The sequence below is a fragment of the Herbaspirillum rhizosphaerae genome, assembly GCF_001189965.1.
Classification (GTDB): domain Bacteria; phylum Pseudomonadota; class Gammaproteobacteria; order Burkholderiales; family Burkholderiaceae_D; genus Herbaspirillum; species Herbaspirillum rhizosphaerae.
In genome coordinates, this window is record NZ_LFLU01000020.1 from 1 (window position 1) to 55,111 (window position 55,111).

Consider the following 55,111-nt stretch of genomic DNA (forward strand, 5'->3'; position numbering starts at 1 on the left):
ATCCGATTTTCACCTGCCGTCACCGGCTACTCTCAAGCGGACTTCGAGACTGGCTCGCTTCGCATCGCCAAGGGGCGGAGGTGGTTTTCACTTCTATGGCCTTATTTACTCTGTCGTTCCAACGAAAGTTGGAACCCAGTGTCATGACGAAGTTTGAATATGCGCGGACGCCACTGGGTCCCAGCGTTCGCTGGGACGACGGACCGTGGAGTTATCTGCAACAACTCAAATCCCCTGACCGCCCGATACTTCAATCCGCTGCGCCGTCACCCAGCGGTTATCTTCCGACAGCAAACTTGCAATCATCGGTCCGATATCGTCCGGCAGGCCGACACGTCCCAGCGCGGTCATTTCCGCGAACAATTTGTTGATGTCCGGGTTGTCGCGCACCGCGCCGCCGCCGAAGTCGGTTTCGATGGCGCCGGGTGCGACGGTGTTGACGGCGATCCCGCGTGGGCCGAGTTCTTTTGCCAGGTAACGCGTGAGCACTTCGACCGCGCCTTTGACTGCTGCATAGGCGGCATAGCCGGGGAAGGAGGTGCGGGTCAGGCCTGACGACAGGTTGACGATGCGGCCGCCGTCGGCGATCAGCGGAAGCAAGGTCTGGATCAGGAAGTAGACGCCCTTGAAGTGGACGTTGACCAGGCCGTCGAATTGCGCTTCGGTGGTCTGGCCGATCAGCGCGTAGTCGCCGTGGCCGGCGTTGTTGACGATGTGATCAAGCGTGTCGCGTGACCAGGTTTCACGCAAGCTTGCGCGCAGACGGTCGGCGAAGCCGTCGAAGCTGGCGACATTGCCGGTGTCGAGCTGCAGCGCGACTGCCTTGCGGCCCATGGACCGGATCTCGGCGACGACGGCTTGTGCGTCGTCGCTGCGGCTTTGGTAGGTGACGATGACGTCGCCGCCGTGGCGGCCGATGCTCAGCGCGGTGTTGCGGCCTAAGCCGCGGCTGGCGCCGGTGACGAGGGTGATTTTGCTCATGATGCGTTTCCTTGCTGATGAGATGCTGCGTGGATGGGAAGCCGCAGTATCGGATCCGGACAGGGGCCGTGGTTACCGGAAACTCGACGTTCCTTGCCTGATCCTCCAAATGGGATGCGCTTTCGGCTGCGACGAGGTAGGCTTGCACCATGACGACTTTACTCACCACCGTGCAGCGCTATGCCGAGTCCCATGCCGACAGGTCCGGGCTGGCGCAGACGCCCATTGCAGGGCTGACCATCGTGCGCGCCAGCGAGGTCAGCGATCTGCTGTATGCGATTTCGCGGCCGCTGATTTGTCTCGTCTTGCAGGGAAGCAAGCACGTCACGATGGGGGCGCAGGCGTTTGCGTTTTCCGCCGGGGATACGCTGCTGATCACGGCGGACGTGCCGACCGTCAGCCAGATCACGCGCGCGAGCCTTGCCGCGCCTTATCTGTCTCTGGTGCTGGAGCTGGATCCTGCGGTCATCGCCGACCTTGCGATGCAGATGGATGTCGTCAAGGAAGGCGGCGCGTTGCCGGTCCGCGTCGATCCTACCGATAGCGAAGTGTCCGATGCCGCATTACGGCTGATGCGCTTGCTTGATCGTCCGGCCTCGTTGCCGGTCTTGCATGCGCAACTGGTGCGGGAGTTTCACTACTGGCTGCTGGCCGGCAAGCACGGCGCGGCGATTCGCAATCTGGGATGGCCTGACAGCCAAGCGCGCCGGGTGGCGCGTGCAGTGGACGTGTTGCGCAGCGACTTTGCGCAGTCCTTGCCGGTGGAGCAGCTGGCGGCGGTGGCGGGGATGAGTCCCTCGTCGTTTCATCAGCACTTCCGCAACGTGACCTCGTTGTCGCCGCTGCAGTTTCAAAAGCAGTTGCGCCTGATCGAGGCGAGGCGTCTGATGTTGTCGGAGGGCGTGAGCGCCAGCAGCGCGGCGTTTGCGGTGGGTTATGAGAGCGTGCCGCAGTTCACGCGAGAATACGGCAGGATGTTCGGCTTGCCGCCGGTAAAAGATACGGAAGAAGCGAAGAGCCGGGTGCGTGCCGCCGGTTAAGCGGCCGACCGGGCTGCACACGCCTCGGCTTCGTCGTGATCAACGTCCGCGAATCTTGCTCAGCGCCTGCAGCACGCCTTCTTCTTCGATCCTGCGCAGGAAACCTTTCACCACGGACACAAATTCGATGCGCATGGCGAGATCGTTGCCGAACACGGCGTCGATGGCCAGCAGCGCATCGACGCGCCGGCTGACGTCGGCGATGCTTGCCGCCGCCTGTAAGGATTCGGCCAGCGGATCCGAAATCGGATATGCCTGTCCTGCCTCATCTTGCGCACGCAGATAGCGCATCCAGCCGGCCACCGCAAAACACAGGCGCTCGCAGGGCAGGCCGGCATCGAGGCGCGCGCGTATCGTGCCGAGCAAGCGCTGCGGTAGTTTCTGCGAACCGTCCATGGCGATCTGTTGCAGGCGATGTTTCAGCGCCGGATTGCGAAAGCGCGCCACCAGCTCGTCGAGATACTCGTCCAGTCCCGGACGTTGCAAGGTCGGGGCGATTTCTTCCGTCATCATGCGCTCGATGAAACTGCGCAGCCCGTCGTCGCGAATCGCCTGATCGACGGTGACATAACCCGCCAGCGCACCCAGATAGGCGAGGCTGGAATGGCTGCCGTTGAGCATACGCAGCTTGGCGTGTTCGTACGGCTCGGCTTCTTCCACCATGGTGGCGCCGGCCAATTCCCAGGCCGGGCGGGGACCGGCGAAGCGGTCTTCGATCACCCATTGCGAGAATGGCTCCGTCACCACCGGCCAGGCGTCGTCAACGGTCAGGCGCGCAGCGATTGCGGCGCGGTTTTCCTCGGTGGTTTTCGGCACGATGCGATCCACCATGGAGTTGGGGAAAGCGCCATGCTGCGAAATCCACTTCGACAATTCGGGATCGATGCGTTCGGCAAACGCCAGCACCAGCCCGCGCGAGGTATTGCCGTTGGACGGCAGGTTGTCGCAGGAGAGCACGGTGAAGGGCGACAAGCCTGCATCGCGGCGCTTCTCCAGTGCGCGCACAATGAAGCCGATGGCTGAGCGCGGCGCGTTGGCATGCGCCAGATCGTGCGCGATGTAGGGATGATCGAAGCGCAGGTTGTTGCTGGCCGGATCGTGGCAATAACCTTTTTCCGTCACGGTCAGGCTGACGATATGGCAGTGCGGATGGCTCATCGCCGCCAGTACGGTGGCGGGAGATTCGGGTGCGACCAGCGTGTCGATGATGGAGCCGATGACGTGCAGCTGCTCGCCCTCGACACCTCGTATCCCCAGCGTATAGAGATTGTCCTGCGGCGCCAGCGCATCGCGCGTATCAGGGCTACGCAGCGACACGCCCACAATGCCCCAGCGCAGGTCGCCCTCCGCCAGCACGGTGTCGGTATAAACCGCCTGGTGCGCACGGTGGAAGGCGCCAAGACCAAGGTGCACGATGCCGGGCAGCAGCGCCGCCCGGTCATACGTCGGCAGCGCCGCTTGCTTGCCGGCTTGTTCCAGCGTTTGCTTGTTCAGCTTCATCATTTCTCTGCTTTTCTTGCGTCGGCTCTCATCAGTTTTGAGGATGTTCCTTGACGCGCGACACCAGTTGCGTCGGGCTGACGAAACGCATCGCGATCAGCAGCCAGATCAGTGTGACGATCATGTACACCATCGCCATTGCATCGATCGATTGCGACGCGCGCACGCCTGCCGCGAACACCGAGTAATACAGCGCCACCACCAACGTCTGCGTATCCGCGCCGGCGGTCAGGAAGGTCAGCTCGAACATCGCGATCGTGCGCACCAGCACCAGCAGCGAAGCGGCCAGGATGCCCGGCGCCAGCAGCGGCACCAGCACATGGCGGAACATCGTGAAGGTGCGCGCGCCGAACACGCGCGCCGCCGATTCCAGGTTCGGATCGATCTGCTCGATGAAGGGCGTCATCACCAGAATCACGAACGGCAGCGCCGGCAGCAGGTTGGCGATGATCACGCCGGGCAGGGTGCCTGCGAGGTGCAATTCGTACATCAGCGTGGCCAGCGGGATGCCGTAAGTGATCGGCGGGATCATCAGCGGCAGCAGGAACAGGCCGGTCAGCAGTTTCTTGCCGCGGAAGTTGCGCCGCGCCAGCGTGTACGCCGCCGGCACACCGATCAGGATGGACAGCACCACCACCGACAGCACCACCTGCACCGACACCAGCAGCACATCGCCGAGCTGGAATTCCTGCCAGGCGGCGGAATACCATTCCAGCGTCCAGCCGCTTGGTAGCCAGGTGCCGAGCCAGCGCTTGGCGACCGAGTTGGTGGCGACCGAGGCAATCATCAGGCCGACGTTGATCAGGAAGAAAGTCATCAGGCCGACCACCAGTCCGCTCCAGGCGCGGCTGGCCCAGTGCGTACGTCGTTTCGGCGCCGGCTGTCTTGATATGGATTGCGAAGTCATCATGGGAGAAGTTGTCGTTGCTTGATTCATAATTAACCCTTGCCTCCGGTGACCGGACCGCGATAGAACAGATTGCGCGCGCCGAGCACGATCACCACCACGCCCAGTTGCACTGCGCCCATGATCATCGCCACTGCGGACGCCATGGAATAGTCGTAGTTCTCGAACGCCGCTTCATATGCCGCAATCGAAATCACACGCGTCGCACCGGCCGGTGAACCCAGCAGCACGGCAGAAGGAAACACCGAGAACGCCTGCACGAACGACAGGCAGAACGCCATCGCCAGGCCCGGCAGGATCAGCGGAAAGATCACGTAGCGGAACTGATTGAACGGCGTCGCGCCCAGCGTCGCGGCGGCGCGCGGCAGCACCGGATCGATACCGGTGATGTACGACAGGATCAGCAAAAAGGCGAACGGAAAACCCGAGATCACCAGCGAGATCACCACGCCCGCATAGTTGTGCGTCAGGCGGATCGCGCCTTCGTAGATATGCAGCGTCTGCAGGATCTGCGCGAACCAGCCCTTGGGACCGAAGTAGGTCAGCATGCCTTCGGCGATCAGCACCGTGCCCAGCGTGATGGGAATCACGAGGATGGTGGTGGCGATCTTTTGATACGGCGTCTTGTGGCGCAGGCGATAGGCCACGGGCACGGCGATCAGGATGTTGATCAGCGTTGCCGGCAAGGCCAGCTTGAGCGTCACGCCGATGGTCATCCACAGATTGTCGGTGCTGAAGAACTTGATGTAGTTCGACAGCATGCCGCCTTCCAGCGGCTGGAACGACAGGATCAGGCCGTGAATGAACGGATAGACGAACACTGCCAGCATGAAGATCACGGCCGGCGCCGCCATCCACATGGCGGGATCGCGCCAGCGCGAGCCGGCTGTTTGCGAGGACATCAGCATCATGCCACCTGCTCGAAAGGATAAGCCAGCACGCGGTCGGCAGGCACGGAAACACGGATGGTTTCGCCCGGCGAGGCCTTGCCTTCGGCGCGCACATAAAGGCGCGTGTTGTCTTGCGTGCGCAGCATGAACAATGACTCGCGGCCATAGTATTCGACCGACTCCACGCGTGCGCTGATGCTGTTGCCCGGTGTGGTTCCATCGGCGCAGATGCTGAATTCTTCCGGACGGATCGACACGGCGGCGCGGCCGTTCAGGCGCATCTTCGGGATGCCGACCAGATTGACGCCGGGGCCGGCCAGCGTGACGGTCTGGGCATCCTGGCCGACCACGTCGAGCACCAGTTCGTTGCGATAACCCATGAAGCGCGCGACTGCGAGATTGGACGGCTGGCCGTAGACTTCCGGCGGCGTGCCGATCTGCTGGACCTTGCCGTCTTTCATGACGACGATGCGGTCGGCCAGCGACAGCGCTTCGTCCTGATCATGGGTGACATACAGCGTGGTGCGGCCGAGTTCTCCGTGGATGCGGCGGATTTCGGAACGCATTTCCAGACGCAGTTTGGCGTCGAGGTTGGACAGCGGTTCATCCATCAGGATCAGCGGCGGTTCGATCACGATGGCGCGGGCGATCGCCACGCGTTGCTGCTGGCCGCCGGACAACTGGCCGGGCAGCTTGTTCATGTGCTGCGCCAGTTGGACCAGATCGAGGGCGCGCTTGACGCGGGTCTGGATCTCGGCGGCAGGCACGCCGCGCATCAACAGGCCGAAACCGACGTTCTTGGCCACCGTCATGTGCGGGAACAGGGCGTAGTTCTGGAACACCATGCCGAAGCCGCGCTGTTCAGGCGGCAGGGTATCGATGCGGTGATCGTCGAGATAGATGCCGCCGTCCGACAGCGGCAGCAGGCCGGCGATGCAGTTCAGCGCGGTCGATTTGCCGCAGCCCGAAGGGCCGAGCAGGGCGATGAATTCGCCGCGCGCAATATCCATTTGCAAACCATCAAGTGCTGCGACTGCTGTGTTTTGCTGCGCTTCGGTAGTTTTGCCGGTGCCGCCAAAGCGACGTGTAACGCGATCCAGTCGCAATGTCTTGAAGTCAGGTTTCATGCTTGCCTCTTATTGATCGTAATGAGCCGGGTGGCGTGGAATGCATCGTTGCCGCCCGGCTTGTCTCTGTTGCGAGTGCTTTTGCCAAACCTGTTCATGATCTGTAGCGAGAGGTCATCAGCCGGTGGCGGCCGGAGCGGAGGAACCGGAATGTACTTAAGTACATGAGGATTCCGAGCACCGCCCGACGCCGGATCATGGCCTCGCAGTAAGATCATGAGCAGGTTTTATTTGAACTTCTGAGCGCCGACTTGCTCATCCCAGATGCGGAAGGCCTTGACCATCACCTGCGCATCCAGCGGTTGCACATGCGGGAACTTGGTGATCCAGTCGGCATACTCGGCGCGGCCGAATTCCTTGAGCGTGTCCTGGCTGGCTTGCGGCGCCATCGTCACCGGCACGTTCTTGATCGCCGGGCCTGGATAGAAATAGCCCTTGTCGTAGGTTTGCGCCTGTTGCTTCGGTTGCAGCAGGTAGGCCATCACATCCAGCACCACGGCTTGCTTGGCGGGAGCCAGGCCCTTCGGCACGATCATGTAGTGCGTGTCGTTGACCCAGGTCATGTTCTTGAAGGCGCCGACCTTGAACTCTTTCGGCACCACGCCGAGTGCACGCGGGTTGATGTCCCAGCCGGTCACGGTGACCGTCATGTCGCGCGAGCCTTCGCCGAGTTCCTTCATCACGGCGCCGGTGCCGCCAGGGTAGTACTCGATGCAGGTATTCAGGTCTTTCAGGAACGCCCAGGTCTTATCCCAGCCCTTGACCGGATCTTTCGGATCCTTGTCGCCGAGCAGGTAAGGCAGGCCCATCAGGAAAGTGCGGCCGGGGCCGGAGTTGGCCGGACGCGCGTAGATCAGCTTGTTCGGATTGGCCTTGCACCATGCCAGCAATTCCTGCGGCGTGGTCGGCACCTGCTTGACCTTGTCGGGGTTGTATTCCAGCAGCGGACCGGCCGGCATGAAGGCGACCGCCAGGCCCTGGTTGTGCGCCAGTTCCTGCATCTTCTTCACTTCCGGCAGATAGTTGTCGGTCAGCGGCGCGAACTTGGCGTTGTTCTCGGGCAGCAGCGTCACCCACAGATTCTGCTCGATGCCGGCCGCCAGGATGTCGGTGCCGCCGAGGACCAGGTCGATGTCGCTGCGCTTGGCGTTTTGCATGGCCTTGAGCTTGCTTGGCAGCTCAGGAGCAGGCGCTTTGGTGAAGGTGAATTTGACGTTGGGATGGGCCGTCTTGTACGACTCGATGGCGTCTTGCAGCAAGGCCAGCGAACCGGCGACGTCGACCACGTTGATGGTGACGGCGGCCTGCGCATGCGCTGCCGGGCTGCCGACCATGGCGGCCAGACCGAAGCCGATGGCGGCTGCCATGATGGTGCGGCGGGTCGCTTTGTGCAAGGTGTTCAAAACCTGTTTCATTACTGTCTCCTCCTTGAGATGGAATTGTTGGGTACCGGGATAAAGCGGACGTCTTGTGACGCTCTGTGAATCTTCAAACCGTACTGCGATTGCTGAACTCTCTTTCAAAAACGGTTACAAGCGATAGGCCTGTTTGGCCAGCCGGTATGTCAGGTCGTGCGCCAGTTCCAGCGCTTCGTCTTCGCGCAGGCGATGCTCGGCCACCAGTCGCGCCAGATAGCCGCAATCGATGCGGCGGCTGACGTCGTGCCGCGCCGGAATCGACAGGAAGGCGCGGGTGTCGTCGTTGAAGCCGACGGTGTTGGCGAAGCCGGCGGTCTCGGTGGTCAGTTCGCGGAAACGGCGCATGCCTTCCGGCGCGTCGAAGAACCACCAGGCCGGGCCGAGCTTGAGCGCCGGATACACGCCGGCCAGCGGCGCCAGTTCGCGCGAATAGCTGGTCTCGTCGAGCGTAAACAGAATGACGGACAGCCGTGGATCGAGGCCGAAGCGGTCCAGCAGCGGCTTGAGCGCGCCGACGTATTCGGTCTGCATCGGAATATCGAAGCCCTTGTCGCGGCCGAAGCGCGCCAGCATCGTCGGACTATGGCTGCGCCAGGAGCCGGGATGGATCTGCATCACGAGACCGTCTTCGATGCTCATCGCCGCCATCTCGGTCAGCATCTGGGCGCGAAACAGTTCGGCTTCATCGCGGCTGATCTTGCCCGAGAGCGCCTTGTCGAACAGCGCCTTGCATTCGGCCGGCGGCAAGTCGGCGGTGCGCGCGCTCGGATGACCGTGGTCGGTCGAGGTCGCGCCGTGTTCCTTGAAGAAGGCGCGGCGGTTGCGGTGCGCGTTCAGATAGCCTTCCCAGCTGCGGGTGTTTTCGCCGGTCAGCTCGCCGAAGCGGGCGACATTGGCGGCGAAGCCTTCGAATTCCGGATCGATCACCGGGTCGGGACGATAGGCGGTGACCACGCGCGGACGGCCCTTCGCGGTTTGCCAGGGATCGTTCTTCAGCTTGCCGTGATGGGTGAGCGGATCGAGCGGCGATTCGGTGGTGGCGATGACTTCGATGTTGAAGCGCTCAAACAGCGCGCGCGGGCGGAACTCGGGACGCTGCAGGCAGGCGTCGATGTGGTCGTAGAGGCGGTCGGCATTGGCTTCGCTCAGACCTTCTTCCAGCCCGAAGACTTCCTGGAACACGTGGTCCAGCCACATGGCGGACGGCGTGCCGCGGAACAGCGGCCAGTGTTTCGCCACCAGGCGCCAGATGCGGCGCGGGTCGCTTTCCACCGCAGCGCCATCACGGGTGGGGATCCCGAGGTCTTCCAGCTTGACGCCCTGGCTGAACAGCATGCGGAAAACATAGTGGTCCGGCTGGATCAGCAGGGCCGACGGGTTGGGGAAGGCGGCGTTGTCGGCAAACCAGCTCGGGTCGGTGTGACCGTGCGGGCTGACGATGGGCGCGTCCTTGATTTCCTGATACAGACGGCGCGCAATGGCGCGCGTGTCCGGGTCGGCGGGGAACAGTCGGTCTGGGTGCAGCAATGGCATGTCGTCTCCTGATTTGCTATGGCTTGCTTGTCCGTTCACGGCATCCTTGGCTCTATCGGGCTTCGCAGTTTTTTGCTTACCCCGGCCTCTGGCGGACGTCATGACGGTTTTTCTTTCTGAATCCGTTGTGGCTCTTGCCCTTACTCCGGGTTGTGCGGCATATACGCCTTGCCGCCGCCCCAGCCGCGCGAGAACTCGCTGGTCACGCGTTCGAGGTGGGCGTGCATGGCTTTGCGCGCGCCGGCCGGGTCGCGGTCGACGATCGCCTCAAGAATGCGGCGATGGTCGACCAGCGTCTGCTGGCGTAATTCTTCGGTATGGAAGTGTTCTTCCATCTTGATCCACAGGCGGCCGCGCTGGTCCCACAGGTTTTCGATCACGCTGACCAGCGCGCTGTTGCCGGTGGCGCGGGCGATCGAGAGGTGGAAGGTGCGGTCGGCTTCTTCGTTGTTGGGGCGGTCGTGGTAGAAGCGCTCCATGTCGTTGAGGGCGCGCAGGATGGCGTCGAGTGCGCCGTCGGTGGCCATGCGCGCGGCAATCGCGGCGACTTCGCCTTCGATCATGCAGCGCGCCGACAGGATCTCGAACGGGCCCGGGCCGATTTCCTGGATGGCCGGCGCCGCGCCTTTCTTCTCGATTACATAAATCCCGGAACCGCCGCGCACCTCGATCACGCCGGTCAGCTCCAACGCGATCAGCGCTTCGCGGACCGAGGCGCGGCTGACCTTGAGCTGCGCCGCCAGGTCGCGTTCCGACGGCAGGCGTTCGCCGGCGTGAATCTGCTCATCGCGAATGTACGCCTGGATGCGATCGGCGACCACGCGGTAAAGCCGCGTTTCGGGGGCGCTGAGTTCGGCGAGGGCAGTGACGACTTTGAGCATGGGGTGCTTTTCTAAAGGTCGCGAAAAATTGGTCAGGCCATTCTAGGTTGGCCTGACCAATATTGCAATATGGTCTAGCCGATTTATTTTGTGGTTTGCCAAAGCGGCTGTGGAGGCGGCTTGTAAGCCAATTGACAGCTCATCGATGTCGATGAAAAGTGGTCGACCACTTTTGATTTTCGTAAGTGGTCAGTCGTCGGATGACTATGCCTGAAGCCGCTTTCCGGCGATTGTGCCGAGGCTGGATTTTTGCAATTCAGGGTGTTTTTGCAGCTTTCTATATGCGTAATCTTTCTATAAACATGCAAAAAAATTCGTTCTCTTTATAACAATGCGGTGCGAATATCGCCATCCATTAGTCGTATTTGTAATAAGAGAATGTTTGCGCCGGCCCTTAAAAGAGCCGCGCTGGTTCAAATAAGAAGGAAGTACAAGCGTGACTGCGCCAATCGCCTTACCTGTTGCTAACAAAGCGCCGTTCCGGGTGTTGCCGGGCTTTCGGCTGTCGCTCGGCTTCACGCTGTTTTATCTGACGCTGATCGTCCTGATTCCCTTGTCGGCGGTGTTCCTCAAGACCTTCACCATGACCTGGGATGCTTTCGTCAGCGCCGTGACTTCGCCGCGCGTGATGGCCTCGTATCGGCTGACCTTCGGCGCCTCCTTGCTGGCCGCGCTGCTGAACGTGATCTTCGGCGGCATCGTGGCGTGGGTGCTGGTGCGTTATAAATTCCCCGGCAAGCGCATCATCGACGCGCTGGTCGATTTGCCGTTTGCCTTGCCGACGGCGGTGGCCGGCATTGCGCTGACGACGCTGTATTCGCAGAACGGCTGGATCGGCCGCTACCTGGAGCCGCTCGGCATCAAGGTCGCTTTTACGCCGCTGGGCGTGCTGGTGGCCCTGACTTTCATCGGCTTGCCGTTCGTCGTGCGCACCGTGCAACCGGTGCTGGAAGATGCGGAACGCGAACTGGAAGAGGCCGCCGCCAGCCTCGGCGCCTCGCGTCTGCAAACCTTCGCCCGCGTGATTTTTCCGACGGTGTTTCCCGCGCTGCTGACCGGATTCGCACTGGCGTTTGCCCGCGCTACCGGCGAATACGGTTCGGTGGTCTTCATCGCCGGCAACATGCCGATGGTGTCCGAGATCACGCCGCTGTTCATCATCACCAAGCTCGAGCAATACGACTACACCGGCGCTACCGCGATTGCCGTGGTGATGCTGATCGTGTCCTTCGCCTTGCTGCTGACCATCAACCTGTTGCAAGCCTGGGTCCGCAAGCGCGGCCAGGCCGAGAAAGTCTGACATGAGCGCCGTCATTACTCCAGGCATCGCCACCACGCCCGCACGCGGCGAACCCGCCTACGCGCCGGCCGCCACGCTGGAACCCTTGTGGGTGCGCATCGTGCTGGTGGGGATCGCGTTTGCTTTCCTGACCCTGTTCCTGTTCGTGCCGCTGGTCGCCGTATTTTACGAAGGCCTGAAGAAGGGCTGGGACGTCTATATCGACAACATCATCGAACCGGACGCCTGGTCGGCCATCAAGCTGACCCTGATGACGGCGGCGATCGCGGTGCCGCTCAACCTGGTGTTCGGCGTGGCTGCAGCGTGGTCGATCGCCAAGTTCGAGTTCCGCGGCAAGAACATTCTGCTGACGCTGATCGATTTGCCGTTCTCGGTGTCGCCGGTGATTTCCGGGCTGATCTATGTGTTGCTGTTCGGCCTGCAAGGTTACTTCGGTCCGTGGCTGCGCGAGCATGACATCAAGATTTTGTTTGCGGTGCCGGGCATCGTGCTGGCGACGGTGTTCGTGACCTTTCCCTTCGTGGCGCGCGAGCTGATTCCGCTGATGCAGTCGCAGGGCAGCGAAGAAGAAGAGGCCGCGTTGGTGCTGGGGGCCTCCGGCTGGAAGACCTTCTGGCATGTCACCTTGCCGAACATCAAATGGGGCCTGCTGTACGGCGTGATCCTGTGCAACGCCCGCGCCATGGGCGAGTTCGGCGCGGTGTCGGTGGTGTCCGGCCATATCCGCGGCGAGACCAACACCATCCCGCTGCAGGTGGAAATCCTCTACAACGAATTCAATATCGTCGGCGCGTTTGCGGTGGCGTCGCTGCTGGCCTTCCTTGCGCTGGTGACGCTGGCGATCAAGAGCTTTATCGAGTGGCGTCTGCACAAACAGCTGACCGCCCACGCCGCCCATCCCGGCGCAGATTTGGAGTAAATCATGAGCATCGAAGTCAACAACATCAACAAGCGTTTCGGTAATTTCGTCGCACTGAACAACGTTTCGCTGAATTTTCCTGCGGGCGAACTGACGGCGCTGCTGGGGCCGTCCGGCTGCGGCAAGACCACGCTGCTGCGCATCATCGCCGGCCTGGAGTCGCCCGACTCCGGCCAGGTGCTGCTGGACGGCGACGATGCCTCGGCGCGCCATGTGCGCGAGCGACAGGTCGGTTTCGTATTCCAGCATTACGCCTTGTTCAAGCATATGACGGTGTTTGAAAACATCGCCTTCGGCCTGCGCGTCAAACCGCGCAATCAGCGTCCGTCGGAAGCGCAGATTCGCGAAAAGGTCACCAGCCTGTTGGAGCTGGTGCAACTCGACTGGCTGGCTGATCGCTATCCGCCGCAATTGTCCGGCGGCCAGCGTCAGCGTATCGCCCTGGCGCGCGCCCTGGCGGTGGAGCCGCGCGTGCTGCTGCTGGACGAACCGTTCGGCGCGCTCGACGCCAAGGTGCGCAAGGAGTTGCGCCGCTGGTTGCGCCGTCTGCATGACGAGCTGCACGTCACCAGCATTTTCGTCACCCACGATCAGGAAGAGGCGCTGGAAGTGGCCGACCAGATTGTGCTGATGAACAAGGGCAACGTCGAGCAGATCGGTTCGCCCAGCGAGGTTTATAACCACCCGGCGTCGCCATTCGTCTACGGCTTCCTCGGCAACGTCAACCTGTTCCACGGCCGCGTGCATGAGGGCGTGCTGGAAGCCGGCGGCGTCACCTTCGATGCGCCCGATCATGCGCAGGCGCAGGACGAAAAGGGCATCGGCTACGTCCGTCCGCACGACCTTGAAGTCGATCGCTATTCGCCCGGCGCGGAAGGCATCGTGGCCCAGCTCAGGCGCTCGCACGCCATCGGTCCGCTGGCGCAACTGGAGCTGGAGCGTGACGACAACTCGGAGCTGATCGAAGCCGTCATCTCCAATGAGCGCTTTGCACAATTGAATCTGAAAGACGGCGAAACGCTGGTGGTGCGACCGCGCCGCCTGCACGTGTTCGTCGACAACGCGGCCTCTACCGGGGTTGCACAGAATAAGGATGCACGATGAATTTCCAGCAATTGCGTTCCATTCGCGAAGCCGCGCGTTGCGGCTTCAACCTGACCGAAGTCGCCAACGTTCTGTTCACTTCGCAACCCGGCGTGAGCCGCCAGATCCGCGAGCTGGAAGAAGAGCTCGGCGTCGAGATTTTCGAGCGCAACGGCAAGCGCCTGATCGGCCTGACCGAACCGGGCAAGGGCATTCTGCACATCATTGAACGCCTGCTGCTGGAAGCGGAAAACCTGCGCCAGGCCAGCCAGGAATACGCCGGCGAGCAAAGCGGCACGCTGACCATTGCGACCACGCACACGCAGGCGCGTTACGTGCTGCCGCGCGTGGTGCAGGCTTTCCGCGCGGCGTTCCCGCAGGTGCGCATTGCGCTCCAGCAGAGCGCGCCGGAACACATCGCCGAGTGGGTGATGTCAGGCAAGGCGGACGTCGGCATCGCCACCGAAGGCCTGAGCCAGTTCAAGGACCTGGTGTCTTTCCCTTGCTATACCTGGAACCACGTCATCGTCGTGCCGCAAGGACATCCGCTGTTGTCGCTCAAGCATCCGATCACGCTGGAAGAACTGGCGGCGCATTCGCTGATTACCTATGACGTCGGCTTCACCGGCCGCGGCCATATCGACGACGCCTTCCGCAAGGCAGGCATCGAAAAGGACATCGTGCTGACGGCCATGGATTCGGACGTGATTCAGCAATACGTCGCGCTCGGTCTGGGCGTGGGCATCGTGGCGTCGATGGCGATCGAGCAGGGCAAGCATCACGGGCTGGAAGCGATCGAAGCATCGCACCTGTTTGCGCAGAACATCACGCGTCTGGCGGTGCGTCGCGGCGCGTATCTGCGTGCTTATACCTACGATTTCATTTTGCAGTTTGCGCCGGAACTCAAGCGCGCCGACATCGTTGCGGCATTGAACGAGCCGACGGCGCATTGATGTGACGCCGGTCAATAAAAACCGCCTTCAAACGAAGGCGGTTTTTTTATGTGCTCAAACCATGGCTGGGTTGTGCAGGTTGGACGCCGGCAGGCAACCGAGACCTTCAAGCGTTGCACGCACCGCCTGGTCCAGCGGCGTATGCGGTTCTTCGCCGAGCACCTGCCGCAGGCGTTGATTGCTCATCTGCACCGGTTGTTGCCAGAGGTAGCGCATCTCTTTCATTTCTTTAAACAGCGGGACGAACGGCGAGGCCGGCGCCAGCAACCACCACGGAAAGCCGCGCACCGGCAGCGACAGATTGCCGACGGCGCGGCGGATGGCGTTGATCATCTGCATGCCGTCGGCATCCCAGTGGCCGTGCATGTGGAAGGTCGCGAATCTGTCCAGCGCCGCTTCGCGTTCCAGCAGGCGCATCATGGTCTCGGCCAGATCGGGCAGATAAGTCCATTGATGGCCGAGGCCTTGTTTGCCGGGATTGGTGATCGAAGCCGGCATCTTGCCCGGTTTGACCAGGCATTGCGAAAACCAGTTGCTGCCTGCTTGCGGACCGAAAAAATCGCCGGCGCGCACCACCAGGCTGCGCACGCCGTCGCCGGAGGCGGCTTGCAGGCGGCGTTCCAGTTCGACGCGGATCGCGCCTTTGCGCGTGACGGGGCGTTGCGGAGAGTCTTCGCTCAGATGCGGCAAGGCATCCGGGCCGTAGTTGTAGATGGTGCCCGGCAGCAGGATGCGCGCGCCGAAATCCTGGGCGGCGGCGATGCTGTTGTCGATCATCGGCAGCACCAGCTCGGCCCAGCGCTGGTAGCCCGGCGGATTGACGGCGTGGACGATCAGGTCGACGTCGCGTGCCGCGGCGACCACGTCGGCGCGCTGCATGGCGTCGCCCTGTATCCAGTTGAATCTGTCCATGCCCGGGCGGGCCGCCATGTGCCCGGCATTGCGATGCAGCGCGCGCACGCTCCAGCCGCGCGCCTGCAGCTTGCGGGCCATTTCGCCGCCGATGCCGCCGGTGGCGCCGAGCACCAGTGCGGTTTTTTGCGTAGTCAATGCATTGTTCATGATTCGCTCCGTGGTTGAGTTCCAGTGACGCCAGTGTCGGATAAACCTCTGTTAAATGGAATTGTTGAAAATAAGTGAGGTGCTATACTTATTTGTATGACTAAACAAGCTGCCGATCCCGGCTGGGAGCTCTACCGTTCCTTTCTCGCCGTGCTGACCGAGGGCTCGCTCTCGGCGGCCGCGCGTGCGCTCGGGCTGACGCAGCCGACCATCGGCCGTCACGTGGATGCGCTGGAGCAGGCGGTCGGTTTTGCCTTGTTTACGCGTTCGCAACACGGCTTCATGCCGACCGAGGCGGCGCTGAGTTTGCAACCATATGCAGAAAGTCTGGCCTCGACCACTGCGGCCCTGATGCGCGCGGCATCGGCGCACGGCGGCAAGGATGCCTCTGTACGCGGCACGGTGCGCATTACCGCCAGCGAAGTGGTGGGCGCGGAAATCCTGCCGCCCATCCTGGTCGGGCTGAAGCAGGCGCATCCCGAGCTGGTGGTCGAGCTGGCCTTGTCGAATCGTGTCGAAGACCTACTGCGGCGTGAAGCCGACATCGCCGTGCGCATGTTGCGACCGACGCAGGAAGTCCTGGTCACGCGACGCGCCGGCGTGATTGAACTAGGCTTCCACGCGCACAAGGATTACCTGGCGCAGCGCGGCACGCCGAAGAACATGGATCAGTTGATCGGGCACACGCTGATCGGATTCGACAAGGAAACCGCCTTCGTCCGCAATGCCGCAAAAGACATCGCCATCATGCGGCGCAATCACTTTTCCCTGCGCACCGACAGCGACCTGGCGCAACTGGCGATGATTCGCGCCGGCTATGGCATCGGCATGTGCCAGACGCCATTGGCCAGGCGTAACGCCGATCTGGTGCGCTTGTTTCCGAAGCAGTTTTCGATGAAGCTGGAGACCTGGGTGGTGATGCATGAAGACTTGCGCAGCAGCGCGCGCGTGAGCGTGACCTTCGATGCGCTGGTTGAGGGCTTGCAGGAATACATCGCATCATGAGCGCCGGTATCTATCCAAAACGCCCGACGTGCGCGCATTGCCTGCGAGCGCAGAGCAGTTGTATCTGCGGCTGGATCAAGGCTCTGGCGCCGGTAGCGCAAGTGCTGATCCTGCAGCATCCGCTGGAAATCCATCAGGCCAAGGGAAGCGGGCGTTTGCTGCATCTCAGCCTGGAGCGCAGCGTGCTGGTCAACGGCGAGCAATTTGAGGAAGAGGCCTTGCGCGGCCTGCTGTATGCGGATGAGGAGGGGGCGTCGATACAGCCGGTGCTGCTGTATCCGCAGACGCCGGGCGAATTACCGGCGCAGGTGTTGCCGGATCTGTCCGCACCGGCGCGCGTGCGGCTGGTGATTCTCGATGCGACCTGGCGCAAGAGTCGCAAGATGCTGTATCTGAATCCCTTGCTGCAACAATTGCCGCGCCTGCCGCTGATCGATCCGCCGGCGTCGCAATATCGCATCCGCAAGGCGCATCGCGCGGATCAGTTGTCGACGCTGGAAGCAACTTGCCATGCACTGGCGCAACTGGAAGCCGATGAGGGCAAATATCTGCCGTTGCTGCAGGCGTTCGACGGCTTTGTGGCGCAGCAGACTTCTTACCTTCCCACGGATCCGCTCAGCGATCCTCCAGCGTGATCGGCAAGCCCGACTGCGGTTTGACTTCTTCCAGGCAAATCATGGAGCGCAGGCCGGCCACGCCGGGCACCTGCATCAGGCGGTCGGTCAAAAAGTGCGACAGGCTCTTGAGGTCGTGCGAGACCACCTTGAGCAGATAGTCGAAATCGCCGGAAATCGTGTAGCACTCGATGATTTCCGGAAACGCCCGGATCACGCTCTCCACCTCGCGCACCTGCTTGAACTGGGCGCGATCGAGCGACAGCGCCACGAAGGCCGTCACATCCAGTCCCACCGCAGGGGGCGAGACCAATGCCGCATACCGGCGAATCACCCCTTGTTCTTCCAGCACGCGCACGCGGCGCAGGCACTGCGGCGGCGACAAATGGATGTTTTCCGAGATGTCGACATTGCTCATGCGACCGTCGTTTTGCAGCAATTCGAGGATCTTGACGTCGAGTTTGTCCATGGAATCTCCTTGTAATGAAATAAAGCTGCATAACTATCTCTTTATTTATAGGATAAAGAAAGCAAATTTCCAATGTTCATCTGTAAAATTTCTTTCATTGAAACAACGGCGGCGAGCGGCAACGCCGATCATCATGGTCAAGTACATCGGAACCCGGGAATTGCAGTCTTTTGTGGCCACCCACTCGGTGGAACGCGTCATTGACGCGCTGACGGGCTATATCAAAGCAGACTACTTGCGCTGGCAACAGTTCGACAAAACTGCGCGCATGGCGAGTCATTCCACTGTAGGCGTGATTGAATTGATGCCGATTTCGGACGGCAAGCTGTATTCGTTCAAGTACGTCAACGGCCATCCCAAGAACACGGCGCAGGGCTTGCTGACGGTGACGGCCTTCGGCGTGCTGGCCGACGTGGACAGCGGCTATCCGCGCCTGCTGAGCGAGTTGACGCTGACCACCGCCTTGCGCACGGCGGCGACTTCGGTGCTGGCGGCGAAATACATGGCGCGCCGCAACAGCCGCGTGATGGCGCTGATCGGCAACGGCGCACAGAGTGAGTTCCAGGCGATTGCGTTTCACTGCCTGCTGGGCATTGAAGAACTGCGGGTATTCGACGTCGATGCCGCCGCGACCGATAAGCTGTGTCGTAACCTGGCTGCTTATCCGGCGTTGCGCATCGTGCGCGCCGGCAGCGCTGCCGAGGCGGTGCGGGGCGCCGATATCGTCACGACCGTGACGGCCGACAAGCGCAATGCCGTCATCGTGACGCCGGACATGGTCGAAGCCGGCATGCATTTCAACGCGGTCGGCGGCGATTGCCCCGGCAAGACCGAGTTGCATGGCGACGTATTGAATAAGGCGCGCGTGATCGTGGAATTCGAGCCGCAATCGCGCATCGAAGGCGAATTGCAGCAAATGCCGGCCGACTTCGCCGTGACTGAATTGTGGCAGGTGCTGTCAGGCGCAGCAGTAGGGCGCGGCAGCGATGCCGAGGTGACGGTGTTCGACTCGGTCGGTTTTGCGCTGGAGGATTTTTCCGCTCTGCGCTATCTGGACGAACAACTGAGCGACGACGACGCCCAAGCTATCGATCTGGTGCCGGAACTGGCCGATCCCAAGAATTTGTACGGCGTTGCCCTGGGCGGCAAGCCGGCTGTGCTGGACGTGTTGCAGAAGGCGGCTTTGCTGCATGCTTGATGCTATCGCGCGTCCGGCGATTTGCGCATTATTTGATTTTTCCGCTTCACTTGTTTAAGGAACCACCATGAAACAACTCAGACTGATCGGCGCACCTACCGACATCGGCGCCGGTCGTCGTGGCGCATCGATGGGGCCAGAAGCCCTGCGTGTGGCCAATCTTCAGCAGGCCTTGCAACAGCACGGCCTGGACGTGACGGACGGCGGCGACCTGAGCGGCCCGGCCAATCCGCAGCAAGGACCCGTCGACGGTTTCCGTCATCTTGAACAAGTCGTAGCCTGGAACCGCAGCGTGCATGAAGCCGTGCACGCCACCTTGCATCAGGGACAGCTGCCGGTGCTGTTGGGCGGCGATCATGCGTTGGCCATCGGATCGATTGCGGCGGTGGCGCAATACTGCCGCGAGCAGGGCAAGAAGCTGCTGGTGCTGTGGCTGGATGCGCACGCCGACGCCAATACCAACACCTCGACGCCGACCGGCAACATCCACGGTATGCCGGTCACCAATCTGCTGGGCATCGGCCCGGATCAGCTGACCGGCATCGGCGGCAAGGTGCCGGCGCTGCTGCCGGATGCGATCCGCCAGATCGGCATTCGCAGCGTGGACCGGGAAGAAAAGCAGCACCTGCGTGAACTCGGCCTGCGCGTCTACGACATGCGGCATATCGACGAGCACGGCATGCGAGTGACGATGGAGCAGGCACTGGCCGGCATCGACGCCGACACCCATTTGCACGTGAGCTTCGACATCGACTTCCTCGATCCGGCGGTGGCGCCGGGCGTGGGCACGGCGGTGCCGGGCGGCCCGACTTACCGCGAGACGCAGCTGTGCATGGAGATGATTGCCGATACAGGCCGTCTCGCATCGCTGGACATCATGGAGCTCAATCCCGCTTGCGACGTGCGTAACCAGACGGCGGAGCTGGTTGTCGAGCTGGTGGAGAGTTTGTTTGGGAAATCTACACTTATTCGATAAAAAAGCGACAATTTGTCAGTTGACGGATCGAAGCATACGCCGGATCATGTCGGGTTTCGCGCGCGAGACGCGCCCGGCATGACTTCCGGCAATTTGCGCAAATGCGAGCCGATGCAGCAAGGCAAGCAGCAAAGACGTCATCAGAAACACCAAAGGATTCTTTTTACCGGTGCCATCAAGTTGGCACGCTTTATTCACAACAAGCTTTACTACAGCCTCACCTCAGGGAGAAAAACGATGTCGTTCAAGAAATTTGTCATGCTCGCCAGCAGCGTTCTGGCGTTGACATTGACTGCAACAGCAGCACAGGCCGCAGATCAGACTTACGTCGTCGGCGCCGGCGGCACTTACCGTCCATTCGAATTCGAAACGCCGAAGAAGGAACTGGTCGGTTTCGACATCGACATCATCAAGGCCATCGCCAAGGCGTCCGGCTTCCAGATCAAGCTGGTCAGCACGCCATGGGAAGGCATTTTCGCCACCCTGGGCCAGGGCGACCGCGACATTATCATCTCCGGCATCACCATCACTGAAAAGCGCGCGCAGATGGTCGATTTCTCGCTGCCGTACTTCCCGGCCGAGCAAGTCATCATCACCGGTTCCGGCTCCAAAGTGACCGCACTGGCTGACCTGAAGAAGCTGCAAGTCGGCGTGGTCAACTCGACCGCAGGCGACATCATCCTGTCGGAAGAAGTCGGCAAGTCCAGCACCGCGATCCACCGTTTCGACAACACGCCGCTGATGCTGGAAGAGCTGTATCGCGGCGGTGTCGATGCAGCGATCGGCGACGTCGGCGTGATCAAGTTCTACATCAAGAGCCATCCCGAGAAGCAATTCAAGGTGGTCGGCGACGCCAAGTTCACCCGCCAATACTTCGGTATCGCCGTGAAAAAGGGCAACAAGGAACTGCAGGACAAGATCAACGCCGGCCTGAAGAAGATCGTGGCTGACGGCACTTACGCCAAGATCTACAAGGAATGGTTCGACGCCAACGTGCCGACATTGCCGTTGCAATAATCAGCAATCCGCGTAGTTAAGTATTTCTTTTCAATGCCCACGTTCTCTGCGAGGACCGTGGGCAGATTTTTACCCGGATTGCATTCATGAATTCTTTCTTTCAATGGGAAATCATCGGCGAGTACCTGCCCCTGTTTGTCGAGGGCACGTGGATGACCATCAAGGTCGCGCTGATTTGCGTGATCTCCGGAACCTGCTGGGGCCTGGCGTTGGGCGTCGGCCGTCTGGCGGAAGCGCGCCACGGTTTCTGGAAATATTTCCTGCGCTACGCGGTGCAATGGCCGGTGCGCTTTTACGTCAGCTTCCTGCGCGGCACGCCTTTGTTCGTGCAGATCCTGCTGATTCACTTCGCACTGATGCCGCTGCTGATCAATCCGAGCGGCGGCCTGATCCTGAGCGGCGATATCGCGCGCGAAGTCCGTTCGCAATACGGTGCGTTTGCGTCGGCGGTGCTGGCCATCACGCTGAACTCGGGCGCCTATGTGTCGGAGATCTTCCGCGCAGGCATCCAGTCGATCGACCGCGGCCAGAGCGAAGCGTCGCGCTCGCTCGGCATGAGCTACATGAAGACCTTGCGCAAGGTGGTGCTGCCGCAGGCATTTCGCCGCATGCTGCCGCCGCTGGGCAATAACGCCATCGCCATCGTCAAGGATTCGTCGCTGGCGTCGGCCATCGGTCTGGCGGAGCTGGCCTATGCTGCGCGTACGGTGTCCGGCGCCTATGCGCGCTACTGGGAGCCGTACCTGACCATTTCGGTGGTTTATTGGGTCATTACCTTGCTGCTGTCGGCATTTGTCCGTCACCTCGAAACACGCTACGGCAAAGGAGATGCGCGATGATCAGCGTCAAGCAATTGCAGAAGCAGTACGGCCAGGCGCATATCCTGCGCGGCATCGACTGCGAGATCAAAGAAAGCGAAGTCGTGTGCGTGATCGGTCCTTCGGGTTCCGGCAAGAGCACCTTCCTGCGTTGCCTCAACGGCCTGGAAGAAGCCACCGACGGCGAGATCGTCATCGACGGCGTCAAGGTCAACGATCCCAAGGTCGACCTGAACACGCTGCGCGCCGGGATGGGCATGGTGTTCCAGCGCTTCAACCTGTTCCCGCACATGTCGGTGCTGGAAAACCTGATCATGGCGCCGATGCAGGTGAAGCAGCTGTCGCGCCGCGAAGCGGTGCTGGTGGCCGAGAAGCTGCTGCAGAAGGTCGGCTTGCTGGACAAGATCGACGCCTTCCCGAACCAGCTCTCCGGCGGCCAGCAACAGCGCGTGGCGATTGCCCGCGCGCTGGCGATGGAGCCGAAGGTCATGCTGTTCGACGAACCGACGTCGGCGCTCGATCCCGAGCTGGTCGGCGAAGTGCTGACCGTGATGAAGACGCTGGCCGAAGAAGGCATGACCATGGTGGTGGTCACGCACGAGATGGGTTTTGCGCGCGAAGTGTCGGATCGCGTGCTGTTCATCGATCAGGGCGTGATCATGGAAGAAGGTCCGCCGCAGCAAGTATTGGGCGAGCCGAAGAATGAACGTACGCGTGATTTCCTGCGCAAGGTTCTCTAAGTCGTCAATCTTCAGTCGCAATAAAAAACCGCCGTTGCACGCAAATGCAACGGCGGTTTTTTTACGTCGGGCGATTCAGTCAGTTCAGATCAACGCAGCGCGTCCGCACATTCCTTGACCAGCGCCGGGCCGCGATAGATCAGGCCGGAATACAGCTGCACCAGCGAGGCGCCGGCCTGCATCTTGGCCTTGGCGTTGCTGCCGCTGAGGATGCCGCCCACGCCGATGATCGGCAGCGCGTCGCCCAGTTCAGCCTTGAGGCCGCGCACCACCTGGTTCGACAATTCAAATACCGGCGCGCCCGACAGGCCGCCGGCTTCTTCGCCGTGCTGCAAGCCCTTGACGGCGTCGCGCGTGATCGTGGTGTTGGTGGCGATGACGCCGTCGAGCTTGTGGCGCAGCAGCGCGTCGGCGATGTTCTTGATCTGTTCGGCGTCGATGTCCGGTGCAATCTTCAATGCCACCGGCACATAGCGCTTGTGCTGGTCGGCCAGGCGCAGTTGCGCTTCCTTCAGTTGCGACAGCAGGGCGTCCAGCTCGGAGGCGCCTTGCAGCTGGCGCAGGTTCTTGGTATTGGGCGATGAGATGTTGACGGTCACGTAGCTGGCGTAGGGATAGACTTTCTCCAGGCAGTGCAGGTAGTCGTCGGCGGCGCGTTCGATCGGGGTGTCGGCGTTCTTGCCGATGTTCAGGCCCAGCACGCCTTGCTTGCCCTGATAGAAGCGCGAGCCTTGCACGTTGGCGACGAAAGCGTCGACGCCGCCGTTGTTGAAGCCCATGCGGTTGATGATCGCGTGCGCGGCCGGCAGGCGGAACATGCGCGGCTTCGGATTGCCCGGCTGCGCGCGCGGCGTGACCGTGCCGATTTCAATCGAGCCGAAACCGAGCGCGGCCAGGCCGTCGATGTAGGAACCGTCCTTGTCCAGGCCGGCGGCCAGGCCGACCGGGTTAGGGAAGGTGATGCCCATCACGGTGCGCGGATCGGCGGCTGGTTTGCTGATGAAGCCGGTCAGGCCGAGCGCAGCGGCGCGGCGCAGGGCGGGCAGGGTCAGGTGGTGGGCGGATTCTGCGTCGAGAGAGAACAGCAGCGGACGGGCGAGGGCGTAGAGGAGTTTATCGGACACGATGAGTCGGCTAGAGGGAAAAGTGCCGCTATTTTAACGTGTCCGGAGCGGTTTCCCGCTGAAATGGGGGCAGCAAACTTGCTGCCGGCGGGATCAGGGCAACTCGGTCCAGTTGCCGTTTTGTAATGCTTCCAGCGGCCGGAAGTTGGTCTTGTAGGCCATCTTGGCGCTTTCCTTGATCCAGTAGCCCAGATAGACGTAGGGAATGCCCAACTGGCGGGCTTGTTCGATCTGCCACAGGATGTTGTAGGTGCCGTAGGACGAACCTTCGACATCCGGATCGTAGAAGGTGTAGACCGATGACAATCCGTCATCCAGCACGTCGATGATGCTGACCATGCGCAGCGTGCCGCCGGGTTCGCGGAACTCGACCAGGCGCGTGTTGACCTTGCTTTGCAGCAGGAATTGCGCGTACTGGTCGCGGCTGTCCTGGTCCATGCCGCCGCCGGCATGGCGTACGGACTGGTAGCGCAGATACAGTTCGTAGTGCTCGTAGGCGTAGGTCAGGTTGGTGACCAGCGTCACCAGTTGTTGATTCTTTGTCCAGGCGCGACGCTGGCTGCGGTTGGGGACGAATTCTGCGGTCTTGATGCGCACCGGCGTGCAAGCCTGGCAACCGTCGCAGTATGGACGGTAGGTAAAGATGCCGCTGCGGCGGAAACCGGTCTTGACCAGTTCGGAATACACATCGGCGTTGATCAGGTGCGAAGGCGTGGCGACTTGCGAGCGGGCTTGCTGGTTATCGAGATAACTGCACGGATACGGCGCCGTGGCATAAAACTGCAAGGTGGAAAACGGCAGGTCTTTAAGGTGCGTCATGTGCGTCCTGTGATGTCCTGGAGTGCAGTCGCTGGCTTCGATTTGCTGTGTTTGCGGCAACGCGTCGTTGTCACGAAGCCGTCACGATTACCGTTAATTTACACTACTTTGCGGAAGCAGTAACAGCGTCCCGTGAATGGGTTTTAAACAACAATCACGGCTTGACGAACAGATCCAGCGGATGCCAGAACGTGATCTGCGGCGCTTCGATGGCCTGGTGCAAATGCTTCAGGAATTCCTTGCGCGGAATCGGCGCCGCGCCCAGCGAGGCCAGGTGCGGCGTTTCCTGCTGGCAGTCGATCATCTGCACGCCATGCTGGCGCAGGAAGTGCACCAGATACGCCAGCGCCACCTTGGAGGCGTCCGACACGCGCGCGAACATCGATTCGCCATAAAACATCTGTCCGATCGACACGCCATATGCGCCGCCCACCAGCTTGCCATCCAGCCAGACCTCGGACGAATGCGCATAACCGGCGCGATGCAGCCCGCAATAGCCGTCGACGATGTCCTTCGAAATCCAGGTGCCGGCGTCATCCTTGCGCGGCGCGGCGCAAGCGCGCATGACTTCGCGGAAGGCCGAGTCGAAGCGGACTTCCCAGCGGGCGTCGGTATGACGGCTGCGTTCGATCTTGCGTAGCGTTTTTTTGAGGCTGTCGGAAATGATGAAGCGGTCGGTGTACAGCACCATGCGCGGATCAGTGCTCCACCACAGGATGGGCTGGCCTTCGGAGAACCAGGGAAAGATGCCGTGGCGGTAGGCGTTGAGCAGGCGTTGCGGCGACAGATCGGCGCCTGCGGCCAGCAAGCCGGCCGGCTCGGTCAGCGCCTTGGAGACATCCGGGAAGGGAGAATCGACATCCAGCCAGGAGATCATGCGTCGTTCCGCGTTTAGTCAGCTTGCATCATGCGTTTGCGAATATCGTCGGTATGCAGGCCAAAGCCGCCGTCGCCGGTTCTGACCTTGGCCAGATCCGAGAAATAGGCGCGCAGCGTGTACTCGACGGTGGGGAAGGCGATCTCCGACCAGGGGATGTCTTCTTCCTTGAATAAGGCGACTTCCAGGCTTTCGGTGCCGGCGGCGTAATCGAGGTCGAGCAGCTCGGCCAGGTAAAAGAAATGCACCTGATGCACATGCGGCACATTGATCAGCGAGAACAGCGGGCCGAGCTTGATGCGCGCACCGGCTTCTTCTTCGGTCTCGCGCGCGGCGGCGTCGGTGGTGGTCTCGTTGTTTTCCATGAATCCTGCCGGCAGCGTCCAGAAACCGTGGCGCGGCTCGATGGCGCGGCGGCACAGCAGCACGCGCAATTCGCCGTCGCGTTCCCAGACCGGGATGGAACCGACCACCATCTTCGGATTTTGATAATGAATGGCGCCGCAATTGCCGCACACGTAGCGCGGACGATTGTCATCGGGAGGGATCTGCAGAGATACCGGATGAGCGCATTCAGAACAGAATTTCATAAAAGACGGTCGACGTGTTTTTGTAGGAATAGTTGACGGCGATCAGGCGCCATCGCGTGATAGATGATTCATGGCAAAGTGCGGGTAGAAGTGTATCACTGTCGCCTGTAGGGATACTTTTTTATCGGCGGCGCGGTGGATGTGGGCGGGTTGTAGAGACCGCCGGAGCGCACGATGCCCGGGTGAAAGCCGGAACAGGAAAGAATTCGAGTAATCGGTTTGCATAGTTCGCGGATATGTCGTATAATCTTTTTTTTCAGACGCGGGGTGGAGCAGTCTGGCAGCTCGTCGGGCTCATAACCCGAAGGTCGTAGGTTCAAATCCTGCCCCCGCAACCAAATTGTAAAAACCGTTGATAGCTTCTGGCTCTCAGCGGTTTTTTGCATTTCGCCGCAGCATTTCACGATTCCGGGCGCGGTCGCTGTTACTTGGGATTTGTGGTTGCGGCTTGCTTCGGCGGCGTTCGGAGGATGACAAATTCTTGCGCCCTATAGGTCGTCGATTGGGCATGTAGCCATTTCAGTATCAGCAGCAATAAAAAAGCCACGCGAACGTGGCTTTTTTATTTTCCGGCAAGGACAACGCCGGCGCTAATTCAGCTGATGACTCAACTGTTGATTCAGCTGCTGACTTTGGTGCCGTCGGCGTTTTGAGCAACAGCAGTGACGGAGCCGGAATTATTCTGCTTCGTCGCGGTGTTGGTATCGGTCTTGATGTCGCCGCCGGCACTGGCCATGACCTTGCTGAAATCCACGGTCGATGGTTTGCGTTTGGCGGCTTGTTGCGCGTGTGCAGCTGTCGCTGCGTTGGTAGAAGAAACGGTATTGATCGTCATGGCGTACCCCTCTGATGAAAAAACGAATTCTGTAGTCGATCCAGCGAAGCCAGTATAGGTGAGGAAGACGCCTCGTCTCATGACGTGCGGAATAACTTACACAGCTTTACCTTTATGACGGAGAGTGTTTTTTCTTAACAGGCGCAAAGAATTGTGAGGCGTTCAGTTGCAGCGGATGAGCGAATAAGTAAATTATTGCGAGGCGTCCTTTGGCGCTTCGTCGTGCATCTGCTGCATTGCGCGATATGCGGCCTGCGCCGCCTTGCGATAAGCAGGGGATTCGCGGCGTCGCTGTTCTGCCGCCAGCGCCAGCATTTCACGATAGGCGCGTTGCGCTTCTTTGCAATAGGCAGTCGTATGGCCGGCGGCTTTTTGCAGCGGCAAGGAAGCGGCTTTCTGCGCTACAGGTACAGCGGGCTTGGCGAGCCGACGGATGCTTCGCGCCGGACGCGTCAGCCATGCCAACAGAACGGGCAGCAACAGGACCGGCCAGATAAGAAATACGATTTGCATGATGGCATCGCAAGATGGAATAAGATGCTCTGCATTGTGGAGATCCACCCCTCTGCGATATATAGGAAAAATCTTAAAGTGCAGGCTGCTGTTGCGATACAACGGCGAGAAAGCAGTTGTTTGCGCGGGCCGCGCAAGAATATGGACAAGGGAATATCAGGATGACATCGCGATGGAAAACAAACGGCTGGCTGCCCTGGCTTTGCAAGGTGCTGGCAATCTCGCTGCTGCTGTCGGCGTGCCAGACGACGCCGGTCGGCATGCCGGTCGCGGAACAGCAGAAGATCGATCGTTTGCTGACGCTGATGGACCAGCGCCTGAACGTCGCGGTCATGGTGGCGCAGTCGAAATGGAATTCCGGCGCGCCCATCAACGATCCAGTGCGCGAGCAGAAGATCCTGGATGATCTGAGCGCGTCGCTGACGAATGCAGGCGAAGGTGAGAAGTCATTCATGCGCCGCTTCTTCCAGGCGCAATTCGATGCGGGCAAGCTGATTCAACTGGACTTGCACGCGCAATGGCGCAAAGACAAACACGCTCGCTTTGCCGCGCCTCCCGATCTGGCGCGCGATATCCGCCCCGAGCTGGACAGGCTGACGCCTTTGCTGATCGATGCGCTCCGTCAGGCGCGGCCCTTGCTCAGGCAGGCGTCAGCGCGGCAATACTTGCAGCAGCGCAGTGAGGTGCTGGTGCGGGGCGATGCGGACGGCGCTGCACGGCGCGAAGCGGTGCGGGTTTTGCTGGAAGCAGATTGAACGCAGCGCAGCGCTCCCACGCAGTCAACGTTTGCTTTTTCCCGCACACGCCTTGCGCCGCACAGCCAGGTTTGCGATCGCATTCCCTGACATGCAGGTCGCATACGTATTGGCATAAGAAGAGAATTCGCGGCGTGCGTCCTGCAACGGCAGGCTCAGCAGGCGGGCAATGAAGTCCCGGCTGCCGATTTCAAAATGCTGATAGTCGATCGGCTGCTTCCAGTTGCCTCCCCAGATCATGAATCCATGCCTGAAAAAAATATCCTGCACGTCTTCGGCCATGCCTGGACGCATCGGCGAGCGTGACTGATACTGTCCGCGGGCGGCAGGCGGGAGCACAAGGATCTGCTTGCCGGCGTCCTTGCCGATGTAGGGATTCTGCAGCGGATCGATATCGATGGCGACGCCGTAGGCATGCTTGGACCACGCACTGCCGCCGGTCATGGGGCGGCCGTTGAAAGCGGAGGTATTGTTGTCCGCCATCGATGCTTCATCGTCGCCCTGATATGCCTCCAGCGGCATTGCCTTGTGCAGCGGGAATCCACGTTGCAGCAGTGCATGGAAGATGACTTGGACCTCCGGCGCGACGACATCGAGCACCACAACGTTGCCGTCGTCGTGACGGCGTCCTTCAAAATCCCGGTAAGGAAATGAAACCCGCATCAGGCGTTCGCATCCGACCGGGTTCTCCGTGCTGAGGACTTTGCCGTCTCGCATCGCGGCGCATTGCCCGCTGGTCAACGGCGTGATCTCTGCGTGCGCCGCGAGCGGCAATGTTAAAGAGATAATGCAAAAAACGGCTGTCGATATCAGATGGGAAGGTTTATTCGGCATGCAGGCGCAAAGACGGAATGGTTGAAATGGGCAGTCGCGAAAGCTTACGCAAAGATTGGCCATTCTCCTACAAGATGCGGCCCTCCGGGCGGGAACAATTGCACCTGAGCGCATCTAAATTTGTGCATGTGCTTATTTGTGCCCATTTGTGTTCAATAACTTCTTGGAGGAACTATGTTAGTACGCCACGCAGTGTTAGCTTCTGTCATGTTCACCGCCTTGCTGGCGGGTTGTAACAAACGCGATGAGGCCCCGGCCGCCCCCGCCGCCAGCGATTCGTCGGCCGCTACGCCCGCACCGGCTACGCCGACGCCACCGGCCATGACGCCGCCGCCAGCCCCGGCAGGCGATGCCAAACCGGCAGATGCCGCGCCACCGGCAACACCTCCGGCCGACAACGCCACCAATACTGAGAAGAAGCCTTAACGCACCAGCGTTGAGTCTCTGATCAGGCGGGTTTGAGCAACGCCCATGCAGGAGTAATCCGGCATGGGCGTTTTAGCGTGGGCGACAAATGCAACAAATTTTGGAAGTGTTGAGAAGAAGTGCGAACTTTGTGAGGGCAGGGGAATCCTAAAAATGGTTGAACTGTTCCTTCAACCTCCCTCTTGAAAAGGGAATTTGGCCCGCAGTCTGTTGCTGCGGGTCTTTTTTCTTCTGGCGCGACACGATCATCGTCATGGTGTCGTGTGTGTGCGAGGCGCTTGTGCGGCCGCCGCATGTCAGCCTGTTACGGGTGATTCTGCTCAGAATGCAGGCACCAGCGATCCCTTGAATTCCGCTTCGATGAACTTGCGTACTTCTTCCGACTGGTATGCCTTCACCAGTTTCTTCGCCCACGGTTTGTCCTTGTCTTCCACGCGCGTCACGATCAGGTTGGCGTAACGGCCCCTGGCGTCTTCCACCGCGATGGTGTCGCGCTGCAGGGACAGGCCGGCCTTGAAGGCGTAATCGTTGTTGATCGACGCCGCTGCAAGATCGTCGAGCGAGCGCGGCAGTTGCGCGGCGTCCAGTTCCACCAGCTTGAGTTTCTTCGGATTTTCGATGACGTCCAGCGGCGTGGCATTGACGCCGTTTTCACCGACGCCGGGTTTGAGTTTGATCAGGCCGGACTTTTGCAGCAGCAACAGCGCGCGATTGCCGTTGGACGGGTCGTTCTGGATGCCGATGCTGGCGCCTTGCGGCAATTGATCGACCGTCTTGTATTTCTTGGAATAGATCCCCAGCGGCGCAGTGATCGTCAGGCCGACCGGCGTCAGCTTGTAGCCGCGCGTCTTGATCTGGCTGTCGAGGAAGGGCTTGTGCTGGAAGGCGTTGGCGTCGAGATCGCCGGCCGCCAGCGCTTCGTTCGGTTGCAGATAGTCGCTGAAGGTGATGATCTGGATGTCGAGGCCGTCGCGTGCGGCGACGCGTTTCACCACTTCAAACGTCTGTTCGGAATTGCCGACCGAAACGCCTACCTTGATCTTTGTCTTGTCCTGCGCCGAAGCGGCATTGGCGCTGAGCGCCAGGACGGCAAATAGTGCTGAAAATACGGAAATCGACCAGCGACGCATTTTTTTCTCCCTGTCTTGTATGCGGATGTGGGCCATTGAAGGCAAGCAGGGATGGTCACATATCGTTCCTGGACGGAGAACGAATGATTTTGCATGTCGATATGCGTGATGTGCTGCGACGGCGGCAGGACTACTTTTCCACGCCGATGATGGCGCCGAAGGAGGGGCCGATGTCCGCTTCCAGCGAAGGATAGATGCGCGAGATATTGCCGTCGAGGTAGAGCGCATCGACGCACTTCAACTTGTCGCGCAGGAACAGGGCGAAGTCGTAGAAGGTGATGGGATTTCTCGCCATGACCAGCGCCACCTTTTGCGAAGGATCGATGCAGACGGCGTTACGCACGAACAGGTTGACCGAGCCGGGGTCGAAGGCGGCATTGATTTCGCCGTTGCGCAGCATGATCGGACCCGACTGCGTGGCGTACAACGCTTGCGACAGCCAGCGCGAGCGGTCGCTGTCGACGCTGGCGGTATCGACGATCCGGGCCCGTTTTTCTTCCACGATAAAGACGCCGTTCGGCTGCAGGTAAAAGTTGCCGTAGGCGTTCTGGCGCGTGTTGAGTTTGCGCAGCGTGACGCCGTTCTCGATATACAGGCCGAGCGGTTTATGTTCTTTGTCGTAGATGCCGGCGTTGGTGGCGCAGGTCAAGTCCCGGCCTTGCGGGCGCAGCCACGCGCGCAGATTGGCGAAGGTGCCGAAGATATTGCCGGCCGGATCCTTCCAGTACATGCGCAAGGCGTCTTGCTGCAGGTCGATGTAGCAGGCGCTGATGCTGGTCTGCTGGTAACGGTATTGCCGCAGTTCCGCCGCCAGGGCTGTGGATATCGGCGCACTGCAAAGCGCGCAGGCAATTGCCGTCGTCAGGATGAAAGAGGCGGCGGCGGCGTTGGCGATCTGGCGAAAAGACAAAGGCATGCAGGGCGGGGCGGAAGAAGGCAATGGATGGGAAACGATAGATCCCGTTCGGCGAATTCGTATTGTGACTATTGTCGGCTGATCCCGCCACAAATAACATCGGGACTTCGCCGGCTTGTTCTGCGTGCTTGCATGCTGCTTTAAACGGCGCAGGAGGGCAGTGTGAGGCCATGTCGGGTGCAGCGCAACAAGAGCATATTTAGAAATATCGATTAAAAATTTTTGTTTTTTGAATGAAAGATGTGCGAAATATTCTCACGATGCGCAAAAAGAGCGAATATGAGGTCATCGGTATAAAAAAAGCTGTCATATATGACGGAAATGTTACACTCCTGCCCCATAGCGCCCGCATCGTAAAGATGCAGTGCTTTGTTCATACTTTGTTTGTGTTTTTGTTCGCGTTTTTATTCATATAACGTCTGCTCAATGTTGTTGCCGGCCAGAGCCGCAACGAATAAATATATTGGAGGAAATTCAATGAAATCCGTATTCCCTTTGAACCGCCGCCTGACAAAAATCGCCTTGGCCGTTGGCGTCGTCGCATCCGCAGTTTCGTTTGCCGGCACAGCCCAGGCTGAAACAGTGAAGATCGCGATCGCCGGCCCGATGACGGGCGCAGTGGCCCAGTACGGCGACATGGTCAAAGCCGGTGCGCTGACCGCCATCGAACAAATCAACGCAGCCGGCGGCGCCGGCGGCAACAAGTTTGAAGCAGTCCTGATGGATGACGCCTGTGAGCCGAAGCAAGCGGTTGCCGTCGCCAACAAGATCGTCAGCCAGGGCATCAAGTTCGTGATCGGTCACGTCTGCTCGGGTTCGACTATTCCAGCCTCCGACATCTATGAAAACGAAGGCGTCGTGATGATCACGCCGTCGGCGACTGCGCCTCAGCTGACCGAAGCCAAGCCGCACAAATATATCTTCCGCACCATCGGCCGCGACGACCAGCAAGGTCCTGCTGCCGCCAAGTACGTGATCGAAAAGCTGAAGCCAAAGAAAGCTGCCGTCCTGCACGACAAGCAATCCTACGGCCAGGGCGTGGCGACTTCGGTCAAGGCCGGCCTGGAAGCGGCAAAGATTCCGGTGGTCGTGTTTGAAGGCGTGAACGCCGGCGACAGCGACTACTCGGCTGTCATCACCAAGCTGAAATCGCAAGGCGTGGACTTCGTCTACTTCGGCGGCTACCACCCTGAAATGGGCCTGATCATGCGCCAGGCGCGCGAACAAGGCGTCAAGGCCGTGTTCATGGGTCCTGAAGGCGTCGGCAACAAGGACATCACGGCCATCGCCGGTCCTGCTTCCGAAGGCATGCTGGTGACGCTGCCGGCCGACTTCGCCGCCGATCCTGCCAATGCTGCGCTGGTCAAGGCTTTCGCGGCACAAAAGCGCGATCCTAACGGTCCGTTCCAGATGCCTGCCTACTCGGGCGTGAAGGTGATTGCCGATGCGATCACCGCCACCAAGTCGACTGATCCGACCAAGGTTGCCGCGTACATCCACGCCAATTCCTTCAAGACACCGATCGGCACTGTTGAATACGACAAGAAGGGCGACCTGAAGTCGTTCAAGTTCGTTGTCTTCACATGGCACAAAGACGCAACGAAGACTGAAGCCAAGTAATTTTTCTCCCGGCTTGCAGTAGTCGTCCATACTGACGTCATCATGCAAATGCCCCATTGCAGTAAGAATGGGGCATTTGCACATCTATATTTGCCAGGTTTCCTATGAATGAACTGCTCCCACAACTGACCCAGCAGCTCGTCAACGGGCTGAGTCTGGGGGCGATCTATGCATTGATCGCCATCGGCTACACCATGGTCTACGGCATCATCGGCATGATCAATTTCGCGCACGGCGAAATTTACATGATCGGTTCCTATGTCGGCCTGGTGACGCTTACCGCCATCGGCGTGCAGGCGGGCTATCCCTTGCCCTTGCTGCTCGGCGCAGCGTTGATCGTTTCCGTCGTCGTCACCGGCCTGTACGGCTGGACCGTCGAACGCGTCGCTTATCGTCCCTTGCGCGGCGGCCCGCGCCTGGTGCCGCTGATCTCGGCGATCGGCATGTCGATCTTCCTGCAGAACTATGTGCAGATCGGCCAGGGCTCGCGCGACATGTCGGTGCCGGTCCTGATCTCCGGCGCCATCGAGTTCCAGATGGGCAGCGACTTCACGGTCACGATTCCTTACTCGCGCATGATCATCGTCGGCGTCACGCTGCTGCTGATGGTCGGCCTGACCCTGTTCATCGCGCGCTCGCGCATGGGCCGCGCCTGCCGCGCCTGTGCGGAAGACATGGGCATGGCCAATCTGCTCGGCATCGACACCAACCGCGTGATTTCCTTCACCTTCGTGCTGGGCGCGATGCTGGCGGCGGTCGGTGGCGTGCTGATCGCGCTGACCATCGGCAAGCTCAATCCCTACATCGGTTTCATCGCCGGCATCAAAGCGTTTACCGCTGCCGTGCTGGGCGGTATCGGCAGCATTCCCGGCGCCATGCTGGGCGGCGTGCTGCTCGGCCTGGCCGAGACATTCGCGGCGGGTTACCTGCCGGCTGAATACAAGGATGTGGTGTCCTTCGCCTTGCTGGTCTTGATCCTCTTGTTCCGTCCCACAGGTTTGCTGGGCAAGCCGGACGTGGAGAAAGTCTGATGCCTATCACTCTCAAAAACGCCGTGGCGGCGGCGATCCTGACCGCCATTCTGACCACGCCGCTGCTGGGCCTGCAATTGCAGCTCGAAGGCTATCGCGTGGTGTTGCAGGCGCACTGGACGCCGGTGCTGATCGCGGTGCTGGCGGTGTTCGTGTTCCAGCTGATCAAGCCGGCGCTGACGCGCAGCGCCAAGGGCGTGCGCCTGCCCGCGCTGCCGAAGCTGCAACCGCGGCAGCAGAAGTACGCCTTGCTGTTCTTGTTTGCGGTTGCCGTGGTGTGGCCGTTCTTCGGTTCGCGCGGCAATGTCGACGTGGTGACGCTGGCCCTGATTTACGTGATCCTCGGCCTCGGCCTGAACATCGTGGTCGGCTTTGCCGGGCTGCTGGATCTGGGCTATGTCGGCTTCTATGCGGTCGGCGGCTACACTTATGCGCTGCTGAACCAGTACTTCGGTTTCACCTTCTGGGAATGCCTGCCGATTGCCGCCGGTATGTCGGCCTTGTTCGGTTTCATCCTCGGCTTCCCGGTGCTGCGTTTGCGGGGGGACTATCTGGCCATCGTGACGCTGGGCTTCGGTGAAATCATCCGCCTGCTGCTCAACAACCTGACCTCGCTGACCGGCGGTCCGGACGGCGTGTCCGGCATTCCGAAACCGACTGTGTTCGGCATCGAAATGGCGCGCAGCGCCAGCGTCGAGGGCCACACGACTTTCCATGAAATGCTGGGTCTGACCTATCAGGGCGGCCACATGGTGATCTTCCTGTATTTCGTCGCGCTGCTGCTGGTGCTGTTCACTTACTTCGTGACCAGCCGCCTGATCCGCATGCCGATGGGCCGCGCCTGGGAAGCGCTGCGCGACGACGAAATCGCCTGCCGTTCGCTGGGCATCAACCCGACCAAGATCAAGCTGTCGGCGTTCACGCTGGGCGCTGCGTTCGCCGGTCTGGCGGGCAGCTTCTTTGCCGCGCGCCAGGGGCTGGTGAATCCGGAATCCTTTACCTTCATCGAGTCGGCGCTGATCCTGGCGATCGTGGTGCTGGGCGGCATGGGTTCGCAACTGGGCGTGATCCTGGCGGCGATCCTGCTGACGATTCTGCCGGAAGTGGCGCGCAGCTTCGCAGAATACCGCATGCTGATTTTTGGTCTGGTGATGGTGTTGATGATGATGTGGCGTCCGCAGGGCTTGTTGCCGGCAACGCGTCCTCACGTGGAGCTGCCAAAATGACCATGACAAACAACAACGTGAACAACGCTACTTTGCTGCAGGTCGCGGACCTGTCGATGCGCTTCGGCGGTTTGCTGGCGGTCGACGGCGTGTCGCTGTCGGTGATGGACAAGGAAGTCTTCGCCATCATCGGCCCCAACGGCGCCGGCAAGACCACAGTGTTCAATTGCATCAGCGGCTTTTATCAGCCGACCACGGGCGACATCAGCCTGGGCGGCGCGTCGATTGCGCGCAAGCCCAGCCACGTCGTGGCGCAACAGGGGCTGGTGCGCACCTTCCAGAACATCCGTTTGTTCAAGACCCTGACCGTGGTGGAAAACCTGCTGGTGGCCCAGCACAATCAGGTCAACAACAATCTGGTGTCCGGCCTGCTGAAGCTGCCGGGCTATCGCCGCGCCGAGAAGGACGCGCTGGATCGCGCCGCCTACTGGCTAGCCCAGCTCGGCCTGACTGCGCTGGCCAACCGTGAAGCCGGCACCTTGTCGTACGGCTTGCAGCGCCGCGTCGAGATTGCACGCTGCATGATCACCAGGCCGCGCCTGCTGCTGCTGGATGAACCCGCCGCCGGCCTCAATCCGCAAGAGAAGCAGGAGCTGCAACAGCTCATCGACAAGCTGCGCCGCGAACACGGCGTCGCCGTCCTGCTGATCGAACACGACATGAGCCTGATCATGGGCATCTCCGACCGCATCCTGGTGATGGAACACGGCAAGCCTATCGTCATCGGCACGCCGGACCAGGTGCGCAACGACGAGCGCGTGATCAAAGCTTACCTGGGAGAAGAATGATGTTGCAGTTTGAACAGGTACATACCCACTACGGCGCCATCGAAGCGCTGCATGGCGTATCGCTGAATGTGGAAAAGGGCGAGATCGTCACGCTGATCGGCGCCAACGGCGCGGGCAAGACCACCTTGCTGATGACCCTGTGCGGCAAGCCGCGCGCCTCCAGCGGCAAGATCGTCTTCGAAGGCCAGGACATCACCCAGCGTGCGACGCATGAAATCATGCGCATGGGCATGGCGATTTCGCCGGAAGGCCGTCGCGTCTTTCCGAGCCTGACCGTGCTGGAAAACCTCAAGATGGGCGCCTTCTTCGCCACCAACGAGCAAATCGAAGAGGGCGTGCAATACGTATTCGGTTTGTTCCCGCGCTTGAAGGAACGCACCAACCAGCGCGCCGGCACCATGTCCGGCGGCGAGCAGCAGATGCTGGCCATCGGCCGCGCGCTGATGAGCAAGCCGCGCCTGCTGTTGCTGGATGAGCCGACGCTGGGCCTGGCGCCGCTGGTGATCGCGCAGATCTTCGAGATTATCCGCACCATCCGCGACAACGGCGTGACAGTGTTCCTGGTCGAGCAGAACGCCAACAAGGCGCTGGGTGTGGCCGATCGCGGCTACGTGCTGGAAAACGGCCATGTGGTGCTGGCCGACACCGGCGCCAACCTGCTGGCCAACGACGCCGTGCGCAAGGCGTATCTGGGCCACGCCTGATGCGCTGACGTCCTGTCTCGATGCCGTAAATGCAGTGATTGCCGGTCCGCGCCATGTACAGCAATGCACAGGTGCGGACCGGCAATTTTTTTGCGGCGTCCGGCTATTCGTTTGTCGAGTTTCCTGCACGCGCGGCCGGCATTGTCGACTATTTTGCCCGCTATAAAAAACTTCCCCGGTCGGTTACAGTAAGCTGCTTCGATGCGCGTATTTTTTGTTCGCGCATTTTGTGTCCGCAGCACCGATCATCGCAAGGGAAAACACGTGTACCTACCCAGCCATTTCGCCGAATCCGACCGCCAAGTCCTGCATCGCCTGATGCAGGATTATCCTTTGTCGACGCTGATCACACAGACTTCGGCCGGCCTGGACGTCAATCATATTCCGCTGATATTGAGCGCCGACGAAGGCGAACACGGCGTCCTGCGCGGACACGTGGCGCGCGCCAATCCGGTCTGGAAGGATTACGTTGCCGCAACCGAAGTCCTTGCGGTGTTCCAGGGGGCAGACGCCTATATCTCGCCCTCCTGGTATCCCACCAAGAAAGAAAACGGCAAGGCCGTGCCGACCTGGAATTACGCCGTGGTGCATGCCAGCGGTCCCTTGCGCATCATCGACGACGCCGAATGGCTGCGTGCGCTGGTGACCAGGCTGACGGCGCATCATGAGGCGGCAATGGCGCAGCCATGGTCAGTCGGCGACGCGCCGGCGGACTATATCGACAAGATGATCGGCGCCATCGTCGGCATCGAAATCCCGATTACGAAGCTGGTGGGCAAATGGAAGGTCAGCCAGAATCAGCCGGTGCAAAATCGCGCCGGGGTGGTCGACGGCTTGCTCAGCGGCACACAGCCGAATGCTGCTGCAATGGCGGCGCTGGTAGCGAGCAAGAAAGACTGAAGCGGAGAGGGCGAGTTGAGGTTGAAGCCGCGCTGAAAAACGCGGCTTTTTTACGCGTTGCTGGTGGCGACCGACAGCACGACGCTGAGATAGCTGTCGTCGCGATTGCGGCTGCGAGCCTTTTCTTTTTCCAGCCGGAAGATTTCCTGATAATGCGCCTGGATGCGTTGGCGCAGCTGGTTCAGGTCTTGTTCGGAGAGGGACGACAGCACTTGCTGCAACTGCTGTTGCAGCTCACGGATTTGGCGGGTCAATTGCTGGATGCGCTCGGAAATATCCTCGACGACGGCGGAAGCGGCGTTGGCGGCGTATTTTCCAAATTGAGCGCTGACAGGCATGGTGTTCCCTTGCAGAAGTAGTACTTCCTTTTACGACCTCATCTGCGATTTCTTTAGGGCAAAGAAAAAATAAAGAGACGTTCCGGATCGCCCGGAACGCCGCTCTGGCATTGCTTTTTTGATAATGTCGGCGCGAATCCGGGCGCGCTAGATGACGCCGCGGCGGATCTGATCCAGTTCGATCGATTCAAACAAAGCCTTGAAATTGCCCTCGCCGAAACCGTCATTGCCCTTGCGCTGGATGATTTCAAAGAAGATCGGGCCGATCAGCGTCTGCGTAAAGATCTGCAGCAGCAGACCCTGGCCTTCGGTCGGGGCGCCGTCGATCAGGATCTTCAGTTCGCGCAGCGCCGCCAGGTCTTCCTTGTGGCCGGGGATGCGGCGTTCCACCAGATCGTAATAGGTGTTGATGGTGTCTTGCAGCGGCACCTTGCGCTGATACAGCGTGCGCACGGTCTGGTAAATGTCGTCGGTGCCCAACGCAATGTGCTGGATGCCTTCGCCGTTGTACTGCTTGATGAATTCTTCGATCTGCGATTTGTCGTCGGCGCTCTCGTTGATCGGGATGCGGATCTTGCCGCAAGGGCTGGTCATGGCGCGCGATTTCAATCCGGTCATCTTGCCTTCGATGTCGAAATACTTGATCTCGCGGAAGTTGAACAGGCGCTCATAGAACGACGACCATTTATCCATCGCACCGCGCACCACGTTGTGCGTCAGGTGATCGATATAGGTCAGGCCGACGCCGACCGGATTGCGCTCGACGTTGGGGAAGAATTCAAAATCGATGTCGTAGATCGAACCGCGCTCGCCGTAGCGATCCACCAGGTACAGCAGCGAGCCGCCGATGCCCTTGATGGCGGGGATGTTCAGCTCCATCGGGCCGAGCTTGGCCGGCACGCCTTCGGCGCCCATTTCCAGCGCGCGCTTGTAGACCGCGGCCGCATCCTTGACGCGGAAGGCCATGGCGTTGACCGAGAGGCCGTGCACCTTGGCGAATTCGGTGGCGTTGCTGTCCGGTTCGGCATTCAGGATGAAGTTGATCTGGCCCTGGCGATATAGCGTGACGTTCTTGGAGCGGTGCCGCGCCACGGCGGCGAAACCCATGGATTCCAGCACGGCGGCGATCGGCATCGGGTCGAGCGCGGCATATTCGACGAACTCGAAGCCGTCGGTGCCCATAGGATTGTCGAACAAGTCGGTAGCGCTGCGAGTGGAAGTGATTTGCGTGGCCTGGCCCATCATGGTCTCCTGGTGATCGGAGCAGGCCGGCTGAACACCTTGCGCTGGCTCCGTGCTGGGTTATGTATGAACTCAGTTTATTGCAGGAGATGTGCAAAATGTGATTGTTATTTCTACATTTGTCGCGGTATGATGCACAAATTGTTCAAAATAATGGCGAAAAGAGGGCGATATGAGCACTATCACCGTAGACCGGTTTGATCTGGCCTTGCTGGCGGAGTTGCAGCGCGACGGCCACATCACCAACAACGCCCTCGGCCAGAAAGTGCATCTGTCGACTTCCCAGATCAGCCGGCGCGTGCAGCGCCTGGAAGAAGCGCACGTCATCGAGCGCTATACCGCGGTACTGGATCCCGCCGTCGTCGGCCTAGGCGTCACGGCTTTCACCAACGTCACGCTCGACCGTCAGGGCGAAACGCGCGGCGACCAGTTCGAGAAAGCGGTGCAGAGCATGCCGGAAATCATGGAATGTTTTTCCATCACCGGCGAGGCGGATTATATCCTGCGCATCGTCGCCCCTGATCTGGCGGCGTTTTCCGAATTCATGATGACACGCCTGCTGCGCCTGCCGGGCGTGACCAACGTCAAGTCCAACATCACCATGAAACAGATCAAGCACTCGCACGTGCTGCCGCTGGATCACGTCACGCAGCCGGCGCAAAGCCGCCAGCGGATCAAGTTCTCGTCCTGATTTTTTCTGGGGAAAACAACACAGGATTTGAAAGCAAGGCCCGGAGTGTCGGACTGATTTAGTGTTTTTATACTGCGATGACCGTGTAACCAAAAGGTGTCATCATGTTCAGTATGAATACCCGCAAGTCCATTTCTCGTGCCCCTGTTTCCAAACTCGCCGCCAACCTGGATGATCAGCGCTGGCAAGCCGTCACGCAACGCGACAAAGCCGCCGACGGTACGTTCTATTACGCCGTGCGCACCACCGGCGTATATTGCCGTCCGTCTTGCCCTTCGCGTCAGGCACGGCGCGAAAACGTTGCCTTCTACGATACCGGAGCCCAGGCGGAGCAGGCCGGCTTTCGCGCCTGCAAACGCTGCAAGCCGAACGAAGCCGCACTGGCTGAGCGGCAGGCGCAGGCCATCGCTGCGGTCTGCCGCGCCATCGAACAGACCGACGAATTGCCTTCGCTCGATGAGCTGGCGCAGATCGCCGGCATGAGCCGTTTCCACTTTCATCGCCTCTTCAAAGAAAAAACCGGCGTCACGCCCAAGGCATATGCAACGGCGCATCGCGCGCAGCGTTTGCGTGCCGGATTGGCGGACAGCGACACCGTCACCAGCGCCATGTATGACGCCGGCTTCAATTCCAGCGGGCGCTTTTATGCAGAATCCACCGGCCGCCTGGGCATGACGCCGAGCGCCTACCGCAGCGGCGGCAGCGGCGCGCAGATCCGTTTTGCGGTGGCGCAATGCTGGCTGGGGGCGATCCTGGTGGCGACCACCGCCAAGGGCGTCTGCGCGATCACGCTGGGCGACGATCCGGATCAACTGGTGCGCGATCTGCAGGATCAATTTCCACAGGCCGAGCTGATCGGCGGCGACGCCGAGTTCGAAAAGCTGATCGCCAAAGTGATCGGCTTCATCGAGTCGCCGCAGGGCGATCTCAACTTGCCGCTCGATGTGCGCGGCACGGCGTTCCAGCAGCGCGTATGGCAAGCCTTGCGCGAGATCCCGGCCGGTGCGCGCGTGACGTATTCCGACATTGCGCAGCGCATCGGCAAGCCGTCCGCGGTGCGCGCCGTGGCCAGCGCCTGTGCGTCCAACAGCATTGCGGTGCTGATTCCCTGCCATCGCGTGGTGCGCATGGACGGCTCGCTCTCGGGTTATCGCTGGGGTGTCGAGCGCAAGCAGGCCCTGCTGGAAAAAGAAGGCGAGAGCGGATCGTGAGCGGCGATCTGTTCGCTGCCTTGCGCGCGCCGTCCGTCGAACCGATAGTCGACGGTGCGACCTGGCTGCGCGCCTTCGCCGACGAGCAGGCCGCCGCGCTGGTGCAGGCGATTGTGCAAGTGACCGCGCAGGCGCCGTTCCGCCAGATGCAGACGCCGGGCGGCTACACCATGTCGGTGGCGATGAGCAATTGCGGCGAGCTCGGCTGGGTCACCGACCGGCGCGGCTATCGCTATCAGCGCGACGATCCGTTGTCGCAACGGCCCTGGCCGGCGATGCCGGAGGTGTTCGCTGAGTTGGCGGTGACGGCGGCGCTCGCAGCCGGCTTCGACAATTTCATTCCGGATGCCTGCCTGATCAATCGCTACGTGCCCGGTGCGCGCATGTCGCTGCATCAGGACAAGAACGAAGGCGACATGACGCAGCCGATTGTGTCGGTGTCGCTGGGCTTGCCGGCGACCTTTCTGTTCGGCGGCGGCGAGCGCGCCGACAAGCCGCTGCGCATGCGGCTGGAGAGCGGCGACGTGGTGGTGTGGGGCGGCCCGGCGCGTCTGCGTTTTCATGGCGTCGATACCCTGGCGGAAGGCGTGCACGAGCTGACCGGCAAGTGCCGCTACAACCTGACGTTTCGCAAAGCCGCATAAATTCTGAATCTTGTACGGTGCCCGGTCACCCGACCCAAAATGAGGCGCCAAAAGACAAACCAGGCCAACAGGTCTAAAATTTCGGGTTTCCCACTCAGAACTCATTTCATCAATAGGCGTGAGATGCGTTCTTCTCAGAAGGGGCGCTGGCAAGGCGTGCGACGCGTCGCGTAGCGGTGCCGAATGTGCCAACGGCTGCAAGGAGCGCAACGCAGCCAGCGCCCCTTCTGGGAAGAACCCGAAGGGAGCGGCTTGTTTGGGCGAATTGCTGCGTTACGAATCTGGGTCAAGACGCCCAGTCTTGACCCAGATTCGCGCCTTGCACTTCATCCCAAACAAGGCAAGCTCGCATTCACGCCTATTGATGAAATGAGTTCTTACTATAAGACAGGCCATCATGGAGACAGCGCTCAACCCGCCGGAAATGCCTCAGGCAACCGAGAAACAGGCAGCAGAAAAAACCGGTTTCCGCGTCCTTGGCGCGATCAGTTTTTCGCACTTCCTCAACGACATGATCCAATCGCTGCTGCTAGCGATTTATCCGCTGTTGAAGGGCAACTTCCATCTGAGCTTTGCCCAGATCGGCCTGATCACCCTGACTTTCCAGGTGACGGCTTCGCTGTTGCAGCCGCTGGTCGGCCTGTACACCGACAAACATCCAAAACCGTATTCGCTGGCCATCGGCATGGGTTCCACTCTGTGCGGTTTGCTGCTGCTGTCGGTGGCGCCGAACTTCGGCGTGCTGCTGGTTGCCGCGGCGCTGGTCGGCACCGGCTCCTCGGTCTTCCACCCTGAAGCCTCGCGCGTGGCGCGCATGGCGTCGGGCGGTCGTCATGGCCTGGCCCAATCGCTGTTCCAGGTCGGCGGCAATGCCGGCAGCGCGATGGGGCCCTTGCTGGCGGCGTGGATCATCATCCCGGGTGGACAACGCAGCATCGCGTGGTTCACCATCGCGGCGCTGATCGCCATCGTCGTGCTGCGTCAGATCGGTCACTGGTATCAGCGCCAGCAACTGGCCGGCAAGACCAAGGCGAAGAAAAAATCTTCCGGTTACGTCGAGCTGCCGCGCAACAAGGTCATCATGGCGGTCAGCATCCTGTTGCTGCTGATCTTTTCCAAGTACTTCTACATGGCCAGCCTGTCGAGCTACTTCACGTTTTATCTGATCAGCAAATTCCAGCTGTCGGTGCAGGATGCGCAGATTCACCTGTTCGTGTTCCTGTTCGCGGTGGCGATCGGCACCGTGCTGGGCGGCCCGATCGGCGACCGTGTCGGCCGCAAGCTGGTGATCTGGGTATCGATCCTGGGCGTGGCGCCGTTCACGCTGATGCTGCCGTACGCCAACCTGTTCTGGACCGGCGTGCTGACGGTCATCATCGGCATGATCCTGGCCTCGGCCTTTTCGGCGATTCTGGTGTTCGCGCAAGAACTGATGCCGGGCAAGGTCGGCACCGTGTCGGGACTGTTCTTCGGTTTTGCGTTCGGCATGGGCGGCATCGGCGCCGCGCTGCTGGGCAAGCTGGCCGACGTGACCGATATTTTCTTCGTGTATCAGGTGTGCGCCTTCCTGCCGCTGATCGGCCTGCTGGCGGCTTTCTTGCCGAAGCTGGAGAAAGCGCCTGTGGCTGCATAGCTGCCGTTGTTCTTCGTTGTTTTACAAAATCGGCTTTCCATGAAATTGGAAAGCCGATTTTTATTTCTCCTGCGACTTCTTCTGTTTCGACTGTTTCGGTTCGTCCTGCAAGCGTTGCTGCAGCAGCGCCAGCACGGCCGCTTCTTCCGGACTCAGCGCATGCAGGTCGTGAACCAGGTTGTCACGCACCTGCTGCTTGAGCGTGCCCGCCGTGACGCCGTCCAGGTAGGACGAGATCACGTCCGGATGCACATAGCACTTGCGGCAGATCGTCGGCGTATTGCCCAGCTTCATGGCCACGTGTTCAATCGCCTGCACGATGTTCTTCTTGGCCTGGGCTTGCGAATCGAACTGCTGGAATTCATTGAGCGCCAGTGCCGCCAGCACGGTCCCGGCCCAGGTGCGGAAATCCTTGGCGGTGTAATCCTCGCCGGTGATTTCATGCAGATAGTCGTTGACGTCGCCGGAGCCGATGCTGTGCGTGTCGCCGACTTCATCAACGTATTGGAACAGATCCTGTCCCGGCAGATCGAGCAGCTTGCGTACGATGCGCACCATGTAGGGATCGTGCAGTTTGATCGTGTGCTGCACGCCGCTCTTGCCGCGGAAATGGAATTTGATGTCGGCGCCGTCGACTTTCACATGACGATTGCGCAGCGTGGTCATGCCGAACGATTGATTGCTGCGCGCGTACTCGTCGTTGCCTACGCGCATGAGCGTGGCTTGCAACAGGTAGATGACCGTCGCCAGCACTTTCTGTTTGCTCAGTCCCGGCTTCTTGAGGTCGTGCTCCAGGCATTTGCGTATCTGCGGCAACACCTTGGCGAAGCTGATCATGCGCTGGTATTTGACCTCGTCGCGGACGATGCGCCAGCGCGCGTGATAGCGATACTGCTTGCGTTGGCGCGCATCGCGCCCGGTGGCCTGGATATGGCCGTTGGCCCAGGGGCAGATCCACACGTCTTCCCAGGCCGGCGGGACGGCGAGCGCCTTGATGCGGGCGAGCAGGGCGCTGTCGTGAATGGTCTTGCCCTCGCTGTCGATATAGCGGAAGTCGCCATGCTCGCGCATGCGGCTGATGCCAGGCGTGTCGTCGTTGACATAGCGCAGGCCGTTTTCCCTGGCAATTTTCTTTGGGCCGGGCACAGCCGGGCCTGGCGCGCAGGCCGTATCGCGATGGGCTTGTGTATGCATGCGAAGGTCTTTCTTCAAGAGAGCTTGCGTTTGCGGATGACGCCGGCGAATCAGGCCGGCAGTCTCCGACAGGGGAGGGCTTCGTCGTGCACGGCGGAGGGGAGTGGTGAGAAGCAACCGCCGATGAATCGATTATCGGCGCATTGTTTCGGCAGGAATGTCGGCGTAACCAGACAGCGCGTGTGGGACGTTTCCTACGTGCGCAATCCGGGTCCGATGCGCGCAATTGCAGAGGGTAAAAATAAAAAAGCCGAAGCGCAATGCTTCGGCTTGGTAGGTTGTAGCGCGGCTGCCGCTGTGCGGCGTATCAGGCCGTCGCCGTCGCGTGGAATTGCTGCTGCGCCATATACCGCGCCACCGACAAATCGTCCGAGGCGATGGCCGGGCGCCGGCCCGAAATCAGATCCGACAGCAACTGGCCGGAGCCGCACGACATCGTCCAGCCCAGCGTGCCGTGGCCGCTGTTGATGAACAGGTTGCCGATCGGCGTGGCGCCGACGACCGGCGTGCCGTCCGGCGTCATCGGACGCAGGCCGGTCCAGAAACTGGCTTGCGCCGTGTCGCCGGCGCCGGGGAACAGGTCGTTGACCACCATCTCCAGCGTTGCGCGGCGCTTCGGATTGAGTTCCTTGTTGAAGCCCACCACCTCGGCCATGCCGCCCACGCGGATGCGGTTGTCGAAACGCGTGACGGCGATCTTGTAGGTTTCGTCGAGGATGGTCGAGACCGGCGCGGCTTCGGCGTCGACCACCGGCACGGTGATCGAATAGCCCTTGAGCGGATACACCGGGATGTCGACGATGTTGCGCAGGAAGTTGGTCGAGTACGATCCCAGCGCCACCACGTAGCTGTCGGCCTTGACCAGCTCCTTGCCGCACACCACGCCGTCGATCTCGCCGCCGGCTACCACCAGCGCGTCGATGTCGACGCCGTAGCGGAAGCGCACGCCCAATTCTTCGGCCATCTTTGCCAGCTTGGTGGTGAACAGCTGGCAGTCGCCGGTCTCATCGTTCGGCAGGCGCAGGCCGCCGGTCAGTTTGTGGCTGACCTTGGCCAGCGCCGGTTCGGCGTTGGCGAGCTGGTCGCCGGTCAGCAGTTCGTAGGGCACGCCGGTCTGGCGCAGCACGTCGATGTCCTTTTGCGCGCCGTCGAATTGCTCCTGGGTACGAAACAGTTGCAGAGTGCCTTGCTGGCGGCCTTCGTAGGCGATGCCGGTATCGGCGCGCAACTGGCGGAAGCAGTCGCGGCTGTATTCCGCCAGGCGCACCATGCGTTCCTTGTTGACGGCGTAACGGTCGGCGTTGCAGTTGCGCAGCATTTGCCACATCCAGCGCAATTGCTGCAGCGTGCCGTCGAGGCGGATCGCCAGCGGCGCGTGTTCTTCAAACATCCATTTCAGGGCCTTGAGCGGAATGCCGGGCGCAGCCCATGGCGAGGCGTAGCCGGGCGAGATCTGGCCGGCGTTGCCGAAGCTGGTCTCCAGCGCCGGACCGGGCTGGCGGTCGAGCACCGTGACCTGATGGCCGGCCTTGGCGAGGTAGTAGGCGCTGGTGACGCCGATGACGCCGCTGCCCAGAATAACGACACGCATGATGTATTCCCTGAAAAGATTGTATTTAATTAGAATTTAAAACTATGATATTGAGAATTAAGTAGTCTTTGTTTGTGTATTAATGGCTAAAAACGAGAATAAATAATGAGAACGCAGCAGCTTTCAGTACGCACCCTGGACAAGCTGGACCGCAAGATCCTGGCCGTCCTGCAAAAGGACGGCCGCATCTCGATGAAAGACCTCGGCGAGCAGGTCGGCCTGTCGATTACGCCGTGCATCGAGCGCGTCAAGCGCATGGAGCGCGACGGCGTCATCAGCGGCTACTACGCGCGCATCAATCCGGAAACGCTGGGGGCGACCTTGCTGGTGTTCGTGGAGATCACGCTGAACCACAAATCGGGCAATATGTTCGAGCAGTTCCGCCGCGAGGTGCTGCGCATCCCGGAAGTGCAGGAGTGCCATCTGGTGTCGGGCGACTTCGATTACCTGATCAAGGCGCGCATCCGCGGCATGGCGGAATACCGCAAGCTGCTCGGCGACATCCTGCTGCAATTGCCGGGGGCGGCGCAGTCCAAGAGCTATGTGGTGATGGAAGAGATCAAGGAAACGCTGGCCTTGCCGCTGGAAGAATAATGTCCGGCCGGCGCCCCGCGGGATATCGTCAATTCTTGCTTATTAAAAAATGTCAGATCAGCCAAATCAATCGGAACTGGAAACACATCTTTTCTTCCTGTGCACGCAGGTGGTGTACCGGCGCAATCACTTGCTGCAGGACGCCTTGCGGCCGCTGGAAATCCTGCCGACGGAATACCGGATCCTGAGCGCGGTCCTGCGCAAGGGCCCGTTGACCATGCAGGAGCTGGCGCAATGGACCGCCTACGAGCGCACGCGCGTCACCCGTATCCTGCACGCGATGGAAGCGCGCGGATGGATTGCGCGCAGCGCCTCGGAACACGACAAGCGGTCGGTGGTCGTGCAGATCACCGACAGCGGACGCGAGATGTTCTGGCAAGCCAAGGTGATCGTCGACCGGGTGACCGATCAGGCCATGAGCGACAACTCGGAAGAAGAGATCGCGCAGCTGCGGCATGGCCTCACGGTCTTGCGCAAGAAGCTGATGGCGATGGAGAGCTGAAACCTTTCATCCGCTGAACGGAAGAGCTGCGGCGCGGCTTGCCCGTCGCGCCAGTTCCTGCTCCTGTTTTCCCGCTTTTGCGTCTGTTGCGGCAGCGCCGGTCTCCGCGACCCGGCCCTGTTGCAAAAAATCCACCTCCTTGTTTTTGTCCGTTCGCCCTGGCGCTGTGTTGCAAAGCGCAATTTTCCCTCGTGCACCATCTCGTGACGCCCGCCGATTTTTACGCTGGCGGTTCGCTGTCTGCAATGGCATTCCGGATCGCATTCCTGCTGCGATTTTTCGTCAGAGGCGCTGGCCGGTGCCGCGCCCCTGTTTGGTGATTCGTGTCGAAGCGATGCCTGTTTTTGGGGCGGCGCAGCATTTATGTTACTAAATAACAGTTCTTGCTTTTTCTCGTAATGCTTCATAGATAAGGGATTCATGATTTATCCCCGTGTTTACTGATTGCTGGTTCAAACGTCGTGATATAAACTACCAAAAAATTTCAGCAAGCAGTCGCAGCAAAAGAATAAAAAACAAAACATCAGCAAACGGCGCACCATGAATGTCGCTTGACCGCCAGTTCCGGCAAACCGGTCGCCATTCATTTCGTCGTTGCAAGGCCAGGATTTTTAACCCAGCAGGCATGTAGGAGAGGATGATGACAGTGCGATCTTTTTTACCGTCGTTCAACAAGGGCAGGCGTCTGCTATTTCAATGTGCGGCAAGCGCGGCTGTGCTTGCTTCGGTAGGCGTATCGCCAATGGTGCAGGCAGCTCCCGGCGGCGTCGCCAATCTGGCGATGGTGGCCGAGCCGCAAACGCTGGATCCGATGGCTTCGACCACCGATCTGGTGGCGACCATCATGCAGCACGTCTATGAGCCGCTGTATACCTTCGACGCCAAATGGAACATCCAGCCCATGCTGGCCGAAAGCCTGCCCAAGGTGAGCGCCGACGGCAAGACCGTCACCATCGAACTGCGCAAGGGCGTCAAATTCCACAACGGCAAAGAGATGAAGTCCGACGACGTGGTCGCTTCGCTCAAGCGCTGGATGGACATCGCGCCGCGCGGCAAGGCGGTATCCAAGGAGATCAAGAGCCTCGACGCCAAAGGTCCTTACACCATCGTGCTGAGCATGCAGAACGCCTATGCGCCGCTGCTGGCGCACCTGGCGCTGCCGTCCGGCTTCGCCGCAATCATGCCGAAAGAATCCGCAGTCAATCCATTGAAGGATTTCATCGGCACCGGTCCTTACCAGTTCAAGGAGCGCAAGCCTGACCAATACGTGCTGCTGACCCGTTTCGACGGCTACAGCGCGCGCAAGGAGCCGGCCAGCGGCTACGCCGGCAAGCGTGAAGCGCTGCTGTCCGAGCTGCGCTTCATCCCCGTGCCGAACCCGAACACCCGCGTCGAAGGTTCGCTGTCCGGCCAGTATCAGTTCGCCGATCTGCTGCCGGCCGAAGCTTCGCCGCGTCTGGCAGGCAAGCCGAATGTCGTGCCGGTGATCACTGCGCCGTTCGGCTTCCCGTACGTGGTGCTGAACACGGTGCAAGGCCCGCTGCAAAAGCAGGGCGTGCGCCAGGCGATCCAGGCGGCGCTGAACATGAAGGAAATCATGACCGCCGGTTTCGGCGATCCGAAGTTCTTCTCGGTCGAGGGCAATCATTTCCCCAAGGGCTCGCCGTTCTACTCCATGGACGGTACGGCTTCGTATAACCAGGCCAATGCCGCCAAGGCGCGCGATCTCGCCGCCAAGGCCGGCTACAAGGGCGAGCCGGTCAAGATCCTGACCAGCAAGCAATACGAATTCCACTACCGCATGGCGCTGGTGATGGGCGAAGAACTGAAGCTGGCCGGCTTCAAGGTCGACATGCAAGTGGTTGACTGGGCCACGCTGATCCAGCGCCGCAACGATCCGGCGCTGTGGGACATCTACATGACGCACTCGGCCTTCCTGCCTGAACCGACACTGTCGCCGCCGCAGCTGAGCGATGGCGCACCGGGCGGCTGGAAGAGCGCGGGCAAGGATGTCTCGGTCACCGTGTTCTCGCACGAGATGGATCCGGCGCATCGCGGCGCATTGTGGGGCAAGGTGCAGAGCGTGGTGTACGACGAAGTGCCGTACATCCGCCTGGGCAGCTTCAACAGCCTGACCGCGAAATCGTCCAAGCTGCAAGGCTACACGCCGATGCCCTGGCCGTATTTCTGGAATACCAAGCTGGCTGATTGATCAATCAAACGGCCTGGCGTATTGCTGAACCATGCGCCGGCTGCGAACATCTCGCTGAATGTGCTTTCATTCACCGCAGTCGTCCCAGCGAAAGCTGGGACCCAGTGTCGTCAAGACGGTCGACACGACACCGGGTCCTGACTTTCGTCAGGACGACAAGCTGATGAGGGATGTCATTCTTTAGTTGGATCGTGTCATTGCGGCCATGTTTGAGTTCGTACTGCTTCAATGTAAATCCAGGCGGTTTCATTTTTTCTGAAACCGCCTGGCCGGCAATTTTTTCTAACTGATTCCACGTCTATGCTCCGTTATCTTTCAGGACGCTTCACCGGCATGGTGATCGTCATGCTGATCGTCGCCGTGCTGGTGTTCTTCATCACGCGCCTGGCGCCGGGCGATCCGGCCGCGATCATGCTGGGCGACCAGGCCACTGTCGCCGACATCGCCAAACTGCGCGCCCAATACGGCTTCGACAAGCCGATGCTCGTGCAATTCGGCTTCTGGCTCAAGGAACTGGCGCAGGGTAACCTCGGCCAATCCATTTTCTTGCAGATGCCGGTCACCGAAGCGCTGGCTTCGCGCGCCGAGCCGACTTTCTTTCTGACCATTTTCGCGGTGGCGCTGGCCTGCCTGATCGGCATTCCCTGCGGCATCGTTTCCGCCGTATGGCGCGGTCGCGTGGTGGACCAGGTGTTCACCGGCATCGCCATGCTGGGCGCGAGCATTCCCAGCTTCTGGTTCGGCCTGATCCTGATGCAGATTTTCGCGGTGAAGATGGGCTGGTTCCCGGTGGCCGGTTACGGCGATCCGGGGGCGCCGCTGTGGGACCGTCTGCATCACCTGCTGCTGCCGGCGGTGGTGCTGGGCGTGCTCAATTCGGCGCTGATCATCCGTTTCACACGCGCCTCCATGCTGGACGTGCTGTCTGATGACTATGTCCGCACCGCGCGCGCCAAGGGGCTGAACGAGCGCCGCGTGATTTTGCGCCACGCCTTGCGCAATGCGCTGATTCCGGTAGTGACGGTGATCGGCCTGACGGCGGCGCTGATGATCGGCGGCGCGGTGGTGACCGAGACTGTGTTCGGCTTGCCGGGCGTCGGCAACCTGGTTGTGTCGGCGGTGCAGCGGCGCGATTATCCGGTGATCCAGGGCGCCTTGCTGGCGATCGCCGTGATCTATGTGCTGATCAATCTGGCGATCGATTTGCTCTACACGCTGATCGATCCGCGCGTCCGGTATTGATCCGGCTCTTGAACAGAATCACAGGATTTCCCATGTTTGCTTTTCTCTCCAAATTCATGCGGCGCAAGCTGGTCATGTTCGGCGTCGTCAGCCTGGTGCTGCTGGCCGTGCTGGCTGTCGTGGTGCCGCTGACTTCTCCTTACGACTCGTCGGCGCTGGACATCATGGCGCGCCTGCAGCCGCCGTCGGCGTCGCACTGGTTCGGCACCGACGAATTCGGGCGCGACATCTTCACGCGCGTGCTGACCGGCGGCCGCTATTCGCTGACCATCGGTGCGCTGGTGGTGGTGATCTCGCTGGTGGCCGGTGTACTGATGGGCTTGTGCGCCGGGTTTTTCAAGCGCATGGACGCGCCCATCATGCGCGTGGTCGACGCCATGATGTCGTTCCCCGACATCCTGCTGGCGATTGCGCTGGTGGCGATTCTCGGCTCCTCGCTGATCAACGTGGTGCTGGCGCTGGCGATCGTCTATACGCCGCGGGTGGCGCGTATCGTGCGCGCCTCGACGCTGGTGGTGCGCGAGTTGTTGTTCGTGGAAGCGGCGCGCGCGCTGGGCGTGTCGACGGTGCGCATCGTGTTCTTCCACGTGCTGGGCAATATCCTGTCGCCTATCCTGGTGCAGGGGACTTTCATCTTCGCCTACGCAATCCTGGCGGAAGCGGGCTTGTCTTTCCTCGGCGTCGGGGTGCCGCCCGAGCTGCCGACCTGGGGCACGATGATTTCTTCCGGGCAGGCCTACGCCGAGCAGGCGATCTGGCTGGTGGTGTTCCCCGGCATCGCCATCGTGCTGTCGGCGCTGTCGCTGCAGATGGTCGGCGACGGCCTGCGCGACATGCTCGATCCGCGCCTGCGCAAGAGCCTCTAATTCCTCCAGCAAAGAGAGTACAGATCATGCAAGAACAGAGAGTCCAACAAGGGACGCCGCTGCTGGAAGTCGACAACCTGCAGACGCATTTTTTCACCGAGCAGGGCACCGTCAAGTCGGTCGACGGCGTGAGTTTTACGGTCAACGCCGGCGAGACCCTGGCCGTGGTCGGCGAGTCCGGTTCCGGCAAGTCGGTGACCAGCTTGTCCATCATGGGTTTGATCCCGGCCGACGCCGGCCGCGTGGTCGGCGGCAGCATCCGCTTCAAGCGCCGCGACGGCGAAACGGTCGACCTGACGCGTTTGCCGCAACGCAGCCTGCGCCAGTTGCGCGGCAATGAAATCGCGATGGTGTTCCAGGAGCCGATGACCAGCCTCAATCCGGTCTTCACGCTGGGCGACCAGATCGCCGAAAGCGTGCGCCTGCATCTGGGCAAGAGTCACAAGGACGCCATGATCCATGCGCAGCGCATGCTGGAGCTGGTCGAGATTCCCGCCGCCGCGCGTCGCTTGTACGAATATCCGCATCAGCTGTCGGGCGGGATGCGCCAGCGCGTGATGATCGCGCTGGCCTTGTCGTGCAATCCTTCGCTGCTGATCGCGGATGAACCGACCACTGCGCTGGACGTGACGATCCAGGCGCAGATCCTGGCGCTGCTGCAAAAGCTGCAGCGCGAAACCGGCACCGGCATCTTGTTCATCACCCACAACCTCGGCGTGGTGGCGGAAATCGCCGACCGCGTCGCCGTGATGTACGCCGGGCGCATGGTGGAGCAGGGCAGCGTGCCGCAGATCTTCGATAATCCGCAGCATCCTTACACTACCGGCTTGCTCAATTGCCTACCGGGACGCAGCAAGAACCACGCCGTCGCCGGCGAGCGTCCGCGTCTGGCGGCGATCCCCGGCCAGGTCGCCAGCCCGCTGGCGCCGCCGCCCGGATGCGCTTTCGAACCGCGTTGCAGCCATGCTTCGGATGCCTGCCGTGTCGCCATGCCGCCGCTGACGCTGGGCGACGACGGTCACAATGTCCGCTGTATTTTGAGGAAGTCGGCATGAGTACTACCACCTTTGCAAACGAAGCCAATGCCACGCCGCTGGTCGAGGTGCGCAACCTGAAGAAATACTTCAACGGCAAGCAAAAAGACGCGCCCATCCGCGCCGTCGACGACGTCAGCTTCGCCATCATGCCGGGCGAAGTGCTGGGCCTGGTCGGCGAATCCGGCTCCGGCAAGAGCACGGTCGGCCGCACCCTGCTGCGCCTGATGGAAAGCAGCGGCGGCGAGATCCGCTATCAGGGCGAAGATATCTCCAACCTGCCGGCCTCGCGCATGCGCGCCTTGCGCCGCGAGATGCAGATCATCTTCCAGGATCCCTATGCCAGCCTGAACCCGCGCCAGCGCGTGCGCGACATCATCGGCGAAGCGCTCGACACGCACGGCCTGCATCGCGGCGAAGCCCGCGCCACGCGCATCGCCGAGCTGCTGCAACTGGTCGGCCTGCGCGCCGAGCATGGCGCGCGCTATCCGCACGAGTTTTCCGGCGGCCAGCGCCAGCGCATCGGCATCGCCCGCGCTCTGGCGGTGGAGCCGCGCTTCATCGTCGCCGACGAGCCGGTGTCGGCGCTGGACGTGTCGATCCAGGCGCAGGTGATCAATCTGCTGCAGGATCTGCGTCAGCGCTTCAATCTGGCAATGTTGTTCATTTCGCATGATCTGGACGTGGTCGAATACATCTGCGACCGTGTGGTGGTGCTGTATCTGGGCAAGGTCATGGAAATCGCGCCGGCTGCCGCCTTGTTCGAGAAGCCTCTGCATCCGTATTCGCAGGCCTTGCTGGCGGCTTCGCCCAAGCCGGAGTCGGATGCGCGGGAGCAAGCGAAGAATCGCCGCACCCTGCAGGGCGATTTGCCCAGCCCGGCCAATCCGCCGTCGGGATGCGTATTCCGCACGCGTTGCCCGTATGCGCAGGAGGCTTGTGCCGCGACGGTTCCCGAACTACGGGAAGTCTCGCCCGGCCGATGGCGCGCGTGTATCCGCGACGACGTGCTGTTATAGGAAGAAAAGGAGGGCAGTACCGGGTCTGCTGTACTCCTTTTTTAGCTGCTTGACTGTGTACGCCAAGACCGTCGGCAACAGGTAGACTCTCCATCATCTGAAATTGTATTGGTGGAGCAAAAATGGCGAAGGCAGGCAAGGCAAAGATCGAGACCTATAACAACCCCGCAGGCGGTTGGGGCGCGCTGAAGTACGTGGCGCTGAACCTGGTCAAGGAACACGTGGCCGACGGCAAGGGCCTGCGCACGCTGCTGTCGCAAAACCAGCCGGACGGCTTCGATTGCCCCGGTTGCGCCTGGCCCGACCGCGAGCACACCTCCACCTTCGAATTCTGCGAAAACGGCGTCAAGGCGGTGGCGGCGGAAGCCACCAAGAAGCGCGTGACCAACGATTTCTTCGCGCAGCACACGGTCGCCGAGCTGATGCAGCAGTCGGACTACGAGCTGGAAGACCATGGCCGCCTGACTGCGCCGATGGTCTACGACGCCGTCAGCGACAAATACGTGCCGATCGCCTGGGATCAGGCCTTCGACCTGATCGGCCGCCATCTCAATGCGCTGCCCGATCCGGACATGGCCGATTTCTACGTTTCCGGCCGCGCCAGCAACGAAGCCGCTTTCCTGTTCCAGTTGTTCGTGCGCCAATACGGCACCAACAACTTCCCGGACTGTTCCAACATGTGCCACGAGCCGACCAGCGTCGGCCTGCCGGTGACCGTCGGCGTCGGCAAGGGCACCGTGCTGCTGGACGACTTCGACCTGTGCGACACCTTGCTGCTGTTCGGCCAGAATCCTGCCACCAATCACCCGCGCATGATGGGCGAGTTGCGCCACGCCTCCAAGCGCGGCGCCACCATCGTCGCGATCAATCCCTTGAAGGAACGCGGCCTGGAGCGCTTCGCCGATCCCCAAAGCAAGATCGAGATGCTGACAATGGGCAGCACCCAGATCAGCTCGATGTTCATCCACCCGACGCTGGGCGGCGACCTGGCGCTGATCAAGGGCGTCATCAAGCGCACCATCGAGCTGGACGATGAAGCCTTGCTCAAGGGCGCCGAGCGTGTCCTCGACGTGAAATTCATCGAGGAACATACTTCCGGTTTCGACGAATTCGCCGCCGATGCGCGCGCCGAAAGCTGGGCCGACATCATCGGCGAGTCGGGCGTATCGCGCGAAGACATCGAAAAACTGGCGCAGGTCTACGTCAAGGGCAAAGCGGTCATCGCTACCTGGGGCATGGGCCTGACGCAGCACAAGCACGCTGTCGGCACTATCCAGCTGCTGTCCAACATGATGATGTTGCGCGGGAATATCGGCCGTCCGGGCGCAGGCCTGTGCCCGGTGCGCGGCCACTCCAACGTGCAGGGCGACCGCACCGTCGGCATCGATGAAAAACCGACCGACGCCTTCCTCGACCGTCTTGAGCAGGTATTCGAATTCAAGGCGCCGCGTCACCACGGCAACGACACCGTGGGTTCCGTGATGGCCATGCTGGAAGGCCGCACCAAGGTCTTCATCGGCCTGGGCGGCAATTTCGCCATGGCCACGCCGGATACGCCGCGCACCTTCGACGCCATGCG

General features: G+C 60.9%; 56 protein-coding genes, 1 tRNA gene and 1 other RNA gene (1 of these 58 cut by a window edge). 33 read left to right on the forward strand and 25 right to left on the reverse strand.

The window, feature by feature from the left end:
- Window positions 1-225: 225 nt before the first annotated feature.
- The gene (locus tag AKL25_RS20630; protein WP_050479595.1) at window positions 226-981 is read right to left on the reverse strand and encodes an SDR family NAD(P)-dependent oxidoreductase; all 756 of its coding nucleotides are present in this window, start codon (window positions 979-981) and stop codon (window positions 226-228) included.
- A gap of 149 nt (window positions 982-1,130) precedes the next feature.
- Here AKL25_RS20630 and AKL25_RS20635 point away from each other — a divergent pair, with 149 nt between their 5' ends.
- On the forward strand, window positions 1,131-2,021 hold the full coding sequence (locus tag AKL25_RS20635) for an AraC family transcriptional regulator (protein WP_050479596.1): 891 nt from the start codon (window positions 1,131-1,133) through the stop codon (window positions 2,019-2,021).
- Window positions 2,022-2,060: 39 nt separating this feature from the next.
- Here the strand turns inward: AKL25_RS20635 and AKL25_RS20640 are convergent, their stop codons facing one another.
- The 8 genes from AKL25_RS20640 to AKL25_RS20670 all read right to left on the reverse strand — a co-directional run bounded on the left by AKL25_RS20640 (window position 2,061) and on the right by AKL25_RS20670 (window position 10,277).
- Window positions 2,061-3,524 carry a mannitol dehydrogenase family protein gene (locus tag AKL25_RS20640; RefSeq protein WP_083444817.1) on the reverse strand — a complete coding sequence of 488 codons (1,464 nt, stop codon included), beginning with the start codon at window positions 3,522-3,524 and terminating at the stop codon, window positions 2,061-2,063.
- A gap of 28 nt (window positions 3,525-3,552) precedes the next feature.
- Window positions 3,553-4,431 (reverse strand): ABC transporter permease, encoded by an 879-nt coding sequence (locus tag AKL25_RS20645; protein ID WP_205627288.1) that lies wholly within the window; start codon window positions 4,429-4,431, stop codon window positions 3,553-3,555.
- 29 nt (window positions 4,432-4,460) lie between these two features.
- Entirely contained in the window at window positions 4,461-5,330 is an 870-nt protein-coding gene (locus tag AKL25_RS20650) for an ABC transporter permease (RefSeq protein ID WP_085942288.1), read from the reverse strand.
- 5 nt (window positions 5,331-5,335) lie between these two features.
- Window positions 5,336-6,445, reverse strand: coding sequence for an ABC transporter ATP-binding protein (locus AKL25_RS20655; RefSeq protein WP_050479598.1), 1,110 nt, complete (start codon window positions 6,443-6,445; stop codon window positions 5,336-5,338).
- Window positions 6,446-6,536: 91 nt separating this feature from the next.
- Window positions 6,537-6,611: non-coding RNA, sX9 sRNA (locus AKL25_RS23925), on the reverse strand.
- A gap of 61 nt (window positions 6,612-6,672) precedes the next feature.
- The gene (locus tag AKL25_RS20660; protein ID WP_420840725.1) at window positions 6,673-7,848 is read right to left on the reverse strand and encodes an extracellular solute-binding protein; all 1,176 of its coding nucleotides are present in this window, start codon (window positions 7,846-7,848) and stop codon (window positions 6,673-6,675) included.
- 126 nt (window positions 7,849-7,974) lie between these two features.
- A complete protein-coding gene (uxaC, locus tag AKL25_RS20665) occupies window positions 7,975-9,396 on the reverse strand; it encodes a glucuronate isomerase (protein WP_050479600.1) in 1,422 nt (473 codons plus the stop codon).
- A 140-nt stretch (window positions 9,397-9,536) separates the two neighbouring features.
- Entirely contained in the window at window positions 9,537-10,277 is a 741-nt protein-coding gene (locus AKL25_RS20670) for a FadR/GntR family transcriptional regulator (protein WP_050479601.1), read from the reverse strand.
- Window positions 10,278-10,713: 436 nt separating this feature from the next.
- On the opposite strand from AKL25_RS20670, the gene cysT reads away from it, so the two are divergent.
- The 4 genes from cysT to AKL25_RS20690 are packed head-to-tail and all read left to right on the forward strand — an operon-like array spanning window position 10,714 to window position 14,532.
- Entirely contained in the window at window positions 10,714-11,577 is an 864-nt protein-coding gene (cysT, locus tag AKL25_RS20675) for a sulfate ABC transporter permease subunit CysT (RefSeq protein ID WP_050479602.1), read from the forward strand.
- 1 nt (window position 11,578) lies between these two features.
- Window positions 11,579-12,496 carry a sulfate ABC transporter permease subunit CysW gene (cysW, locus tag AKL25_RS20680; protein WP_050479603.1) on the forward strand — a complete coding sequence of 306 codons (918 nt, stop codon included), beginning with the start codon at window positions 11,579-11,581 and terminating at the stop codon, window positions 12,494-12,496.
- A gap of 3 nt (window positions 12,497-12,499) precedes the next feature.
- A complete protein-coding gene (locus tag AKL25_RS20685; RefSeq protein WP_050479604.1) occupies window positions 12,500-13,600 on the forward strand; it encodes a sulfate/molybdate ABC transporter ATP-binding protein in 1,101 nt (366 codons plus the stop codon).
- Window positions 13,597-14,532 carry a CysB family HTH-type transcriptional regulator gene (locus tag AKL25_RS20690; protein WP_050479605.1) on the forward strand — a complete coding sequence of 312 codons (936 nt, stop codon included), beginning with the start codon at window positions 13,597-13,599 and terminating at the stop codon, window positions 14,530-14,532. The genes AKL25_RS20685 and AKL25_RS20690 overlap by 4 nt, the downstream gene beginning before the upstream one ends.
- Window positions 14,533-14,586: 54 nt before the next feature.
- Here the strand turns inward: AKL25_RS20690 and AKL25_RS20695 are convergent, their stop codons facing one another.
- A complete protein-coding gene (locus AKL25_RS20695; RefSeq protein WP_050479606.1) occupies window positions 14,587-15,594 on the reverse strand; it encodes an SDR family oxidoreductase in 1,008 nt (335 codons plus the stop codon).
- A 96-nt stretch (window positions 15,595-15,690) separates the two neighbouring features.
- Here AKL25_RS20695 and AKL25_RS20700 point away from each other — a divergent pair, with 96 nt between their 5' ends.
- Both AKL25_RS20700 and AKL25_RS20705 read left to right on the forward strand, forming a co-directional pair.
- Entirely contained in the window at window positions 15,691-16,599 is a 909-nt protein-coding gene (locus AKL25_RS20700) for a LysR family transcriptional regulator (protein ID WP_050479607.1), read from the forward strand.
- Window positions 16,596-17,234 (forward strand): tRNA-uridine aminocarboxypropyltransferase, encoded by a 639-nt coding sequence (locus AKL25_RS20705; RefSeq protein ID WP_050479608.1) that lies wholly within the window; start codon window positions 16,596-16,598, stop codon window positions 17,232-17,234. Before AKL25_RS20700 ends, AKL25_RS20705 begins: the two co-directional genes overlap by 4 nt.
- Here AKL25_RS20705 and AKL25_RS20710 read toward each other — a convergent pair.
- Window positions 17,215-17,682: an Lrp/AsnC family transcriptional regulator gene (locus AKL25_RS20710; RefSeq protein WP_050479609.1), complete on the reverse strand. Its 468-nt coding sequence runs from the start codon at window positions 17,680-17,682 to the stop codon at window positions 17,215-17,217. The two genes, AKL25_RS20705 and AKL25_RS20710, sit on opposite strands and share 20 nt — an antisense overlap.
- A gap of 133 nt (window positions 17,683-17,815) precedes the next feature.
- Here AKL25_RS20710 and AKL25_RS20715 point away from each other — a divergent pair, with 133 nt between their 5' ends.
- From AKL25_RS20715 to AKL25_RS20735, 5 genes are all read left to right on the forward strand, one after another.
- Entirely contained in the window at window positions 17,816-18,880 is a 1,065-nt protein-coding gene (locus AKL25_RS20715; protein WP_050479610.1) for an ornithine cyclodeaminase, read from the forward strand.
- Between the two features lie 67 nt (window positions 18,881-18,947).
- Complete coding sequence (gene rocF, locus AKL25_RS20720; protein WP_050479611.1) at window positions 18,948-19,856, forward strand: arginase; 909 nt, start codon at window positions 18,948-18,950, stop codon at window positions 19,854-19,856.
- A gap of 237 nt (window positions 19,857-20,093) precedes the next feature.
- Complete coding sequence (locus AKL25_RS20725; RefSeq protein WP_050479612.1) at window positions 20,094-20,873, forward strand: basic amino acid ABC transporter substrate-binding protein; 780 nt, start codon at window positions 20,094-20,096, stop codon at window positions 20,871-20,873.
- A gap of 86 nt (window positions 20,874-20,959) precedes the next feature.
- The gene (locus tag AKL25_RS20730; protein WP_050479613.1) at window positions 20,960-21,712 is read left to right on the forward strand and encodes an amino acid ABC transporter permease; all 753 of its coding nucleotides are present in this window, start codon (window positions 20,960-20,962) and stop codon (window positions 21,710-21,712) included.
- Complete coding sequence (locus AKL25_RS20735) at window positions 21,709-22,431, forward strand: amino acid ABC transporter ATP-binding protein (RefSeq protein ID WP_050479614.1); 723 nt, start codon at window positions 21,709-21,711, stop codon at window positions 22,429-22,431. Before AKL25_RS20730 ends, AKL25_RS20735 begins: the two co-directional genes overlap by 4 nt.
- 89 nt (window positions 22,432-22,520) lie before the next feature.
- Here the strand turns inward: AKL25_RS20735 and AKL25_RS20740 are convergent, their stop codons facing one another.
- The 4 genes from AKL25_RS20740 to AKL25_RS20755 all read right to left on the reverse strand — a co-directional run bounded on the left by AKL25_RS20740 (window position 22,521) and on the right by AKL25_RS20755 (window position 25,841).
- Window positions 22,521-23,555 (reverse strand): quinone-dependent dihydroorotate dehydrogenase, encoded by a 1,035-nt coding sequence (locus tag AKL25_RS20740; protein WP_050479615.1) that lies wholly within the window; start codon window positions 23,553-23,555, stop codon window positions 22,521-22,523.
- A 93-nt stretch (window positions 23,556-23,648) separates the two neighbouring features.
- Entirely contained in the window at window positions 23,649-24,374 is a 726-nt protein-coding gene (locus AKL25_RS20745; RefSeq protein WP_050479616.1) for an arginyltransferase, read from the reverse strand.
- A 154-nt stretch (window positions 24,375-24,528) separates the two neighbouring features.
- Window positions 24,529-25,251: a leucyl/phenylalanyl-tRNA--protein transferase gene (gene aat / locus AKL25_RS20750; RefSeq protein WP_050479617.1), complete on the reverse strand. Its 723-nt coding sequence runs from the start codon at window positions 25,249-25,251 to the stop codon at window positions 24,529-24,531.
- Between the two features lie 14 nt (window positions 25,252-25,265).
- Complete coding sequence (locus tag AKL25_RS20755; protein ID WP_050479618.1) at window positions 25,266-25,841, reverse strand: NUDIX hydrolase; 576 nt, start codon at window positions 25,839-25,841, stop codon at window positions 25,266-25,268.
- 261 nt (window positions 25,842-26,102) lie between these two features.
- Between AKL25_RS20755 and AKL25_RS20760 the strand changes: the two genes are divergently transcribed.
- A tRNA-Met gene (locus tag AKL25_RS20760) sits at window positions 26,103-26,179 on the forward strand.
- Window positions 26,180-26,460: 281 nt separating this feature from the next.
- Here the strand turns inward: AKL25_RS20760 and AKL25_RS20765 are convergent.
- Complete coding sequence (locus AKL25_RS20765; RefSeq protein ID WP_050479619.1) at window positions 26,461-26,676, reverse strand: hypothetical protein; 216 nt, start codon at window positions 26,674-26,676, stop codon at window positions 26,461-26,463.
- A 192-nt stretch (window positions 26,677-26,868) separates the two neighbouring features.
- On the reverse strand, window positions 26,869-27,291 hold the full coding sequence (locus AKL25_RS20770) for a hypothetical protein (protein ID WP_157050716.1): 423 nt from the start codon (window positions 27,289-27,291) through the stop codon (window positions 26,869-26,871).
- Window positions 27,292-27,350: 59 nt separating this feature from the next.
- Between AKL25_RS20770 and aroQ the strand changes: the two genes are divergently transcribed.
- On the forward strand, window positions 27,351-27,944 hold the full coding sequence (gene aroQ, locus AKL25_RS20775) for a gamma subclass chorismate mutase AroQ (protein WP_050479621.1): 594 nt from the start codon (window positions 27,351-27,353) through the stop codon (window positions 27,942-27,944).
- A gap of 24 nt (window positions 27,945-27,968) precedes the next feature.
- Here aroQ and AKL25_RS20780 read toward each other — a convergent pair whose 3' ends face one another.
- Window positions 27,969-28,841 (reverse strand): M15 family metallopeptidase, encoded by an 873-nt coding sequence (locus AKL25_RS20780; RefSeq protein ID WP_240475810.1) that lies wholly within the window; start codon window positions 28,839-28,841, stop codon window positions 27,969-27,971.
- 111 nt (window positions 28,842-28,952) lie between these two features.
- On the opposite strand from AKL25_RS20780, the gene AKL25_RS23930 reads away from it, so the two are divergent.
- Window positions 28,953-29,204 (forward strand): hypothetical protein, encoded by a 252-nt coding sequence (locus AKL25_RS23930; protein ID WP_083444818.1) that lies wholly within the window; start codon window positions 28,953-28,955, stop codon window positions 29,202-29,204.
- A 320-nt stretch (window positions 29,205-29,524) separates the two neighbouring features.
- Here AKL25_RS23930 and AKL25_RS20785 read toward each other — a convergent pair whose 3' ends face one another.
- Together AKL25_RS20785 and AKL25_RS20790 are read right to left on the reverse strand one after the other, a co-directional pair.
- Window positions 29,525-30,334 (reverse strand): MetQ/NlpA family ABC transporter substrate-binding protein, encoded by an 810-nt coding sequence (locus AKL25_RS20785; protein WP_050479622.1) that lies wholly within the window; start codon window positions 30,332-30,334, stop codon window positions 29,525-29,527.
- A gap of 130 nt (window positions 30,335-30,464) precedes the next feature.
- A complete protein-coding gene (locus AKL25_RS20790; protein ID WP_050479623.1) occupies window positions 30,465-31,250 on the reverse strand; it encodes a phosphodiester glycosidase family protein in 786 nt (261 codons plus the stop codon).
- Between the two features lie 477 nt (window positions 31,251-31,727).
- On the opposite strand from AKL25_RS20790, the gene AKL25_RS20795 reads away from it, so the two are divergent.
- The 6 genes from AKL25_RS20795 (at window position 31,728) to AKL25_RS20820 (ending at window position 37,519) form a co-directional block, all read left to right on the forward strand.
- Complete coding sequence (locus AKL25_RS20795; protein ID WP_050479624.1) at window positions 31,728-32,870, forward strand: branched-chain amino acid ABC transporter substrate-binding protein; 1,143 nt, start codon at window positions 31,728-31,730, stop codon at window positions 32,868-32,870.
- A gap of 104 nt (window positions 32,871-32,974) precedes the next feature.
- On the forward strand, window positions 32,975-33,901 hold the full coding sequence (gene livH / locus AKL25_RS20800) for a high-affinity branched-chain amino acid ABC transporter permease LivH (protein ID WP_007882320.1): 927 nt from the start codon (window positions 32,975-32,977) through the stop codon (window positions 33,899-33,901).
- A complete protein-coding gene (locus AKL25_RS20805; protein WP_050479625.1) occupies window positions 33,901-35,127 on the forward strand; it encodes a high-affinity branched-chain amino acid ABC transporter permease LivM in 1,227 nt (408 codons plus the stop codon). Before livH ends, AKL25_RS20805 begins: the two co-directional genes overlap by 1 nt.
- 2 nt (window positions 35,128-35,129) lie before the next feature.
- Entirely contained in the window at window positions 35,130-35,915 is a 786-nt protein-coding gene (livG, locus tag AKL25_RS20810; RefSeq protein ID WP_050479673.1) for a high-affinity branched-chain amino acid ABC transporter ATP-binding protein LivG, read from the forward strand.
- Entirely contained in the window at window positions 35,915-36,619 is a 705-nt protein-coding gene (locus tag AKL25_RS20815; protein WP_050479674.1) for an ABC transporter ATP-binding protein, read from the forward strand. The genes livG and AKL25_RS20815 overlap by 1 nt, the downstream gene beginning before the upstream one ends.
- Window positions 36,620-36,883: 264 nt before the next feature.
- Window positions 36,884-37,519: an FMN-binding negative transcriptional regulator gene (locus tag AKL25_RS20820; RefSeq protein ID WP_050479675.1), complete on the forward strand. Its 636-nt coding sequence runs from the start codon at window positions 36,884-36,886 to the stop codon at window positions 37,517-37,519.
- A 50-nt stretch (window positions 37,520-37,569) separates the two neighbouring features.
- Here the strand turns inward: AKL25_RS20820 and AKL25_RS20825 are convergent, their stop codons facing one another.
- Window positions 37,570-37,857, reverse strand: coding sequence for a hypothetical protein (locus tag AKL25_RS20825; protein WP_050479626.1), 288 nt, complete (start codon window positions 37,855-37,857; stop codon window positions 37,570-37,572).
- A gap of 147 nt (window positions 37,858-38,004) precedes the next feature.
- Window positions 38,005-39,099: a 4-hydroxyphenylpyruvate dioxygenase gene (gene hppD, locus AKL25_RS20830; RefSeq protein ID WP_050479627.1), complete on the reverse strand. Its 1,095-nt coding sequence runs from the start codon at window positions 39,097-39,099 to the stop codon at window positions 38,005-38,007.
- A gap of 172 nt (window positions 39,100-39,271) precedes the next feature.
- On the opposite strand from hppD, the gene AKL25_RS20835 reads away from it, so the two are divergent.
- From AKL25_RS20835 to AKL25_RS20850, 4 genes are all read left to right on the forward strand, one after another.
- On the forward strand, window positions 39,272-39,790 hold the full coding sequence (locus AKL25_RS20835) for an Lrp/AsnC family transcriptional regulator (protein ID WP_050479628.1): 519 nt from the start codon (window positions 39,272-39,274) through the stop codon (window positions 39,788-39,790).
- Between the two features lie 113 nt (window positions 39,791-39,903).
- The gene (ada, locus tag AKL25_RS20840) at window positions 39,904-41,001 is read left to right on the forward strand and encodes a bifunctional DNA-binding transcriptional regulator/O6-methylguanine-DNA methyltransferase Ada (protein WP_050479676.1); all 1,098 of its coding nucleotides are present in this window, start codon (window positions 39,904-39,906) and stop codon (window positions 40,999-41,001) included.
- Window positions 40,998-41,645 (forward strand): DNA oxidative demethylase AlkB, encoded by a 648-nt coding sequence (gene alkB, locus AKL25_RS20845; protein ID WP_050479629.1) that lies wholly within the window; start codon window positions 40,998-41,000, stop codon window positions 41,643-41,645. The genes ada and alkB overlap by 4 nt, the downstream gene beginning before the upstream one ends.
- A gap of 397 nt (window positions 41,646-42,042) precedes the next feature.
- Entirely contained in the window at window positions 42,043-43,278 is a 1,236-nt protein-coding gene (locus AKL25_RS20850; RefSeq protein ID WP_050479630.1) for an MFS transporter, read from the forward strand.
- A gap of 60 nt (window positions 43,279-43,338) precedes the next feature.
- Here the strand turns inward: AKL25_RS20850 and AKL25_RS20855 are convergent, their stop codons facing one another.
- Both AKL25_RS20855 and AKL25_RS20860 read right to left on the reverse strand, forming a co-directional pair.
- Window positions 43,339-44,472 (reverse strand): DNA topoisomerase IB, encoded by a 1,134-nt coding sequence (locus AKL25_RS20855; RefSeq protein ID WP_083444819.1) that lies wholly within the window; start codon window positions 44,470-44,472, stop codon window positions 43,339-43,341.
- Between the two features lie 307 nt (window positions 44,473-44,779).
- On the reverse strand, window positions 44,780-46,063 hold the full coding sequence (locus tag AKL25_RS20860) for a D-amino acid dehydrogenase (RefSeq protein ID WP_050479631.1): 1,284 nt from the start codon (window positions 46,061-46,063) through the stop codon (window positions 44,780-44,782).
- Between the two features lie 105 nt (window positions 46,064-46,168).
- Here AKL25_RS20860 and AKL25_RS20865 point away from each other — a divergent pair, with 105 nt between their 5' ends.
- Both AKL25_RS20865 and AKL25_RS20870 read left to right on the forward strand, forming a co-directional pair.
- Window positions 46,169-46,657: an Lrp/AsnC ligand binding domain-containing protein gene (locus tag AKL25_RS20865; RefSeq protein ID WP_007882305.1), complete on the forward strand. Its 489-nt coding sequence runs from the start codon at window positions 46,169-46,171 to the stop codon at window positions 46,655-46,657.
- A 49-nt stretch (window positions 46,658-46,706) separates the two neighbouring features.
- Window positions 46,707-47,159: a MarR family winged helix-turn-helix transcriptional regulator gene (locus tag AKL25_RS20870; RefSeq protein WP_050479632.1), complete on the forward strand. Its 453-nt coding sequence runs from the start codon at window positions 46,707-46,709 to the stop codon at window positions 47,157-47,159.
- Window positions 47,160-47,630: 471 nt separating this feature from the next.
- Here the strand turns inward: AKL25_RS20870 and AKL25_RS24490 are convergent, their stop codons facing one another.
- Entirely contained in the window at window positions 47,631-47,834 is a 204-nt protein-coding gene (locus AKL25_RS24490) for a hypothetical protein (protein WP_167541923.1), read from the reverse strand.
- Here AKL25_RS24490 and AKL25_RS20875 point away from each other — a divergent pair.
- From AKL25_RS20875 to AKL25_RS20900, 6 genes are all read left to right on the forward strand, one after another.
- On the forward strand, window positions 47,800-49,371 hold the full coding sequence (locus AKL25_RS20875; RefSeq protein ID WP_050479633.1) for an ABC transporter substrate-binding protein: 1,572 nt from the start codon (window positions 47,800-47,802) through the stop codon (window positions 49,369-49,371). The two genes, AKL25_RS24490 and AKL25_RS20875, sit on opposite strands and share 35 nt — an antisense overlap.
- 300 nt (window positions 49,372-49,671) lie before the next feature.
- Window positions 49,672-50,613, forward strand: coding sequence for an ABC transporter permease (locus AKL25_RS20880; protein ID WP_050479634.1), 942 nt, complete (start codon window positions 49,672-49,674; stop codon window positions 50,611-50,613).
- A gap of 32 nt (window positions 50,614-50,645) precedes the next feature.
- Window positions 50,646-51,479 carry an ABC transporter permease gene (locus AKL25_RS20885; protein WP_050479635.1) on the forward strand — a complete coding sequence of 278 codons (834 nt, stop codon included), beginning with the start codon at window positions 50,646-50,648 and terminating at the stop codon, window positions 51,477-51,479.
- A gap of 26 nt (window positions 51,480-51,505) precedes the next feature.
- Window positions 51,506-52,534 carry an ABC transporter ATP-binding protein gene (locus tag AKL25_RS20890; protein WP_050479636.1) on the forward strand — a complete coding sequence of 343 codons (1,029 nt, stop codon included), beginning with the start codon at window positions 51,506-51,508 and terminating at the stop codon, window positions 52,532-52,534.
- Window positions 52,531-53,532 carry an ABC transporter ATP-binding protein gene (locus AKL25_RS20895; RefSeq protein ID WP_050479637.1) on the forward strand — a complete coding sequence of 334 codons (1,002 nt, stop codon included), beginning with the start codon at window positions 52,531-52,533 and terminating at the stop codon, window positions 53,530-53,532. Before AKL25_RS20890 ends, AKL25_RS20895 begins: the two co-directional genes overlap by 4 nt.
- A gap of 122 nt (window positions 53,533-53,654) precedes the next feature.
- On the forward strand, window positions 53,655-55,111 hold the 5' portion of the coding sequence (locus AKL25_RS20900; RefSeq protein WP_050479638.1) for an FdhF/YdeP family oxidoreductase. 880 nt of this gene lie beyond the right edge of the window; 1,457 of the gene's 2,337 nt are visible here — the first part of the coding sequence; it begins with the start codon at window positions 53,655-53,657; its stop codon lies off the right edge, out of view.

What these genes read in the sequence shown, in the direction of transcription:
- AKL25_RS20630 (WP_050479595.1), bottom strand. Translation starts at nt 981, where the DNA reads ATGAGCAAAATCACCCTCGTCACCGGCGCCAGCCGCGGCTTAGGCCGC.
- AKL25_RS20635 (WP_050479596.1), top strand. Translation starts at nt 1,131, where the DNA reads ATGACGACTTTACTCACCACCGTGCAGCGCTATGCCGAGTCCCATGCC.
- AKL25_RS20640 (WP_083444817.1), bottom strand. Translation starts at nt 3,524, where the DNA reads ATGATGAAGCTGAACAAGCAAACGCTGGAACAAGCCGGCAAGCAAGCG.
- AKL25_RS20645 (WP_205627288.1), bottom strand. Translation starts at nt 4,431, where the DNA reads ATGATGACTTCGCAATCCATATCAAGACAGCCGGCGCCGAAACGACGT.
- AKL25_RS20650 (WP_085942288.1), bottom strand. Translation starts at nt 5,330, where the DNA reads ATGTCCTCGCAAACAGCCGGCTCGCGCTGGCGCGATCCCGCCATGTGG.
- AKL25_RS20655 (WP_050479598.1), bottom strand. Translation starts at nt 6,445, where the DNA reads ATGAAACCTGACTTCAAGACATTGCGACTGGATCGCGTTACACGTCGC.
- uxaC (WP_050479600.1), bottom strand. Translation starts at nt 9,396, where the DNA reads ATGCCATTGCTGCACCCAGACCGACTGTTCCCCGCCGACCCGGACACG.
- AKL25_RS20670 (WP_050479601.1), bottom strand. Translation starts at nt 10,277, where the DNA reads ATGCTCAAAGTCGTCACTGCCCTCGCCGAACTCAGCGCCCCCGAAACG.
- cysW (WP_050479603.1), top strand. Translation starts at nt 11,579, where the DNA reads ATGAGCGCCGTCATTACTCCAGGCATCGCCACCACGCCCGCACGCGGC.
- AKL25_RS20685 (WP_050479604.1), top strand. Translation starts at nt 12,500, where the DNA reads ATGAGCATCGAAGTCAACAACATCAACAAGCGTTTCGGTAATTTCGTC.
- AKL25_RS20690 (WP_050479605.1), top strand. Translation starts at nt 13,597, where the DNA reads ATGAATTTCCAGCAATTGCGTTCCATTCGCGAAGCCGCGCGTTGCGGC.
- AKL25_RS20695 (WP_050479606.1), bottom strand. Translation starts at nt 15,594, where the DNA reads ATGAACAATGCATTGACTACGCAAAAAACCGCACTGGTGCTCGGCGCC.
- AKL25_RS20700 (WP_050479607.1), top strand. Translation starts at nt 15,691, where the DNA reads ATGACTAAACAAGCTGCCGATCCCGGCTGGGAGCTCTACCGTTCCTTT.
- AKL25_RS20705 (WP_050479608.1), top strand. Translation starts at nt 16,596, where the DNA reads ATGAGCGCCGGTATCTATCCAAAACGCCCGACGTGCGCGCATTGCCTG.
- AKL25_RS20710 (WP_050479609.1), bottom strand. Translation starts at nt 17,682, where the DNA reads ATGGACAAACTCGACGTCAAGATCCTCGAATTGCTGCAAAACGACGGT.
- AKL25_RS20715 (WP_050479610.1), top strand. Translation starts at nt 17,816, where the DNA reads ATGGTCAAGTACATCGGAACCCGGGAATTGCAGTCTTTTGTGGCCACC.
- rocF (WP_050479611.1), top strand. Translation starts at nt 18,948, where the DNA reads ATGAAACAACTCAGACTGATCGGCGCACCTACCGACATCGGCGCCGGT.
- AKL25_RS20725 (WP_050479612.1), top strand. Translation starts at nt 20,094, where the DNA reads ATGTCGTTCAAGAAATTTGTCATGCTCGCCAGCAGCGTTCTGGCGTTG.
- AKL25_RS20730 (WP_050479613.1), top strand. Translation starts at nt 20,960, where the DNA reads ATGAATTCTTTCTTTCAATGGGAAATCATCGGCGAGTACCTGCCCCTG.
- AKL25_RS20735 (WP_050479614.1), top strand. Translation starts at nt 21,709, where the DNA reads ATGATCAGCGTCAAGCAATTGCAGAAGCAGTACGGCCAGGCGCATATC.
- AKL25_RS20745 (WP_050479616.1), bottom strand. Translation starts at nt 24,374, where the DNA reads ATGACGCACCTTAAAGACCTGCCGTTTTCCACCTTGCAGTTTTATGCC.
- aat (WP_050479617.1), bottom strand. Translation starts at nt 25,251, where the DNA reads ATGATCTCCTGGCTGGATGTCGATTCTCCCTTCCCGGATGTCTCCAAG.
- AKL25_RS20755 (WP_050479618.1), bottom strand. Translation starts at nt 25,841, where the DNA reads ATGAAATTCTGTTCTGAATGCGCTCATCCGGTATCTCTGCAGATCCCT.
- AKL25_RS20765 (WP_050479619.1), bottom strand. Translation starts at nt 26,676, where the DNA reads ATGACGATCAATACCGTTTCTTCTACCAACGCAGCGACAGCTGCACAC.
- aroQ (WP_050479621.1), top strand. Translation starts at nt 27,351, where the DNA reads ATGACATCGCGATGGAAAACAAACGGCTGGCTGCCCTGGCTTTGCAAG.
- AKL25_RS20780 (WP_240475810.1), bottom strand. Translation starts at nt 28,841, where the DNA reads ATGGCCAATCTTTGCGTAAGCTTTCGCGACTGCCCATTTCAACCATTC.
- AKL25_RS23930 (WP_083444818.1), top strand. Translation starts at nt 28,953, where the DNA reads ATGTTAGTACGCCACGCAGTGTTAGCTTCTGTCATGTTCACCGCCTTG.
- AKL25_RS20785 (WP_050479622.1), bottom strand. Translation starts at nt 30,334, where the DNA reads ATGCGTCGCTGGTCGATTTCCGTATTTTCAGCACTATTTGCCGTCCTG.
- AKL25_RS20790 (WP_050479623.1), bottom strand. Translation starts at nt 31,250, where the DNA reads ATGCCTTTGTCTTTTCGCCAGATCGCCAACGCCGCCGCCGCCTCTTTC.
- AKL25_RS20795 (WP_050479624.1), top strand. Translation starts at nt 31,728, where the DNA reads ATGAAATCCGTATTCCCTTTGAACCGCCGCCTGACAAAAATCGCCTTG.
- livH (WP_007882320.1), top strand. Translation starts at nt 32,975, where the DNA reads ATGAATGAACTGCTCCCACAACTGACCCAGCAGCTCGTCAACGGGCTG.
- AKL25_RS20805 (WP_050479625.1), top strand. Translation starts at nt 33,901, where the DNA reads ATGCCTATCACTCTCAAAAACGCCGTGGCGGCGGCGATCCTGACCGCC.
- livG (WP_050479673.1), top strand. Translation starts at nt 35,130, where the DNA reads ATGACAAACAACAACGTGAACAACGCTACTTTGCTGCAGGTCGCGGAC.
- AKL25_RS20815 (WP_050479674.1), top strand. Translation starts at nt 35,915, where the DNA reads ATGTTGCAGTTTGAACAGGTACATACCCACTACGGCGCCATCGAAGCG.
- AKL25_RS20825 (WP_050479626.1), bottom strand. Translation starts at nt 37,857, where the DNA reads ATGCCTGTCAGCGCTCAATTTGGAAAATACGCCGCCAACGCCGCTTCC.
- hppD (WP_050479627.1), bottom strand. Translation starts at nt 39,099, where the DNA reads ATGGGCCAGGCCACGCAAATCACTTCCACTCGCAGCGCTACCGACTTG.
- AKL25_RS20835 (WP_050479628.1), top strand. Translation starts at nt 39,272, where the DNA reads ATGAGCACTATCACCGTAGACCGGTTTGATCTGGCCTTGCTGGCGGAG.
- ada (WP_050479676.1), top strand. Translation starts at nt 39,904, where the DNA reads ATGAATACCCGCAAGTCCATTTCTCGTGCCCCTGTTTCCAAACTCGCC.
- AKL25_RS20850 (WP_050479630.1), top strand. Translation starts at nt 42,043, where the DNA reads ATGGAGACAGCGCTCAACCCGCCGGAAATGCCTCAGGCAACCGAGAAA.
- AKL25_RS20855 (WP_083444819.1), bottom strand. Translation starts at nt 44,472, where the DNA reads ATGCATACACAAGCCCATCGCGATACGGCCTGCGCGCCAGGCCCGGCT.
- AKL25_RS20860 (WP_050479631.1), bottom strand. Translation starts at nt 46,063, where the DNA reads ATGCGTGTCGTTATTCTGGGCAGCGGCGTCATCGGCGTCACCAGCGCC.
- AKL25_RS20865 (WP_007882305.1), top strand. Translation starts at nt 46,169, where the DNA reads ATGAGAACGCAGCAGCTTTCAGTACGCACCCTGGACAAGCTGGACCGC.
- AKL25_RS20870 (WP_050479632.1), top strand. Translation starts at nt 46,707, where the DNA reads ATGTCAGATCAGCCAAATCAATCGGAACTGGAAACACATCTTTTCTTC.
- AKL25_RS20875 (WP_050479633.1), top strand. Translation starts at nt 47,800, where the DNA reads ATGACAGTGCGATCTTTTTTACCGTCGTTCAACAAGGGCAGGCGTCTG.
- AKL25_RS20880 (WP_050479634.1), top strand. Translation starts at nt 49,672, where the DNA reads ATGCTCCGTTATCTTTCAGGACGCTTCACCGGCATGGTGATCGTCATG.
- AKL25_RS20885 (WP_050479635.1), top strand. Translation starts at nt 50,646, where the DNA reads ATGTTTGCTTTTCTCTCCAAATTCATGCGGCGCAAGCTGGTCATGTTC.
- AKL25_RS20890 (WP_050479636.1), top strand. Translation starts at nt 51,506, where the DNA reads ATGCAAGAACAGAGAGTCCAACAAGGGACGCCGCTGCTGGAAGTCGAC.
- AKL25_RS20895 (WP_050479637.1), top strand. Translation starts at nt 52,531, where the DNA reads ATGAGTACTACCACCTTTGCAAACGAAGCCAATGCCACGCCGCTGGTC.